The organism is Pseudomonas sp. ICMP 460 (assembly GCF_002723595.1).
Lineage (GTDB): Bacteria > Pseudomonadota > Gammaproteobacteria > Pseudomonadales > Pseudomonadaceae > Aquipseudomonas > Aquipseudomonas kitaguniensis.
Window position 1 is genome coordinate 170,539 of sequence record NZ_LKBR01000024.1, and the last position, 56,529, is coordinate 227,067.

The following is a 56,529-nucleotide window of genomic DNA, read 5'->3' on the forward strand; positions in this document are numbered from 1 at the left end:
TTGGCACACCTCAAGAGGTGACACACTCATCTCGTTTTAAACAAACTTGAACGGTTTTGAACTATGCCCGGTATTCGCACTGCTGCACAAGCTAAGGCTTGGCTGGAACATCAAGGCAAGTCAGTTCAAGCGTTCGCCCGTGAGCACGGAGTAGACCCTGCTACAACGTATCAAGTGCTCGCTGGGCGCAAAAAGGGACGGCGCGGGGAAGCCCACAAGGTGGCGGTCCTGTTGGGCATGAAAGAAGGGATTATCGTGGACGAGCCTATCGCTCAATACCGCGACCCGGATGTAATTGCCTGACAGCAGTATGCGCTTATTCGTACAGCGTGCCCGTTTTAGTCTGATGGCGTCGCGCGACACTCACGCTCCATGCGCCAGAAGCAATAATCCTCCCCCACAACGCTCAACCCCTGGCGTAGATACAGCGCTTTAGCCGGGTTGGTCTTGAATACGGTCAAGCGTAAAAGGCCCAGGCCTTGCGCCCGCGCCTTGAGCACCATCTGCTCCAGCACCCAGCTGCCTGCGCCTTGCTTGCGGCAACGCTCGAGCAGGTGCAGTTCGCGAATAAACAGCGCCCTGCTGTCGCGACTCAGGCTGATAAAACCCATCACGCTGTCATCCCTGCAAATCAGCCAGTTCTCACGCCCCGCCCAATCGAGGTCAAAGCCATTTTCGGACCACAACAAATCGTACTCCAAGTAGTAGCGGCTCATGGACTCATGCGCGAGCGTGCGTGCGAATGGCAAGTCCTGGTGGGTCGCCGCGCGCAGGTGAAAGGTCATTTGAACGCTACCACTTGACCGGCCCATTGACCCGCTTCGCGGCGGGCGATCACAAGCGCGTCGCCGACACCCGCGGCGGCGGCGAGCAAACGGCCATCGGCGGCCCAGATGGCACTGCGACCTGCGCAGGCCCAGCCACCCGATGGGCCGCCATGATTGGCCATCAGCACCAGCAAGCCGTGTTCAGCGGCATAGCCTTGAAGCAGCGCGCTGTCCGCTGCGTAGCCATCTGTGCTGATCAACACACCGGCGGCGTAAACAGTGGCGCCAGCCTCGGCCGCCTGACGGGGATGGCTGGCAGCCGAAAAATCTGCACACACCGCCAATGCAATACGCTCACCCGCACATTCGAAGACCGCACCACCCTGCCCTGCCACAAACGCCGCTTCCTCACCGGGGTGCAAATGCTGCTTGGTGTAGACCGCCAGCGAACCGTCCGCGCCCAAAACCAGTGCGCCGATCAACACACCCGGCTCGGGTGCCAAACGGATCGGCATGCCCACCACCGCGGTCAACCGCAACTGTTGCGCCATCGCGCGCAGCGGCGCCAGCAGCGCGTCGCCGGGCGCAATCGCCAATCCGGCGGCCAACGCCGGTTCATACCCGGTCAATGACAGCTCCGGAAAAACCAGCCATTGCACGCCATGTTCGGCAGCAGCCTGCATAACCGCCAGGTGGCGCTGGATATTGGCCGGCACGTCGCCTGCGATGGAACAGGTTTGAGCGGCAGCAAGGGTCAAGGCACTCATGGTTGCGTTCCAGTCATCTTTATCAAGTGCGACCAGCATATCGGCACTCACCCATAGCCGTCAGTACAACTGCACAATAGAAATTGCTGATTGAAACCACCCGCACACGCGTTGTAAACTCGGGGAAATTCGGAGACATAACATGTTGAAGTTCACCCACATTCAGGCTTGCCCTACTGCCAGCGTTTCGCGCTCGGTGTCGGCTGCCCGCGTGAGCGGTGTGAGCGCACGTACCAGCTTTTATTTTGGGTATTGGTTTAGCCACTGGCGCGCCTGATACCTGAAATCGGCGCCCACTACTCAAGGGGTCGCCTACCAGAGAAATCTAACCCCCGGTCGGCTCCCCGACCGGGGGTTTTGTTTTTTCAGGCCCCGTACATTTTGAACAACACTTAAAGGAGTTACGACATGAACTACGCCACCTATTACCGCTACGACACTTGCACTGCATGGCGATTTAGCAAGCTCCGTTCGGGACAGCCTGCCGCCTCCGATCGGTCACCTCTTGGTGGCAAGCCAACCTGCGTAGCCAATCCGGCCAATTGTCGAACACCCCAGTAGGGCAGAGCGTGCGGGAACAGCCCGCCGCTTGCCCAGGAAGCCTTGAATATGAATTCCTCCGCCGCCGCTTTGCCACGCTCTACCATCAACAGCGCCCTGACTTGCGCCAATGAAGCCCTGACCCAGCGCCTGCCCAGTGCGCTTGAGCTTAAGCACCAGTTGCCGCTCAGCCCGTTCCTCGTTGAGCAGATAAACGCCCATCGCCAAGCCGTGCGAGCCATCCTTGAAGGTGAAGACTCCCGCTTGCTGCTGATTGTCGGCCCGTGCTCGATACACGACCCGGAATCGGCCATGGAATACGCGCGCAAGCTGAAGAAGTTAGCGCTGGAAGTCAGCGACCAGATGCTGCTGGTGATCCGCGCCTACGTCGAAAAACCACGCACCACTGTCGGCTGGAAAGGCCTGGCCTACGACCCGCACCTGGATGGCAGCGATGACATGGCCGCAGGCCTCAACCTGTCGCGCCAGTTGATGCGCGAAATGCTGCGCCTGGGCCTGCCGGTCGCCACCGAGTTGCTGCAACCGATGGCCGCCGGCTACTTCGATGACCTGCTGAGTTGGGTGGCCATCGGCGCACGCACCACCGAGTCGCAAATTCACCGCGAAATGGCCAGCGGCTTGGGCATACCGGTCGGTTTCAAGAACGGCACCGACGGCGGCGTCGCCATTGCCTGCGACGCGATGCGCTCAGCGGCGCACCCGCACCGCCATTTCGGCGTCGACAGCCAGGGCCATCCTGCAATCATCCAGACCCCGGGCAACCCCGACACGCACCTCGTGCTGCGCGGCGGCCACCGTGGGCCAAATTACGATGCGCAGAGCGTGGCGCAGGTGAAACTCGACCTGGCCAAGGCCAAGGTCACGGCGCGGATGATGGTCGATTGCAGCCATGCCAACAGCGGCAAAGACCCGCTGCGTCAACCGGCGGTGTTCAACGAGGTGCTGGAACAACGCCTGCAAGGTGACACGGCGTTGATCGGCATGATGCTCGAAAGTCATTTGTTCGAAGGTTGCCAGCCCTTGAGCCCGTCAATGAAGTACGGCGTGTCAGTGACCGATGGTTGCCTGGGCTGGGACGCCACCGAGCAACTGTTGCGCAGCGCCGCCGAACGCCTGCGGGCACAGCGTCAAACCGACTGAACGCATGCAGGCACGGCTTGCCCGTGCCTGCATGTGTGCCGGCTGATCAAAAGTCATTGTCGGGTTTGGGGGTTTTTCAGAAGGAACCATGGGCATCGCCTGACCAACCCCAAGGGCATCGCACCGAAGTGGGATTAAACCCCGGTTGCCGGCCGGCTGGATAACTCGCGCAGCCAGGGCAATACTCGCAAACCAAGGGCGGCCTTGGGCGGGTCGACGATGTCCATGAAGTGTTCCAGGTTGATGTTGTCGGGTGCGCCAGGCAGGCGTACCAGCACGGCCGAGGTTGCCTCGGCCAATCTTCCGAGGTTCTGGTGGTGGTAAACCAGCATATGCCGAGCCTTGGGCCGTGGCCCGTTGAAGTCGGCCAGCAACCCCGCGTTGATGATCAGCACGTCAAAGGGCTCGGCCGGGATGGCCGTGAGTATTTGCACTTCTTCAAAGGTTTGCACCGGGACAATCCGGTGATAGCCCAATTGGTTGAGCATTTTCTCGATGTGCAGCCGTTGCAGGTGCTGTTCATCGGCAATCAGGAGGGTCAGTGCTTTATTCGGCATGGCAAAAAACCTGGGCGGGCTGGGCTCGTCAGTGAGCACCGCCCATTCTCCAGACATAGCGCGAAGACAAAATCAGCCTTGTTCCCCCTTCGCGTAGGAGTTATCCCAAAACCACCGAATGACCCGTCACAGCGCTCAACGCTGATTGCAAAACATGCTCAGGCGCTGATGCAGCTCATCCATCGCCGCCTCAATCGCTTCAATCGCCGCGCCCAGCGCATTGCGGTCCTGGCGTTGACAGACACCCTCAAGCGTTTCGGAACAGGCGATCAGCCGCTGCGCCTTGACCATGCGCGCCCCGCCCTTGGCGCGGTGAGCGAGGTCATGCAGCGGGTGAAAATGGTGCTGGCGCTGCAGTTCCGGCAGAAGCGCACAGTCCGCCTGAAGGCTCTCGATCAGCGGCATCAACAGCTCTTTCAGCGCGGCATGATCGTCCCCCGTTAACGAGATTAACGTGCTCAGATCAAACCCCACCTCGGTTTCAGACGCACAAAGACGGTTCGTCAGCGAGGCCAGGGCCGAGCGCAAGTCCTCAAGCCCCGCAGGTTTGAACAGGCAACCATCCATGCCGGCTTGCCGACAACGCTCGGCTTCTTCCGGCTGCGCATTCGCGGTAAAGCCCAGCAGCAGGCAGGGCACCAGCCCTTGCTCGCGCTCCTGTGCACGAATGTCACGCGCCAGGGTGTAGCCGTCTTTGAGGGGCATGTTGCAATCGGTGATCACCACGTCCGGGTTCCTGGTTTTCCAGCACTCAAGCCCCTGGACACCCTCCTCGGCGGTGATGATCCGATGCCCCAGAAAGCTCAACTGCCGGGCCAGCAGCAAGCGATTGGCCGGGTAGTCATCCACCACCAGAATGTCCAATACACGGGCCGCCTGAACGACCGGCACGGGCAACAAAACCTCAGCCGGCAAGGCAGCGGTCCTGGCCAATGCCAGTGTCACGTCCACCCGTGTGCCCTGCCCAAGTGCACTGCTCAATTGCAACGTGCCCTCCATCATTTCACACAGGTTACGGCTGATAACCAGGCCTAATCCCGAGCCGCTACGGGCCGATTGCTCGGTATTGCTGCCCTGGATAAACGGGTTGAACAGGCGCTGCTGGTCTTCGGCACTGATGCCGATGCCGGTGTCTTCCACCCATAACCTGAGGTTCAGCCATTCGGTGTCTGATGCCGGTGAACTGCGCGCGCCCAACCGCACCTGGCCGTGGTGCGCGAACTTGATGGCATTGCTCAGCAGGTTGGACACCACTTGCTTGAACCGCATGGGGTCGGCCAGTACCGGGCAATCAATCAGCGGGTCAAGTTCTACCAGCAACGCCAAGCCCTTGGCACGCGCCAGCCCTTCGAACACCCGCGCCACCGACATCAGCAGTTCATGCAGGTTGGCCGGTTCCAGCGCAAGGGACAGATGGCCGGACTCGATGCGGGCAATATCAAGAATATCGCCAATCAATTCCAGCATGCCGTGCGACGCAACCGAAGCGACCTCCAGGGCATCGCGGTCTGCGCGGCCCTGCTCGGCGTTCGCAAGGGCCAGTTCGATCATGCCGATCACCGCATTCATCGGCGTGCGGATCTCGTGACTCATGGTCGCCAGGAACGTGGTCTTGGCACGATTGGCGGCGTCGGCTTCCTCCTTGGCTTCCTGCAACTGGCCCAACAGGCGCTGGCGCTCGCTCACGTCCACCCAACCGGCAATCATGCCCACGACATTTTCATCGCCATCACGGTACGGCAGCATCCATTGATAAATGGTCAACACCTTGCCCGCGGGCAGCCTGAGTACCCGATCATGAATCTGCGGCTCGCCACGCTCCATCAACCGCAGATAATCTTCATGAAAAGACTGCGCCTGCGGCGGGTTACCGGTGTCGGTCTGGATCACCGTCTTACCGATGACCTCTTCCAGCCTGAAGCCAAACACATCCAGATAAGCGCTGTTGCAGGCCATTAACCGCCCTTGGCGATCACGCACGTAAATCGGATGAGGCGTGCCGTCGATCAATACGCCCATAAAGCGCATCTGGTCGCTCAAGGCACGTTCGGCCTGGGAACGCTTGCGTATCAGGCTGCGCAAATAAATGGCCCACCCCAGCAGCAGCAACAGCAACAGCGCCGCCAGGCCAAAGCCTTGAATGATCGCGGTACGATGACGCAGCCAATGGTCTTCGATGACCACATCAGTGCGCCATTGGCTGATCAGCTCGTCCATTTCATGCGGGGGGATGCTCAGCAGCGCCTTGTCCAGTATCGAGTACAACTCCAACTGACCACGGTTCACGCCAAACGTCATGCGCGCAGGCTCGGAGCCAACCGTGCTGGTCACTCGCAGGTTGCCACGGTACTGAAGGGCGATAAGGTAGCGCGCATTGATCAATGAATTGACGGCGCCATCGGCGGTGCCGGCGGCCACCATGGCCATGGCTTCTGTCGGGTTTCTGGCCTGTACAAAAGTGATACCGGGGTAATCGCGGTTGATCACCTCACGCAGCGCATTGCCACTGGCCAGCGCGAGGCGTTTTCCAACCATGTCTTCCAGGGTCATCGTAGCGGGATCGTCGTTGCGCGTCACCAGCACAACCGGGTTGGTCAGGTAGGGCCGGCTGAAGCGCACCTGATCGGAGCCCTCGATACTTGGGGTCACCACCGCCAGCATGTCGGCCCTGCCGGAGCTGACCACGCCAATTTGATCGAACATCGAGCCGCCCGCGACCACATCGAACTTCAAACCGGTACGCAAGCTGATCCGCGACAAAACGTCGGCGCTCAGCCCCTCTAACTGCCCATTTGCAGTAAAGGATGCCAACGGCAGCATCTGGTCGGACGCTACCACCCTGACGCGCGGATGCTTCTCCAGCCAACGCTGCTCGCTCGTGCTCAAGTGCAGCCGCGTCGTTCCCAAAAGGCCCAGGTTGTCACCGCTCCAACGGCGCAGTATTTCCATCTGCTCGTTCGCTGCGATGGCTCTCAGCGCTGTGTTGACGATGCGCAGCAGCCGGGGGTTTTCCCTGGAAAGAGCGAAGGCGAAAGAGTTGGATTCCAGCGTGGAAAAATCCGCCATCTGCACGTTGTTCAGATGGTTACGGTTGATCTGGTAATTGGCGGTAATAGCGTCGCCGAGGTAGACATCGGCGTGACCGAAGGCCACAGCGCCAATGGCTTCAAAAATAGACGGGAACAGTTCCAGCTGCGCCTTGGGGTAAAAGGCCTTCACGACCTCGGGCTGCATGTAGTGATAGAGCATCGCCACCCGCTTGCCTGCCAAATCCACGCCAAGGGACTGGCCGTCGCCGGTACGGGTTACCAGCACCGGTTGATCGTTGGCATAGGAGCGCGAGAGCACTAACTGCGGGTCGCCCGCCTCAAAGCCGTTGGCCGACCCCAGCAGGTCAATTGCGCCCTGCTTGAGCGCCTCAATAACCTCATCACGGGTAGCGTAGCGCCGAACTTCAACGGTGATGTTCAGCGCCTGGGAGAGCAGCCCCGCATAATCGGCCGTGATGCCTTCAAGCTCATCGTTATTATTGGTCAGTTCGAACGGCCCGTAATCGGGAGCCGAAACCCCCAGCAACAGCGTGCGACGCTCGCGCAGCCAATGCCAGTCCGGCTCCCCCAGCACCACCGATGGGCCAATACCATCGAAACTTGAGTGCCCCAACAAACGCAGCGCTTGAGGCTCGTCAAGCGCGCTCGCCCGCATCGGCATCAGGCCCATCAACAGGGCAATGATCAACCGTAGAATGTGGGCCGGGGTCATGTGGCGTCAGATCAAACAATTACGATTGGCGAATTTGGCCATATGTACAACGGACGACATGCGCAGTTTCTCTTTGAGCCGCGTCTTGTAAGTGCTGATGGTTTTGTGGCTCAAGAGCATTTGCTCGGCGATCTGGTTATTGCCCAAACCCAGGGCGAGCATGCGTAATACCTCCACTTCACGATCCGAAAGCGATTCCACCAGTTGCAGCTCAGTGGACTGCAAGTCGTCACGGCGCACCGAACTGCTCGGCAAGCTGGGGAAGCAACTGTAGTTGGACATCACCGCCTTGATAGCTTTTTGCAGCTCGTCCAACTCGCCAGTCTTGGCCACAAAACCCATGGCACCTGCGCGCATGCAGCGCGCAGAAAAAAACTCCGCAAGGGACGCCGTCAGTACCAGCATCTTGCACGGCAGGCCCAAAGCCTTGACCCGACTGATGACTTCTAGCCCGCCAAGTTTGGGGATCGACAAGTCTAGAATGATCAAATCCGGGCGCCCTTCTCTGGCCTTTTGCACGGCATCCGCGCCGTTACCGGCCTCATCGATGTCAGTAAAACCTTCCTGTTTGAGCAGGAAGCGAACGGTTTGCCGAATAAACGGATGATCATCGACTATTAGCGCTTTATTCATAAAACACCCCTGAGGCCTGGTAACCTGACACATCACTCGGGACACAGGTACCTGTGAGAAATGACAGTGCCGACCAGCGGCACTGCCCCTACTCAGGCCGATAGCCAGGCTGGGCCTGGTCCCTTCGATTAAAAACGTGCGAACACGCACGGTTGTTTTTTGCCGCTGTCCAGCTGCAAGCGCGCAACTTTATCAACCGAACGACGTTTGCTCCGAAGGGATACTCCTAACTACTTGTGGGACTTTTCCTAGCGAGCATGGCCAACCCGGCGCTTGGCCCTGCGCCGCACGAGGGCGGGTTAGTCAGTGGTACTCGGGCTCCAGAACGCCTGCACCACCAGGGACGACATGGCAATACGCGCCACCAGCGCATCCAATTCGTCGCCGTCGACTGAGGTGGCGGCCAGGATGGCCTCGATTTCCACCTCTTCGCTGCCGAACGGACGCACGTCGACGTCGCTGGCCGGGTAGTTGCAGCGCGCAAGCTCGGCTTCCAGCAACACCATCACCGCCTGTTGCTCGCTACGCCGCGCGATGACATAGAGGATGTTGGTGACCTCTGCCGACACCACGTCCAGGGGCTGACGGTTGATGTTATTAACGATCGGCCGCAACAAAGTGTTGGCCGCCAACACAAACAGCGTGCCCAGCAGCGCTTCAAGAATAAGATCGGCGCCGGCACACGCGCCCACCGCCGCAGAGGCCCACAGCGTGGCGGCGGTATTCAGCCCACGCACATTGCCTTCTTCGCGCATGATCACCCCCGCCCCCAAAAAGCCGATGCCCGAGACCACGTACGCGACCACCCGCACTGCGCCTTCCGCCCCGCCCAAGCGGTTGGCCATGTCGACAAAAATCGCCGCGCCTACGGCCACCAGCACATTGGTGCGCAAGCCCGCCGTGCGCTGACGGTACTGGCGCTCAAAACCGATCAAGCCACCGAGGATAAACGCCGCGCTGAGGCTGACCACGGTATCGACCAGCGAGTTGAGGTTGATGTTGTTGATTGCTTGCATAAAAACTCCTGTTGCCACTAAGGCTATGCCGATCTCTGTGCAGCCCGCGTTCCTGCGGCCAGCCGGTTCCGGTGGCGAGCGGGCTTGCCACAGGAGCCGGCTAGCCACAATGCACTGCGGTATGAGAGGGATTCGGGCAGGTGCCAGGACTGGCCGCTGCCGGGATGCCGCTGCTCGCTTATTCAGGCGAGATAACGGCATCGCAACGATGCGCGCTACCTTGCCAAGTATGTGCCGGTTACTGAAACCGGCCGACAACTGCCACTCGAACAAGTACCCATTGAGGATCTGCGCTATTGAAAAAAACGCGCGAAGCTTACCCAGCGTTTACAGGCGAGTAAACCGTACGAAGGTGTCAATTCTGAGCGTGGGAATATTCTTCAGGGCAGGTTCAGGAACCCGCTATGGGTGGGAGGCCCTGCTGCATCAGCGCTTGCGAGATCAAAAGCGCTTTTGTGGGAGTGGGCTGGCTAGCGATGCGGGCACCTCGGACCATCAGGTTGACCGAGTTGAGGCTATCGCAAGCCAGCCCGAACGAGGCGCGTCCAGATCAACATCACAAGCCGAACTCGGTCAACTGTGGGAGCGGGCTTGCTCGCGATTGCGCTGTGTCAGATAAGTATTTTTCAACTGACACACCGCAATCGCGAGCAAGCCCGCTCCCACAAAGGCGCTTTTGATCTGCTTTAACCACTCAGGTCGGCTTTCAGGCCGCCGTGATCTTGATCCGGGAAGCACTCCGTTAAACGATGTTCAGCTGATTGAAAACAAGCACTTCAATCATCGCGCGTCAGTACTTCCAACAACTCAATTTCAAAACGCAAATGGCTGTTGGGCTTGATATGCGCGCCCATCGAGCGCTCGCCGTACGCCAAGTGCGCCGGCACAAACAAGGTGCGCACGCCGCCCACTTGCATGCCCATCAACCCCTGGTCCCAGCCTTTAATCACGCGCCCGGTGCCGATGACACACTGGAACGGCTTGCCGCGTTCCCATGACGAATCGAACACCGTGCCGTCTTCCAGCGTGCCGGTGTATTGGGTGGTGATCAACGCACCTTTGACCACGGTTTTACCATCGCCCAGGCGGATGTCGATGATCTGCAGTTCGTCGTTGCTCATGGTGGTCTCATTGAATGCGCAAAGGCGGGGTTTTCCCTGAATTGGCGGGGTTTGGCAAGTGTAGGAACAGTCTGATCAGCGACATTTCCCTTTAACTTGAAGGACGTTTCCGAGAGAATCCCAACCGCTTGCGCCGCTCAAGTCAGCTGGTTAGTCTGCGTCGGTCACTGCCAATCCAGTGATTCGGGTTTAGTAGCCCACGACGTGATTAGGCGCAAAGCGCCACCTTCCGCAAGGCGCTTTTTTTCGGCCCTGCGTTATGGTGGCCGTGCGTAGGGCACCTTCGGGTGCACCGGTTTCCTAATCGCCGGTCTACTAACCTGCGTGCGGCCGCCACCCCGTTTAGTAGCGAAGGTGTTGGCTCTCTAATATTTGATTAGGAGTTGAACCGATGGACAAACTTGTCCCCGCACCACCCGCATCAGAACCGCACTTCTTCACCACCACTGAAGCGCTCAGCTTCGAAGATGCTCTTGCACACGCCAGCAGCGTGCTACGCTGTGCCGCCGTCGCGGCGCAGACGGCAAGTAATCAACTAGACGGTGACTCACGCACATTGGTGATCTCGGTATTACACCTAGTGGACATGGCCAGCGTGATGGTCGATCGCTCATTGGAGTGCATGCAGCCGCACTAAGTAAAGTGGCAAGCCCGCTTGCCACAAAGGACAGGGACGTCCTTTATAGCCAATGCCAAAACCGACTCCAGAAACCGCGCCCCAAATCATCCTTGCAGCGCGCATATTGCGCCGCATACAGCTGCGAACGCGCCTGTACTTTGCTCGCCACCGGCGGCAGCCAGGCTTTGGCGGCGTAGGTGCGCTGGCGATAGCCGCCCCAGCCTTCGTGGTAGTTCAAGTACTGGCCATAGGCATCGTATTTGTACACGCCGTTGATGCTGTAGGTTTTGTCCATGTACCAGCCGATGAAGTCGATAGCGTCGTCGAAGTCCTGGCGACTGGCGCCGCTGCGGCCGGTGCTTTTGCGGTAATCACTCCACACTTCATCCTTGGCTTGGGCGTAGCCGGCAGCGCTCGAGACACGGCCCCAAGGGATGATCCACAGCAGGTATTTGCGCGGAGCCTTGGCATCCTGATGGAAGCCGGACTCTTGGTACATGATGGCTAACGGCAGTTGGATCGGCACGCCCCAGCGCTTTTGCGTGACTTTGGCGGCGTCGTACCAGTCGTCTTTTTCGCGGAAGATGCCGCAGAGATCATTCGGCGTGCTGGGTGGCGAGGTGCCGCACGCTGCGAGCAGAGAGGTGAGTACTAACAGTCCAACGGCTTTGCCTGCGTTCAAGGGGCACCTTTGCGTGATACGCGTAAAATGCAGGCATTTTACGCGTTCAGTGCGGCAGGTGCTGAAAGGAAAAGCGGCATTCCTGCCGCTTTTCACTTTTATCAAGCCAATGGCACGCGACGGTTAGTCAGTGCGATACGACCGACAAAGAAGCTCAATGCAGCGCCCAGCAACAGCATTGCCAGGGTGCTCCATGCGGCGCGGGACAGTTGCTTGGCAGCGACTTCACCGGCTTCACGGGCTTTTTGCTCGGCCTGTTTTTTCAGCTCATCAACTTTCTGCATGGCTTGCTGGTAAGCCTGGGCATAGTTGTCAACGATCTGAGTCGCCTCGGCTTTGCTCTTGCCGGTGCGGGCAGCCACGATGTTCACCAGTGCTTCTTTGTCTGCTGCGTTCAGCGCCGGCTCACCGGACGCTTTAACGCGTTCGAACCACTGCTTCAACTGGTCACCGGCCTGCGCAGGGTTGGTGGCGGCGTCGTTGGCTGATTGCTTGCCATCGGCGGCGGCCTGGTCAGCTTTTTGCTCGACGTTGGCCGGGTCCAGCTCAGGCTTGCCGCTTTGCTTGAGCAGCGTGTCCAGCTCGCCTTGCAGGCTGTTCCAATCCAACTGGATGCCTTGCGCGTTCAACTGTTGTTTGACGCTGTCACCAATCCCCGGCGCTGCAGCAGCGATGCCGCTGCCTGCGGCCGAGAGGCCTTTGCCAACCACATTACCAGCCGTGCCGACCACGCTGGCAGCCAGCCCGGCCAGCAACCACGTGGTGAGCAAGGTGGTGACGGTCCAGGTCAGTACGCCGTGCAGGCCGCCGCGATCCGGTGCTGTACGGCCGGCGACGAATGCACCCGCCGCAATGGCCACCAGCGTGGACACGAACAACCAAATACCGGCACCGGTGCCGAAGCCGCTGAGCGGGTTACCCGCTTCCATCGGGTCAACGGCGCTGGCGCCGATAGCCGTACCCAGAACACTGAGCACCAGGTAGGTCACCAGCGCAATTGCACTACCGGCTAATACCGAGCTCCACGACACACGAAACAGCGAGCGATTGGTTTCATAGACAGTGGTCATACAAGAGGTCCTTCACAAGTTATAGGAGCAAGGCAATGTGCCTTGATTGTGTGAGTATGGCGAAAGGACATACGTTCAATCCTGGCCCAAATGCACCACCTGGCCTGATACATTTGCACCTCTTGCTGCGCCTTTTGCTGCAGCTCTTGCTGCGCCTATCCCCGAACTTCCCTCTGCGCATTTTCTTCGCACTATCTTCAACCCCGAATGTCGTAGCGTTATGCGCTGTTTACCGGGAGAAAGCATGAACCAGGATGTCCTCGCGAAAGAAACCAACCGACGCCAATTGCAACAGATCATCTCCGGTCTTTCCGACGGTGTGATGCTGGCCGAGCTGGACCAGACCCTGCTATGGGCCAACGAAGCCGCACTGAGGATGCACGGTGTCAGCGAAATCAATGCGCTTGGCGCCAATACCGAGGACTATGCCCAGCGCTTCGCCTTGCGCTACCGCAACAACCACCCGCTGGCGCTGGAAAATTACCCGCTGAGCCGTGTCGCAGCCGGTGAAGAATTCAGCGACGTGGTGGTAGAAGTCACGCCCACTGCCGGTGCGCAGCGCAGTTGGGTGCACCGCCTGCGCAGCCTGGTGCTGACCGACGCGCACGGCGAACCGGAGCTGTTGGTGCTGATCCTCAGCGACGCCACAGAGTGGGCCAGCGCCGAGCAACGCTTCGAAAAAACCTTCAACGCCAACCCCGCACCGGCGGTGATTTGCCGCCTCAGCGACCTGCGTTACATCAAGGTCAACCAGGGTTTTCTGGAGATGACCGGTTACAACCGCGATCAGGTCATCGGCCGCTCGGTGTATGAACTGGATGTGCTGGAACAGGCCGAGCGCAAGGACCTGGCCATCGAGCGCTTGGGCGAAGGGGCAACCATCCCGCAGATGCAAGCCGAGCTGCGCCTGCCCAAAGGCGGCAGCAAACTGGTGATCGTCGCCGGCCAGCCGTTGGACATGAACGAGGAAGACTGCATGCTGTTTTCCTTCACCGACCTGGAGCCACGGCGCAAGGCGGAAATTGCCCTGCGCCAAAGTGAAGAACGCTTCGCCAAGTCCTTTCGCCTGACGCCGGTGCCGACCCTGGTGTGCAGCGCCGCCAACCGGCAGGTGGTGGACATCAACGAAGCGTTCATGAACATCACCGGCTATACCAGCGAGGAACTCATCGGCAAGGCTATCGAAGAGATCAATTTTATCGACAGCCCGCAGGCCGGCGCGCAACTGTTCGCCACCCTGGAAAAAGCCGGCAACCTCGAGGGTCACGACCTCAAGGTGCGCAAAAAAGGCAGCGAGGTGATCGACTGCGTGCTCTCCGCCGACACCGTGGTTATTCAAGATGTGCCCTGCTACCTGCTGGTGCTGATGAACATTACCGAGCGCAAACGCTCGGAGCTGGAACTGGTGGCTGCCATCGAAGAAGTGATGCAGGACGCTTCGTGGTTCAGCCAAACCCTGATCGAGAAGCTGGCCAACGCCAAGAGCGTCAACAGCCCCAACTTGCCGAACGTGGCGTTCACCGACTTGACTGCGCGTGAGCGTGATGTGCTGGGCTTGATCTGCGAAGGCCTGGCCGACAAAGAGATTGCTTCGCGCCTGAAACTTGCGCCCAACACAGTGCGTAATCACGTGGCCACGGTGTACTCCAAGTTGGGGGTGCACAGCCGCAGTGCAGCAATGGTATGGGCGCGCGAACGCGGTTTGTTTGCGGGCGAATTGCGCGTCAAAAACAAGAAATAGAGTGCAAATGCACTAGTGCGACCAGTGCAAATTCGCCTTATTGCCTCGCGATTCGTTGCTTAACCTTGAAGGGTGGGCACAGAGCCTTGGGCTCCGTGCCGAAGCGATTTGATCTCTTGAAGGAACGCACCATGAACAGCGAACACGTCAAAGGCGCGGTAGAAAAAGTCGCAGGTAAGGCCCAGGGTTTTTTCGGCGACCTGACCGGTGACGAGCAGTTGCACGCCGAAGGTATTGCCCGCCAGGCCGCAGGCCAACTGCAGCAAACCTATGGCGACGCACTGGACACCGTGAGTGATTTCGCCAGGAGCAAGCCGCTGACCACCGTGGCGGTAGTCGCCGGTGTCAGCCTGCTCGTGGGCCTGTTATTGCGCCGTCGTTGAGGAGGCTGAGTAAGATGTTCACGCTTTCCCAACTGCGCAACTGCATCGAAGAAGCTTTGTCGCCGCTGACCTGCGAATTCACCTTGTGCCGGGACGCCTCGTTGACCTTGAAAGTGTTCGACGCCCAGAGTGGCCGGGTTGACCTGGTGGTGACGGGAATCAGCGCCAACAAGTTGCAGTCGCCTCAAGCCGTGGAAAAAATGGTCGAAGAACTGCGCTACGAGTTGCAGTGCAACACCATGGGGCATCTGACGCTGGATGACCTGCCCCTTTCGTCCTCGGCGCAATAATAGTGCGTGTTACACCATTGGCCGTGGTTTTAGCGACGCGCCAATAAAGTAAAACACCCCACCGCCCACGATAAACGCCCCCAGCATGTAGAACATGTAGTGGGCCGGCAGGCTGGCCAGCACCAGCCCGCACAATACTGGCCCCAGCGCGCCACCGAGGCTGGACAGGTTTTGCGCCGCGTAATACATGCCCCGCAGGTGGTCCGGGGCAATCCGGTCGATGAACATGTACTCGGCCGGGAACACGATAATCTCCCCCACGGTAAACACCGCCATCGCCATGACCCACCACAGCAGGCTGGTCGACAGCGCGAAACCCATCAACCCGAGCATGAACATGCCCAAGCCCGTGATCAGCCAGCGGCTCAGGTGACGGTGGGAAATGCGTCGACCAATCACGTATTGCAACGCAATCACCAGCACGGCGTTGGTCGTGAGCACCCAACTGATCACGGTATACGTGTATTCAGCCGTAGTAGTCACCACCAGGTATTGCGACAGGTACGCCACGAACTGGCCGAACACCACCGCGCTGAGCAAGCCGCCGAGGGTGAAGCACACCAGCCGATGGTCGCGTAGCAGTACACGGCCGACGGCGAGGAACGAGACCGGCTTTAGCTGGCTATCGACGGTCTTCAGCGTGCGGTCACCCCAGCGCCAGTACAGCAGCAAAAACCCTAGCCCCAACAGCGCCGACAGCATGAAAGGCAAGCTGATGCTCAGCGAGGCGATCATCGCCCCCAAAAACGGCCCCACGGCATAGCCGATGTTGGTCAGGGTGTACTTGATGGAAAACACTTCGCTGCGCGCCTCGAACGGCAGCAGGCTGGCAAAACCGGCTTTGACCGCAATGTCGATGACGGCATAGGCCAGGTTGATCAGGATCAGGCAGCTATAGAACAGCCAAATATCGTGAGCGAGTACTGTGCCGACAAACCCCAGCACATACACCGCACTCATGCTCAGCATCAGCCGGTAACTGCTGATGCGATCGACCAGGAAGCCGCCGTACACGCTGAGCAATGAGCCGATGATCAGCGAACTGCCGATCACCAGGCCAACCTCGGTAATGTCGAGGCCAAAGTGGCGCGTGAAGTAAATCACCAGGTACGGAAAGGTAATCGCCCTGGCCAAGGTCAGCACCAGCGTGGCGCACAGCAGCAGGTTCACAGTACGGGGGTAGTTTCTGACGGTGGCAAGCATCCTGCTCTCATTCCTTGAAGGTAACGCGGCCGTTGCGGCCGGTTACCTTAACCCACGAAATTCGAAAATAGCAGGCCTTGCGCGGCGCTTATTTCTTGACCGGGGTGATCTCGAGAATGGTCCCGTTGGTGGTTTTGAGCAGCACAAACTTGTCACCCACACGGGCCCATTGGCTGTCTTCTTCAGGCTGCTTCAAACCACGTTTTTTCCAGTCAGTCACGGCTGACTCCTTGCGCATCAGCATGTCCGGCGCGCGATCGCCCTCTTTAAGGTCACGTGTGTTGATGCTTGAAGGCTTCACGGTTTCTTGCGGCGTATCACCCGCCTGCACGACAAAGCTTGCGGTGGACAAGCCGGCAGCGAGCAACAGGCAGGCAACTAGGGATTTGGATTTCATGGGTGCTCCTTCAATTAATGATGCGTACCCAAGTTCCGACCGCGGGCGCACAAAATCATTCAGCCAGAGCGCTACTGCGCAGCTGGCCATTTGCGCACTCGCACGCAACCGCGGTCATAAACGCAGTTGCAGCCTCGCATTGATTGCTCACATGAAATTATTCGTGTAATTTTTCATGAAATTTAACGGACTAAATTTCATGGACCAGCAACAAGAGCTGAATGCCCTGGCCGCGCTGATCCACGACCTGCGCAAGCACAAAAAACTCACCCTTGCCCAGCTCGCGCAAAAAATCGGGCGCTCGGTGGGGTTTCTGTCCCAAGTCGAACGCGGCCTGTCGCGCCCCACCGTGGCGGACCTGACCGCCATCAGCCACGCCCTCGATGTGCCCACCACTTACTTCTACAGCCTGCCCAAACCCAAAGCGCTGCAATGGGTCACCCGCCCCAACGAACGGCGCACGGTGTATTACGCCAATGGCGTTACCGACATTCTGGTGTCGCCGAGCATGAGCGGCGCTTTTTCGATGCTCGACAGCCTGCTGGCACCCGGCGCCAACAGCGGCGAACAGAGCATCAGCGACCGCGCCGAGCAGGCCGGTTTTGTGCTCGAAGGCGAGTTGACGCTGTGGGTGGAGGGTGAGCCGGAGGCGGTCACCCTCAGCGCTGGCGACAGCTTCCACTTGGCCAGTTTCGCGCATTGCCGCTACGCCAACCTGACCGACCTGCCCGCCCGCGTGCTGTGGGTTTATAACTAGGAGCATCGCCTGTGAAAAACCCGTCCGCCGCCACGTTGCTGGCCGAAGTACGCAGCTTTCGCCAGCACTACCCCGACGTGCGCTACGTCGACCTGATCGCTTTGGATATTCCCGGGCACTTCTACGGCAAGCGCTACCCGGTCGACCTGTTGGAAAAAGTCGCCGCCGGCAGCCCGTTGAAGCTGCCGCAAAACGCCGTGCTGCTGGGCGTGCAAGGCGGGTTGTTCAAGATTGGTGATTACTGCTTCCATGACGGCGACCCGGACGCGCACCGCCGTTTGGTGCCCGGCACACTCAAGCCGGTGAGCTGGGAGCCACAGCCGTTGGGGCAGATGCTGATCACCTCGGACGGCACCGACGCGCCGATTGAATTCGAACCCCGCGAAGTGTTGGCCAAGGTGCTGCAGCGCCTGCACACCAAAGGCATTCACCCGGTGGTGGCCTTCGAACTGGAGTTCTACCTGTTCGACAAGCAACTCGATAACGGCTTGCCACAATATGCGCGTGACCGCTTGAGCGGCGACGCCGATGACCAACCCAACCTGCACATCGAACGCCTGTCGCGCTTCAGCGAAGTGCTGGACGACATGGCGCAAACCGCCCGGGACCAAGGCATCGACATCACGCTGATCACCGCTGAACTCGGCCCCGGCCAATTCGAGATCAATTTTGGCCACCAGAACGACGCCCTGCGCGCCGCCGACTGGGCCGCGCTGTTCTGTCGCAGCAGCCGAGGCGTGGCGCTCAAGCACGGTTACCGCGCAAGCTTCATGGCCAAGCCTTACCTGCAATTTCCCGGCAGCGGCATGCACGTGCATGTCAGCCTGTATGACGCGGCGGGCAATAACGTGCTGGCGGCGCATCAGCAACAACCGCTGCGCCACGCCGTGGCCGGGTGCCTGCAATTGCTGCCGCACTGCATGCCGATCTTCTCGCCCAACCACAATGCCTTCCGCCGCTTGGGCGCGGCAGCAAACGCAGCCACGCGCGCCAGTTGGGGCTTTGAGGACCGCGACGCGTGCGTGCGCATTCCCGACTCCGACCCGCGTAACCTGCGTATCGAACACCGCCTGGCGAGTGCCGACGCCAACCCGTATCTGGTGCTGGCGGCGATTCTTGCGGGGCTTGAGCATGGGCTTGAAGCCAGGCAAGAACCCATCGCACCGTTGAATCAAGACCGCAGCAGCGGCACTGACTTCGCCGTTGAAATGCTTGAGGCCGTACGCGCCATGCAGCATCAACCGGTGGTACGCGATAAGCTCGGCGCGGAATTTGTCGATGTGTATTGCGAAAACAAACGCCAGGATCATTTGGCTTTTCAACAAGAGATCAACGCGCGGGAATACCGCTGGTTTCTCTAATGCCGTGGGATTACCGATGACCGAGCAAAACGCGCCAGCGCTCAAAGAAATCTTCAACGCCGAACGCCTGCAACACATCGCCACCGAGATGTCGGCGGTGTACCCGGCGTTCGACGCCAAGGGCTTTCTTGCGCACGCCAATGCTGGGCTGGCCGAGTTGTCGGTGATGCAGCGCATGGCGCGAGTCAGCGAAAGCCTGCACGCCGTAATCGCGCTGGATTATGCGCAAACGCTCGGGCTGCTTTACGCCCTGGCGCCGCGCCTGAACAGCGCGTTTGTCAGCCTGTGCCTGCCGCACTATGTGGCGAGTTACGGCCAAGGCGACTTCACGCGCTCGATGGCCGCGCTCAAATACTTCACGACCTTTGGCTCGGCCGAGTTCGCCATCCGCCCGTTCTTGCTGCACGACCTCAAGCGCACGTTGGCGGTGCTGCAAACCTGGTCGCTGGACGCCAACGAACACGTGCGCCGCCTCGCCAGTGAAGGGTCGCGGCCACGCCTGCCGTGGTCGTTTCGCCTCGCCGAAGTGCAGGCGAACCCCGCGCTGTGCGCGCCGATCCTCGATAATCTCAAGGCTGACAGCAGCCTCTACGTGCGCAAATCGGTGGCCAACCACCTCAACGACATCACCAAAGACCACCCGGAATGGGTGCTCAGCCTGATCGAAGGCTGGAACCTGGCTAACCCGCACACCGCCTGGATCGCCCGCCATGCGCTGCGCAGCCTGATCAAGCAAGGCAACACCCGCGCGCTGACGGTCATCGGCGCCGGGGCCAAAGCCGAGGTCAGGATTCACCATTTGGCGGTCACGCCTGCGGTAATCAACCTGGGCGAGCGCATCAGCCTTTCTTTCAGCCTGGAATCCACCGCCACCACCGCGCAAAAACTGGTGGTGGACTACGCCATCGACTACGTGAAAAGCGCCGGCCACCATGCGGCCAAAGTGTTCAAGCTCAAGGCGTTTACGCTGGGTGCAGGCGAGCATCAGAGCATTCGGCGCGAGCAGCATATTCGGCAATTGACCACGCGCAAGCACTATCCCGGCAAGCATTGGGTGCATGTGCTGGTCAACGGCGAGAAGCTCGCCAGCGCGGAGTTTGAGCTGCGAAGCGCTTAACCACCCTGCCTGACACACCGCGTTCAAATGTGGGAACTGGCTTGCCTGCGATGCAGGCGACTCGGGTTAACCGGCCGACCGGGGTGATGCTATCGCGAGCAAGCCCGCTCCCACAGGGGGAACGAGCGAGCGTCTTCAGTTGGGTTCGCCGAGCAGCAACCCTTGCTCACGTGCGCACAATTGCACCACGTAATCCCACAGCACGCGCAATCGCACGGATTTGTGCAGTTCCCGGCGCGAGCTGATCCAGTAGCTGCGCTGGATGCTCTCGGCCGGCAACAACGGCACCAGTTCTGCGTCGCCGGCAGCCATGAAGCAGGGCAACACCGCGATGCCCAAGCCGGAGCGCGCGGCTTGGTGCTGGGCGATCACACTGGTGCTGTGAAACACCACTCTGGGGTTGCGGCAGAAGCTGCTCAGAAACTTCAGCTCCTGGCTGAACAGCAGGTCATCCACGTAATCGATCCATGCGTGGGCGGCGAGGTCTTCGCGCTTTTCGATGGGCGGGTTGCGCGCAAGGTACGCGCGGCTGGCGTAGAGCGCCAAGCGGTAGTCGGTGAGCTTGCGCGTGACCAGTTGGTCAACGCTGGGGCGTTCGAGGTGGATGCTGATTTCCGCTTCGCGGTTGAGGATGCTGACAAAACGCGGCACGGCCAACAGTTCCACTTCAAGCCCCGGATAGCGGTCGAACAGCTCGCCCATGCGGCTGGCGAGGAACATCACGCCGAGTCCTTCGGCCACGCCAAGGCGAATTTTGCCCAACGGCGCGGTGGAATGGGTGAGTTCCTCCTCGGCCTGCAGTGCGACGTTTTCCATGGCTTCGGCGTGTTTCAGCAGGGCTTCGCCGGAGGGTGTCAGCTCATAGCCCTGCGCGTGCTGCACGAACAAGGCGGTGCCGAGGCTTTTTTCGATGGCCTCGATATGCCGCGCCACGGTCGCGTGCGTGGTTTTCAGGCGTTGCGCGGCCGTCAGCAAGCGGCCGCTGCGTTGCAGTTCGAGAAAAAACCGCAGGTCATTCCAGTCGAACATGTCGCCTCCGCTCCTCAGAGAATCAGTGCGCATCCGGGAATTACCGGGCACTGTTTAAAAACGCACAGCCGCTGGGTAAAAACTAACATTTTTAAGACGAAAACTAACAACTAGGATGAGGGCAACAAGAAAAACAAGCGAGGCCTCAGATGCCCATTGCAACTGCTGAATACGATTACGTGGTGGTAGGCGCCGGCCCCGCAGGTTGCTTGCTGGCCAACCGACTGTCCGCCAACCCCGCCCACCGCGTGCTGCTGCTCGAAGCCGGTGGCCGCGACAACTACCCGTGGATCCACATCCCCGTCGGCTACCTGTTCTGTATCGGTAACCCGCGCACCGACTGGTGCTTCAAGACCGAAGCCCAGGAAGGCCTGCAAGGCCGTGCGCTGAGTTACCCGCGCGGCAAGGTGCTGGGCGGCTGCTCGTCCATCAACGGTATGATTTACATGCGTGGCCAGGCGCGTGACTACGACGGCTGGGCGGCGGCCGGCAACGCCGGTTGGGCCTGGAAAGACGTGCTGCCGCTGTTCAAACACAGCGAAAACCACTTTGCTGGCGGCTCGGATTTTCACAGCGACGGCGGTGAGTGGCGGGTTGAACAACAGCGGTTGCACTGGCCGATTCTGGACGCCTTTAGAGACGCCGCGGCGCAAAGCGGCATCGCGCCGGTCAGCGATTTCAACCAGGGCGACAACGAAGGCTGCGGCTACTTCCAGGTCAACCAAAAGGCCGGCGTGCGCTGGAATGCGGCCAAGGCGTTTCTCAAGCCGATCCGCCAGCGGCCCAATCTCACCGTGCTGACCGACGTGGAAGTCGACCGCGTGGTGCTCGAAAACGGCCGCGCCTCACAGGTGCTTGGGCGCTCACAAGCGCAGCAAATGAGCTGGAAGGCGCGCAAGGAAATCGTGCTGTGCGCGGGCTCCGTAGGGTCACCGGGAATCTTGCAGCGTTCGGGCATTGGCCCGGCCAACGTGCTCAAGCCGCTCGGTATTGACGTGGTGCATGAATTGCCAGGTGTGGGCGGCAACCTGCAGGACCACCTGCAATTGCGGCTGATCTACACGCTCGAAAATGCGCGCACACTCAACCAGATCGCGGGCACCGTGTGGGGCAAAATGGGCATGGGCCTGCGCTATTTGTACGACCGCAGTGGCCCGCTGTCGATGGCGCCCAGCCAGCTCGGCGCGTTTGCGCGCTCCGGCCCGGAACAGACCTCGGCCAACCTCGAATACCATGTGCAACCGCTCTCGCTGGAGCGCTTTGGTGAGCCGTTGCACGCGTTCCCGGCGTTTACAGCGTCAGTCTGCGACCTGCGCCCGCACAGCCGTGGCCGCATTGATATTCGCTCGGCCAACCCGGCGGACGCGCCGTTGATTCAGCCTAATTACCTCAGCCATCCCGAAGACCTGCGAGTGGCTGCCGATGCCATACGCCTGACGCGGCGCATCGTGGCCGCACCTGCCTTGAGCCAGTTCAAGCCGGTGGAATACCTGCCCGGCGCTGCACTGCAAACACAAGAACAACTGCAAGAAGCCGCGGCGCGCATCGGCACGACTATCTTCCATCCGGTAGGCACCTGCCGCATGGGCAGCGACAAGCACGCGGTGGTCGACGCTCAATTGCGCGTGCACGGCGTGCCCGGCCTGCGCATCGCCGACGCCTCGGTGATGCCGCGTATCACCTCCGGCAACACCTGTTCACCGACACTGATGATCGCGGAAAAAGCCGCGCAAATGATCCTTTCGCCGAACACAAGGAGCCCCACCGCACACAGAGAAACGGCTCATGCAATCTGAATAGCGGCGCCGCACATGGCGCCGACAGTGGAACAACAATAAATAATCACTGTGAGGGCTACCCAATGTCAGAACATGCTCAACCCCTGCGCTCGGCGGCCACCGCCAGCGCCGGTAACGACTCAAAAAAGGTCATCTTCGCCTCGTCCCTCGGGACGGTGTTCGAGTGGTATGACTTCTTTCTCTATGGCGCGCTGGCGGCGGTGATCAGCAAGCAGTTTTTCGCCGGGGTCAACGACACCACGGCGTTTATTTTTGCCTTGATGGCGTTTGCGGCCGGCTTCGTGGTGCGGCCGTTCGGCGCGCTGGTGTTCGGCCGCCTCGGCGACATGATCGGGCGCAAGTACACCTTCCTCGTGACCATCATCCTGATGGGCGTCGCGACCTTCTGCGTCGGTTTGTTGCCGACCTACGCCAGCATCGGCATTGCAGCACCGATCATCCTGATTGTGCTGCGCATGCTCCAAGGTCTGGCGTTGGGCGGTGAGTATGGCGGCGCAGCGACCTACGTGGCGGAGCATGCGCCGGCCGGCAAACGCGGCCTGCACACCAGTTGGATTCAGTCCACCGCCACCCTCGGCCTGCTGCTGTCGCTGCTGGTGGTGCTGGCCTGCCGTTATTTCACCGGCGACCAGTTTGAAGTCTGGGGCTGGCGTATTCCGTTCCTTTTTTCCATCGTGCTGCTGGGTATTTCCACCTGGATCCGCATGAGCCTGCACGAGTCGCCAGCCTTCTTGAAAATGAAAGAGGAAGGCAAAGGCAGCACGTCGCCGATCCGCGATTCCTTCGGCAAATGGGAAAACCTCAAAGTAGTGTTGATCGCGCTGTTCAGCATCAACGGCGGGCAAGCGGTGACCTTCTATGCAGCGCAATTTTATGTGCTGTTCTTCCTCACGCAGTTCCTCAAAATGGACCCGGCCCTGGCCAACATGCTGTTGATCATCAGCGTGGTGATTGGCGCGCCGTTTTTTATCCTGTTCGGCTGGCTGTCGGACAAGGTCGGTCGCAAGCCGGTGCTGATGCTCGGTTTACTGTTGGCGACGGTGCTGTACTTCCCGATTTTCAAAGGCCTGGCGCACTACACCAACCCGGCGATGGACCAGGCCAGCCGCCAGTCCCCAATCACCGTACTGGCCGACCCGGCCACCTGCACCTTTCAGTTCGACCCGGTGGGCAAGGCGCGCTTTGACAGCCCGTGCGACAAGGTCAAGACCTTCCTGGTCAAACAAGGCCTGCCGTACAGCAGCGCCACCGCCCCAGCCGGCAGCCCGGTGCAGGTAAGCGTGGGTGACGTGCGCATCGACGGTTATGACGAGGCGGCCCTGCGCGGCGCGGTAACGCTGGCGGGCTACCCGTCGGCGGCGGATGCGGCGCAGGTCAACAAGGTGATGGTGGTGGCGCTGATCGTGACGCTGATCCTGATCGCTGCGATGTGCTACGGCCCGCTGGCGGCGTTGATGGTGGAGTTGTTCCCGACGCGCATTCGCTATACCTCGATGTCGCTGCCCTACCACATCGGTAACGGCTGGTTTGGCGGGTTCCTGCCGACTGTGTCGTTTGCCCTGGTGGTGTACACCGGCGATATTTTCTATGGCCTGTGGTACCCGGTGGTGGTGACCGGGGTGAGTTTGCTTGTCGGGCTGTTTTGCCTCAAAGAAACCCGGCATGTCGACATCGATAACAACTGACCGCGGGCGCCCCCACCCTTCCACGGGCGGGGGCGCACACAAATAGCTGTATATCCATCCAGATAAAGGTTGCTCAAATCGATTCTTTTGCCCATCCTGCTGCTCATTCAACGGCTTAACGAATGGGCTGACCATGCGGCTGTACCTCTGCGAAAAACCCTCCCAGGCCAAGGATATTGCGGCCGTGCTCGGCGCCAGTCGCCGTGGCGACGGTTGCTGGGTGGGCAACGGAGTCACAGTCACCTGGTGCATCGGGCACTTGCTCGAAACCGCCCCGCCCGACGCCTACGACGCCAAATATAAACGCTGGGTGCTGGCCGACCTGCCGATCGTCCCGGAAAAATGGAAGATGCTGGTCAAGCCCAAGACCGCCAGCCAGTACAAAGCGGTCAAGCGTTTGCTGGGGGAAGCGCAGGAGTTGGTGATCGCCACCGACGCCGACCGTGAAGGCGAGATGATCGCCCGCGAGCTGGTAGAACATTGCCGCTATCGCGGGCCGATCCAGCGATTGTGGCTGTCGGCGCTCGACGACGCCTCGATTCGCAAGGCGCTGGCCGCCCTCAAGCCGGGTGCCGAGACGTTCAGCCTGTACCACTCAGCCCTCGGTCGCTCGCGCGCCGACTGGTTGATCGGCATGAACATGAGTCGCTTGTTTACCTTGCTCGGGCGCCAATCCGGGTATCAAGGTGTGTTGCCGGTGGGTCGGGTACAAACGCCGACCTTGCGCCTGGTGGTAGACCGCGACCGCAGCATTGCCGATTTTGTGCCGGTGGCCTACTGGGCGATTGATGTGGACCTGCGCCACGAACGCATGACCTTCACCGCCCAATGGCGCGCCGCCGACGACGCCTGTGACGATCAGGGCCGCTGCCTCAACCCGCAACTCGCGCAGCAAGCCGCCGACGCCATGCGTAATGCCGCCACCGCACGGCTGGTGAAGTTACGTACCGAGCGCATGCGCGAAGTGGCGCCCCTGCCCTTCGACCTCGGCACGCTGCAGGAAATCTGCTCGAAAAAGCTCGGCCTCGGCGCTCAGGAAACCCTGGATGTGGCGCAATCCCTTTACGAAACCCACAAGGTCATCACCTACCCGCGCAGCGATTGCGGCTACCTGCCCGTCAGCCAGCACAGCGACGCGCCGAAGATACTCGCAGCGCTGGGCCGCGCGGACGCGGCAGTGAATGAACTGATGCCGCATATCGACCCCCAACGCCGTTCGCGGGCGTGGAACGATGCCAAGGTCAGCGCGCACCACGGCATCATCCCCACCGGCGCCGGCAAGGACGTGAGCCAACTCACCGGCAAACATCGCGCGGTCTACAGCCTGATTCGCGCGCGCTACCTGGCGCAGTTCCTGCCCAACCATGAATACGACCGCACCCAGGCAGACTTCGATTGCGCAGGCCAGGCGTTGCGCGCGGTCGGCAAGGTCATCATCGAGCCGGGTTGGAAACGCGCCCTGCCCGAAGCATTGGCGCCGGCAAAGGGGCGTGAGGCACCGGCGCCGCAAGCGTTGCCGATGCTGGTGCAGGGCGAGGATTACGCAGTGGCCAGGGTCAACCTCAAAGACCTGTGGACCCAGCCGCCCAAGCCTTTTACCGAAGGCGACCTGATCAAGGCGATGAAAAACGTTGCCAAACTGGTACAGGACCCGCTGCTCAAGCAAAAGCTCAAGGACACCACCGGCATCGGCACCGAGGCCACGCGCGCCGGCATTATCCAGGGGCTGCTCGACCGTGGTTATCTGGTAAAAAACGGCAAAGCCCTGTCGGCGACACCCGCAGCATTCAGCTTGATCGACGCGGTGCCCCGCGCGATTGCCGACCCCGGCACCACGGCTATCTGGGAACAAGCGCTGGACATGGTGCAAAACGGTGAAATGAGCCTGGAAGAGTTCGTCGCCAAACAGGCGGCCTGGATGAGCAAACAGGTGGCGCGCTGCAATGGCATGCGCATGACCATCACCGGTCCGGCGAGCCCTGCCGTGCGAGGCGCCACGCCCTGGAAAAACAAACGCAAGGCTGCGCCACGCAAAACCACGGCTACGCCTAAACGTACGAAAAAGCCGTCAAATGCTGGGTAAACGTTGAAAACATCCGGCGAATGACGTTTTTCGACGGGTTTAACGCCGCTTGGGGCCTTGCACCGCCGTAGGCCGTCTAGGATTCTGTAACAGACGCTGACTACCTAAAAACAACACCGGAGTGGCCGCCATGAAAACCGTCGCACAATTGCTCAACGCCAAGGACCAGAAAAACCAGGCCGTGCATACCATCAAGTCACACCAGACGGTGATGGAGGCATTGATCCAGATGGCAGCCAAAAACGTCGGGGCCTTGCCGGTCGTGGACGAGGGTAAAGTGGTCGGCGTGATCAGCGAACGTGACTACGCGCGCAAGCTGATCCTGAAGGGCCGTTCTTCCGCCACCACCGCCGTGAGCGAGATCATGAGTTCGCCGGTGATTACCGTAGACACCCACCAGAGTGTCGATAAATGCATGAACATCATGACGGATGGCCACCTGCGCCACTTGCCCGTGGTTGAAGATGGCAAGCTGATCGGCCTGCTGTCTATCGGCGACCTGGTGAAAGAAGCAATCGCCGAACAGGCTGACCTGATCAAGCAGTTGGAGCAGTACATTCGCGGCGAATAGGGGAATTCATGCTGGACACGCTGGAACATCAAGAGCAGCACCTCGACACCCTGCACCGGGCCATGGCGCAACGCCGCTTTCTGGTGTTGACCGGTGCTGGCATCAGCACCTCGTCGGGCATCCCGGATTATCGCGACAGCGAGGGCGTGCGCCGGGGCAAGGCGCCGATGATGTACCAGGAGTTCCTGGCCACCGCGCAAGCGCGGCGCCGTTATTGGGCGCGGGCGATGCTCGGTTGGCCACGCGTGCGCATTGCGCAGCCGAACAAAGCGCATGTGGCGCTGGCGACGCTGCAACAACACGAGCACATCAGCGGGTTGATCACGCAAAACGTCGATACGCTGCATGACCAGGCCGGTAGCCGTGATGTGATCGAGCTGCACGGCAGCCTGCATTGGGTGTTGTGCCTGGACTGCCTGCAACGCAGCGAACGCGACGTGATTCAGCGCATGATGGAAGATCAGAACCCTTACCTGGCGGGCGTCGATGCCGTGCAAGCGCCCGATGGCGACACGCTGCTGGACCCGGACTTTGAAGAACGCTTCCACGTGCCCCATTGCCCCCACTGCAAAGGCCAGCGGTTGAAACCCGACGTGGTGTTCTTCGGCGAGAACGTCGCCCAGTCGACGGCGGCCAGCGCAATGGCTGCGGTAGGCCACGCCGAGGGGCTGCTGGTAGTCGGGTCGTCGCTGATGGCCTACTCGGCGTTTCGCCTGTGCAAAGCGATGGTCGAGCAAGGCAAGCCGGTGATTGCGATCAACCTCGGCAAGACACGCGGGGATGAACTGCTGCAGGCTAAAATCGCGGCGTCGTGCGAGCAGTTGCTGCCATTACTGGTCGAGCGACTGGGGTAGCCCTTGCTCTTCGGCTCGACCCGCGACTCCAGAAAATGACGCCCAAGTCACGTTTTCCCGCACTCTCCCGTCCCCGCAGCGACTTATGTAGTGATCAAAAAAAATCACTACATAATCGTTGACGTAACCTTTTTGTCCTTGCATTATCGAGACGTCTCCCGGATCGGGAGCGTCGGTAACAAGCGTTTTGAACAAGCTCGTCTGACCGCCGAGCTGTTTCTTCCGGATGTGCACTGCCCACAAGGCAGATTGATGAAGCTGACCGACCCGCAAGGTTTGGTACACGCAGCCCAAACGCTGCCCGTCTTCGCCATGAAACCATTGCGTAGCAGTTCATCAGCAACACTACATGCATCAGGTTCAAGACCCTGCCCCTATTCGGCAGACAGTCGCTGACGCCCGGTTTTCGGAACCGGAGACAACTAAGCAGTTTTAACGAATCAACTGATAGATCGCCAACTGGTCAAGGGGCTTACACATGAATTTGAATAACCAACCCACTATCGATGAACTGGCTGAGATGTTCGCAGCGCAGAAAGACACACTCGACGACCATATCCTCTGGGTTGGAAAATCGGGCGAAGTGCAAATAGATTGCCTGGCGCCCAACACCGAAGAAGCAGAGTTCGACAGGAATAACCGTGAGCTGGCAGCGCGCCTCAAGGTGTACCGTCGCGGCCAGGGTTATGTCGGCAAGAAGGCTGCGGCTGACCGCAACTTCATTGAGCAGGTGTTTCATACACTCAATACCGAATGGCAAAACCTGCGTGGCCAATCGCAAGTTAAAGTGATCGACCGCTACTACTGATAACGATCTAACGGCTGTGGGAGTTGGCTGGCTTACTCCCACAGCCGCACTTCAATTCAAAACGTTGGAAAGCTGCCCTTCCCGGCTTCATCCCGAAAAATATCAAACAACACCTGCGCCGCCGCCGATAACTCATGCCCCGGTTTGGTCAGTACACCAATCGGTCGCTCAATCACCGGCGCACTCAAGGTGATGCAGTGTGCTCCCGCTTCTTCCATCTGCCGTGCACACAATGCCGGTACAGCACTGACGCCCAGCCCGCTCGCGACCATCTTGCCCACTGTTGCCAGTTGATGGCTCTCCAGCGCCACCGGCAATTTCATCTGCAAAGCGCCCAAGTGGTCCTCCAGCATCACGCGTACCGTAGAGGGTCGCTGCAGCGTAATGAACGGTTGCTGCAACAAGGTTTGCCAGTCAATTTCGGTGTGCTGTGCCAAAGGCGAATCACCGGGCACCACCGCAACAAAGCGGTCCAGGTACAACGGGGTGAACACCAGTGACGATGCTTCGGACGGCTCGAACGCCACGCCCAGTTCCACTTGGCGGTCGCGGACCATCTCCAGCACTTGCTCGTTGATCAAGTCATGCACCGTCACATTCACGTGAGGGTAACGCGCGCGGAATATCTTCAGGATCGGCGGCAGCAGATTACCCGCGAACGATGGCATCGCCGCCACCGTCACGCGGCCCCGCTGCAGGGTAAAACGCTGGCGCAGCTCATCTTCGGCATTGTCCCAATCGGCAATCAATCGGCGCGCCAGGGGCAGCAACGACTCGCCTTCCGGCGTCAGCGCAACGTTGCGGGTATTACGGCTGAACAAGCGCCCGCCGAGACCCTCTTCCAATCCTTTGATCGTCAGGCTCAGCGCGGATTGGGAAAGGTGCAGGCGCTCGCAGGCGGCCGCAAAACTCAGGCTCTGCGCCACGGCGATAAAGGCACGCATCTGTTTAACGGTCATGGCGCTACTCCCACCGGCAGGTCGACTATGCTGTTTTCTAAATCAATCAACCTCAAAAAACAACTTAACAAATCAATCCGGCGGCGCAACACTCGGTTCATTGGCTGGCCCACACATAATAAAAGAGGTGCGTATGGCAGGTTTCGATAAACGCGTGGCGTCGTATGAAGAAGCACTGGCAGGCCTGGAAGACGGCATGACCGTGCTTGCCGGTGGTTTTGGCCTGTGCGGCATCCCCGAAAACCTCATCGCCGAGATCAAGCGCAAAGGCACCCGCGACTTGACGGTTGTTTCCAACAATTGCGGGGTCGATGGTTTCGGCCTGGGCATCCTCCTGGAAGAAAAGCAGATCAGCAAAGTGATCGCCTCCTACGTCGGTGAAAACGCCTTGTTCGAGAAGCAATTGCTCAGCGGCGAAATCGAAGTGGTACTGACCCCTCAAGGCACCCTGGCGGAAAAAATGCGCGCGGGCGGCGCCGGTATCCCCGCCTTTTTCACCGCCACCGGTGTCGGTACGCCGGTCGCTGAAGGCAAGGAAACCCGTGAATTCAACGGGCGCCCGTACCTGATGGAAGCGTCGATCACCGGCGACTTCGCGATTGTCAAAGGCTGGAAAGCCGACCACTTCGGCAATGTCATCTATCGCCACACCGCCCAGAACTTCAACCCGCTGGCGGCCACTGCGGGCAAGATCACGGTGGTCGAAGTCGAGGAAATCGTCGAACCAGGGGAACTCGACCCGGCGCAGATCCACACGCCAGGCATCTACGTCGACCGGGTTATTTGCGGCACCTTCGAGAAGCGCATCGAACAGCGCACCGTCCGCAAATAACCCCCGTAGCCCACCTGATAAGGACAAAAAAAATGGCGCTTACTCGCGAACAAATGGCTCAACGTGTCGCCCGCGAAATGCAGGACGGTTTCTACGTCAACCTCGGCATCGGCATTCCGACCCTGGTGGCCAACTACATCCCCGAAGGCATGGAAGTGATGCTGCAATCGGAAAACGGCCTGCTCGGCATGGGCCCGTTTCCCACAGAAGAAACCATTGATGCCGACATGATCAACGCCGGCAAGCAAACCGTGACTGCACGTATCGGTGCGTCGATTTTTTCCTCGGCAGAGTCCTTCGCGATGATTCGCGGCGGCCACGTTGACCTCACCGTACTCGGCGCCTTTGAAGTCGACGTACACGGCAACATTGCTTCGTGGATGATCCCTGGCAAGCTCGTCAAGGGCATGGGCGGCGCCATGGACCTGGTGGCCGGTGCGGAAAACATCATCGTCATCATGACGCACGCCTCCAAGGACGGTGAGTCCAAGTTACTCAGCCAATGCAGCCTGCCGCTGACCGGCGCGAACTGCATCAAGCGTGTGTTGACCGACCTTGCGTACCTGGAAATCGAAAATGGCGCTTTTGTCCTCAAGGAACGCGCACCTGGCGTCAGCGTTGAAGAGATTGTGAGCAAGACCGCCGGTAAACTGATCGTCCCGGACCACGTTCCAGAAATGCACTTCCAGTGAGGACAGATTCCATGCAAGACGTCGTGATTGTCGCTGCCACCCGCACCGCCGTGGGCAGCTTTCAAGGTTCGCTGGCCAGCATCCCGGCACCGGAACTGGGCGCGGCCGTGATCCGGCGCCTGCTGGAACAGACCGGCCTCGACCCAGCCCTTGTGGATGAAGTGATCCTCGGCCAGGTACTCACCGCGGGCAGCGGCCAAAACCCTGCGCGACAGGCATCGATACTCGCCGGCCTGCCCCACGCCGTGCCGGCCTTGACCTTGAACAAGGTCTGCGGCTCGGGCCTCAAGGCTCTGCATTTGGGCGCCCAAGCCATCCGTTGCGGTGACGCAGACGTGATCATCGCCGGCGGCATGGAAAATATGAGCCTGGCACCCTACGTATTGCCCGCCGCGCGCACCGGCTTGCGCATGGGCCACGCCAGGATGATCGACAGCATGATCACCGACGGCCTGTGGGATGCATTCAACGACTACCACATGGGCATCACGGCGGAAAACCTGGTGGACAAGTACGGCATCAGCCGCGAAGCCCAGGACGCCTTCGCCGCCGCCTCACAACAAAAAGCCACTGCGGCCATCGAAGCGGGGCGCTTTGTCGATGAGATCACGCCCATCCTGATTCCTCAGCGCAAGGGTGACCCGCTGGCCTTCGCGGTGGATGAACAGCCGCGCGCCGGCACCACCGCCGAGTCGCTGGCCAAACTCAAACCCGCGTTCAAAAAGGACGGCAGCGTCACCGCCGGCAATGCCTCCAGCCTTAATGACGGCGCCGCCGCCGTATTGCTGATGAGTGCCGACAAAGCCAAGGCGCTCGGCCTGCCTGTTCTGGCGCGCATCGCCAGCTACGCCAACGCGGGCGTAGACCCGGCGATCATGGGTATTGGCCCGGTGTCGGCCACCCGCCGTTGCCTGGAAAAAGCCGGCTGGAGCTTGGGCGACCTCGACTTGATCGAGGCCAACGAGGCCTTCGCCGCGCAATCCCTGGCGGTGGGCAAAGAGCTGGAATGGGACGCTGACAAGGTCAACGTCAACGGCGGCGCCATCGCTATCGGCCACCCGATCGGTGCCTCGGGTTGCCGCGTGTTGGTGACCCTGCTGCACGAAATGATCAAGCGCGATGCCAAAAAAGGCTTGGCGACACTGTGCATCGGCGGCGGCCAGGGTGTGGCGCTCGCCCTCGAACGCAGCTGATTTAAAGAGCAACATGGAAGAGGCCCGGTTCCACGAAAATCGGGCCTTTTCTTTGCGCGGTATTCCTGAAAAAACCAGTGCCCGCGTGCCACAGTAATCAAGGTCAGCGTTTCATGCAGCGCTGATAACGATCATCCACCCGTTTGGCAAACCATGCCGTGGTCAGGTTGCGCGTGATCTTCGGGCTCTTGAGCACAATACCCGGCAAGATCGCGCGCGGCAGCGGCTTGCCGGCGGCCTTGTCAGCCAAGGCAAACACGCGCTCGTAGACGGTGGTCTGCTCAAAATCGAGTTGGTCGCCCTGCTCAAGCTGGCGGCGGATGCTGGGGTTGCGCATGTCCAACTTCGCGCCCAAGGAGCGCACCGCCAACTCGGTGCCGCCCGGCAGCAACGAACCATAACGGATCAAGTCCCCATCCAACGCCAGCTCAGTGCCGGTGACACGGCTGACGGCGGCCTGGAATGCGGCGTTTCGGCTGGCGTACCAACCCGCATTAAAGTCGGCAAAACGGTACAGCGGCTGGTCGTAACTCACCGGGTAGCCGAGCAAGTGGGCGATACCGAAATACATGCCTCCCCGCCGGGTGAACACCTCACGACGAACAGTGCCGTCCACCGTGTAGGGATAACCTCGCGCCTGTTTCTGTGCAAAGTCGATGCTGACCTGCATCGGCCCGGCGGTGTGCACCGGGTTGAAACCGCCAAATAAGGTATTGCCCAAGGGCACCATGCTGATGAAGTCATCAAAGATGCCACTCAGGTCCTTCTCCGTGCGCGCGGCATTCAGGCGATCGGTGTAGGACTTGCCGTTGGGCGAACGCAATTGCAAGGCGCTGCGTACCACGAATGCAGGCACATGAATTTTACCGGCACGCCGCAGGATTTCATCCTGGGCGATCTTGCCCATGTTCGGCACGGCTGGGTCGACCTGATAGGTGGACTCTTGCTCGGTCACCGCTAATACGGCGCAAATATTTTCGGTACTGGGGTAGATCTTCTGGGTATCGAAGGCGGTGTAGATGTCCTGCGCCCAACCGTTACGGTCCGGCACCGTCGCCGGCAGCAAACGCACGATCTGCGCTTTCACCTCGGCCTCGCTGCGCTCCGGCTGTTGAGGGCCGCGTGGCGTGGAGCAACCGGCAAGCACCAGCAATGTGGTGAGGCACAGAATCAGACGGCTTGAATACATGGGGCTTCCTGAAATAACAACGGACCGGCAGTGCAGATGTCGACAGGCAAGTCTAACCGGGGTTCGCCGGTCAGCTCCACTCACCCGTCAACACTGAACGTGACAGAAACCTCCACCGACCCTTCGTACACGCTGAGCGACACGGTCCGACTCCTACACTCGCACCTCCACTTACCTGATGTTTTGACGAAACGTCCTGCACATCCTGGCGAATAGCGCCGACTTCTTTATCTGACGAACCTCTGCAAAGTCTCTCGCCTGATCATCCAGTGCGAGGGACCGCCAATGTACTTCTCCATTAATGCCACGCCCGCAGGGGCTGGCGCTTGAACCCGGCTATTGCCTCGCTGGCCCTGACCCCACTGGATGCAAAGACGGTCGATGTGGAAGCCGTCTTGCGTGAGTTCCGGGAGTGCCTGAATACTTTTGACGAATGGGCCGAAAGCTTTTTCAGCTTTTCGGCGCTGGATGTCGAGCAGGTATTCAAGGTCGGCGATGAAGTGGCGCTGGTTGCGCCCATCAACCGCTCTCTGTTTCCGAGCAGCACCGTCGCCACCTGCCAGGCCAGCGGCACGTTGACGCTGGTGCATATGTTTCAGAGCGCACGCTTTGTGCCCATCGGCAACACGCCGGTGGTACTGCAACGTATCGACCCGAACGGTGGCCCGCTGGGCGAGCCTATCCATAAAACCATCGGGCCCAGCGGCATTCTCGAAATCACTGAATGTGATCGCAATCAACAGTACCGAATCAACTTCTATCCCGACGTTTCCAAGGCTCACGTCAAGGCACTGTATGCGTCTTATCAGTCAGTTATCTCGGGGCTGGAAGTGCGTCTGCGCGAGGAATGGAACCGCACGTTCAAAGCACAATGGAACGACTATACAAACGCCAGCCCACTTGACCGGCGCAGGCTGCTGGAATCGGCATTTCTCAATGGCATGGTGCAGGCGCTTTACAGTCTGTGGGACAACTTAACGCAACTGTTTGAGCTGTTGGCGGACATCAAGCCCAACAGCCAAAAGTTGCTGCACTACGTCTCCCAAGCCGAACTTGATGAACTCTTGACGCTGGGCAACGAAGCGATCGCCAACGGCCTGCTGGTACTCAGCGATGAACCGCTGTTGTTTATCTATGTGTCGGCGATGGTCAGTTGGATGCGCATGCTGCCACCGCAAGAAATGAATGAGCTGATGGGGGAAATCACCGGCGATGTGTTGATTAACCTGCTGCTGATAAGGGTCGCAGGTGTAATGGGTGTGGGTCTGCGCCTGGGCGCTCAGGTGTTGAGCCCTATCAAATCTGCACGCGCGCGGGGTTGGTTGGCGTTGCTCGCCGAGCAGCTTCTAGTGGGTAAGTTGGATGCACATACCGCGGCGGTTAAGCCGTTGTTGCTGGGCAGCGCGGCGGTGCCGATCAAAGCGGTGCCGGTTGCACCGTTGAAGGCTGGGGAGCATCTGGTTGCGAACCCGGTGCCTGCGGTTCGCGGCAAAACGCAGAAGACCACACTGGTGCGCCAAGAGCACGTCGATGATGTGCCCGCTGCGAGCAAGAACCCGAACGGTGATGCTGCGGCCAGCGCCGACAAAACCATCACCCACGGTTGCCCGGTGTCGATGGTCACCGGGGAAGAATTACTGACGCTCACCGATGGCGCACTGGACGGGATGTTGCCGTTTGAGTGGACGCGGGTGTATCGCACCAGCGCGGTGGAAGTGGATGGCGGGTTGGGCTTTGGCTGGAGTCATTCGCTGGCGCAGCGGCTGGTGGTGGACGCTGATTCGGTGGTGTGGACGGACCATGAGAATCGCACGACTGAGTTTCCGTTACCCAGCGTTTCTCGGCCGGCGATCACCAACAGCCTGGCCGAAGCGGCGATTTATTGGGGTGATTTGCCCGGTGAATTAGTGCTGGCTCAGGCGTCGCGTTTTTATCACTTCTCTCAGGGTGAGCTGACCGCGATCAGCGATGCTTACGACAACCGGCTCAGGATTGTTCGGGATTTTCTCGGGCGTATTGAGCGGCTGGACAATGGTGTAGGCCGGTCGCTGTTTTTACGCTACGAGTCTGGCCACATCGTGGCGGTGGACTATCAGGTTCAGCGTGCCAAAGGCCATGAACCTTTCGAATGGGTGACAGAGCAGAATCTTGTTTCCTACGCCTACGACGACGCTGGACGACTGCTTTCAGCGACCAATGCCGTCGGCGAAAGCGAGTTTTATCGGTACGACGAGCAGCACGTAATTCTCGAGCGGCAGTTGGCCGGTGGCGCGCGTTTCTTTTGGGCGTGGGAACGGGCAGGCAAGGCGGCGCGGTGTGTTCGGCACTGGGCCAGCTTTTCGCAGATGGACACGCGTTATGCCTGGGATGACAACGGCAGGGTCACGGTTCACAACGCCGATGGCAGCCAGGAAGTTTACGTGCATGACCAGCGCGCACGGCTGGTGCAGCGGATTGATCCCGATGGCGCTGAGCATTTTAAATCCTATGACGACAAGGGCCGGCTGACGGTCGAGCAGGACCCGCTGGGCGCGGTGACGGCGTATCAGTACGATGCCGCCGGACGTTTGGTTGCGCTGTTTCCGGGGGACGATGAGCCGACTTCCTACGAGCATGACAACGGCTTCGTACGGGTTGTAAGACGTGGCGAGGCGGTTTGGAAGTACGAGCGTAACGATCAAGGCGACGTCACGCGCAAGACCGATCCCGACGGCAACGTTACCGACTACAGCTACAACAAACACGGGCAACTGACTGGCGTTTGGTATCCCGATAGTAGTTGTCATCGGCTGGTGTGGAATGACCATGGGCAGTTGCTTGAGGCGTTATTTCCGAACGGCAGTAGCCAGCGCTACCGCTACGACGACCTTGGACGCCAGGTTGCGCGCGAGGATGAACATGGCGCACTGACCCAGTTTCAGTGGGACGGCGTGGGTCGGTTGATTCGCGTGGTATTACCCGGCGGCGCAACGCGGGAATACAGCTACAACCCCTACGGAAAAATCACTTCCGAACGTAATGAGCTGGGCCACGTCACCCGCTACGAATACGGCGACGGCCTGCACCTGATCAGCCGCCGCATCAACCCCGACGGCACCCAAATCAAATACCGCTACGACAACGTGCGGTTGTTGCTGACAGAAATTGAAAACGAAGTCGGCGAAGTTTATGGGTTGCAATACCACCCCAATGGCCTGATCCAACAGGAAACCGGCTTTGACGGCCAGCGCACGGCTTACGTCTACGACCTCAACAACAACCTGCTGGAAAAGACCGAGCATGGCGACGATAGCAGTCAGCTAATCACCTGTTACGAACGCGACCACGCCGGGCGCCTTGTACGAAAAACCCTGCCCGACAGTACTACTGTTGATTACGCCTACGACCGCCAAGGCAATCTCCTCAGTGTCGACGACAACCACTGGGCGCTGGCCTACGAATACGACGCGCAAAACCGCCTCACCGCCGAGCATCAAGGCTGGGGCACTCTGCGCTACGGCTACGATGCGTGCGGTCAGTTGCAACACTTGCGTCTGCCGGACAACAACCGCCTGGTGTTCAATCACGACAAGGGCGGTCACCTTGCCACCGTCGAACTGAACGGCGGGTTGCTGACCTCGCACCTGTTCAGTGCTGGCCGCGAGCGCCAACGCCAGCAAGGCCAACTGCTCAGCCACTACCACTACGACGAGCAAAACCGCCTGCACGCCCACGTGGTCAGCCAACAGGAACACACCCTCTACCAGCGCCAATACGACTACGACAACAGCGGCAACCTCAGCCGCATCCTCGACACCCGCAAGGGCCAACACGACTACCACTACGACCCCCTCGCCCGCCTGACCCACGCCGATCACTCGCAAGACGTAAAAGAACGTTTCGGCCACGACCCAGCCGGCAACCTGCTGATGCAAGACCGCCCCGGCCCCGACATCGTTGCCGGCAACCGCCTGATGATCCAGGGCGACCATCATTACGACTACGACGCCTTCGGCAACCTGATCCGCGAACGGCGCGGTAAAGGCCATCAACTCGTCACCGAGTATCGCTACGACTGCCAGCACCGGCTGATTGGCACCACTCAACCCAGCGGGCAAACCGCCCGCTACCGCTACGACCCGTTTGGGCGGCGCATCAGCAAAACCGTGGACGAAAAGACCACAGAGTTTTTTTGGCAAGGCGACAAGTTGATTGCCGAGCATCAGGCAGACCGTCATCGCAGTTATATCTACGAGCCGGACAGCTTTCGGCCGTTAGCGCTGCTGGAAGGCTTTGGTCCGAGTGAAAGCAAAGCCTTCCACTATCAACTCGACCACCTCGGCACGCCGCAAGAACTCACCGCACCTGACGGCGAAATTGTCTGGTCTGCGCATTATCGCGCCTACGGCCAGATCAGCCGACTCGACATCAATAAAGTCGACAACCCGCTGCGATTCCAGGGCCAATACTTCGATCAAGAAAGCGGGCTGCACTACAACCGCCATCGCTACTACAATCCAGACAGTGGCCGTTACCTGACGCCGGACCCGGTGAAGCTGACGGGCGGGATTAACGCGTATCAGTACGTGCCCAACCCTACGGGGTGGGTTGATCCGCTTGGTTTGAACACATGTCCAGGGGCGGATGGGTGTAAGCCCGTAGCTAAGGTTGATGAACCTTCTACTAAAGCAAACGTTCACAAAAATGAACCTGAGCCACCAACGACAAGTGAGGAAGAGGACTATCTATTCAGGGGAGATAGAAAACACCCAGATGAAATTTTCAAGCATGGCTTCAAGAGCAAAGGAGAAAGCAATGACCTCTACTTGCATGCTCTAAACAGCAACGATCCGCCGAGCAACTTCATAAGCACCTCACCGTCGAGGCTCACTGCGGCAGATTTTGCAACTGGTTACGGTACAAGAGGAGGTTATCTATACGTTCTAAAAAGTATTCCTGGACATGACGTCAATTTAGAACTCGGCAAGATGACCCCCTTTTCAAACGAAAAAGAATTTGCAGTGCACCACAAAATACACCCGGAGGACATTTTAGGCATGACACCTTTAAAACCTGATGGAAGCTATGTAGGGCATTCGATTCCAAACCCGAACAGGAAATAGAATGGACACGCAGAAAATAAAGGTAATTATTGAAAATCAAGTGACGGAAGTGACAGTGAAATATGATGTCGAAAGCCTTGTGATGACATTTTCCGAGGCTGATAACTTCAAGAAATTTTATCAAGGAAAGGATATTTACGCTTGCCTGGCTAAAGTCAGGGCAGATTTCCCTCATATAAAATTCCTCTGCAAGGGGGCAAAAATAAATGTAATGCCTTCAAGAATGGCCTCTCAGATGAGTGCAGGGCTGGTCGCATATGAAATGGCATTAGGTAAACCAGCTTCGCGAGACGACATAGTTAATATATTTGACCACGAGGAAAACAACCTAACAAACAACCCGCAAGAACAGGTTAATTTCTTCAAGGAGTGGCTAGCATCATTGAATGCAGAGAACTATGAAAAATTTAATTAGCTTGCTTTTAAAACAGATTCCACTTCATCAAAAAAGTATACATGAAGTCCCATGCTGCCTACATGACTGCTATAGGAGTACCGTACGCCGAACTTCTGCATGATTTTGCTTATACAGAAAGCAACCTCACCGACAATACGCAAGAGCCACAAGACTCCTGCCGACACTGGGCTGAATCAGTGTAGGTGCAGCTCGATACACCCCGTGACGAGCACACTCGCTCGCCACAGTATTACCCGCCGGTATCAGATCCCTGCCAGCGCCAAATCCATCGCAAAATACGTAAAGATCAAATCCGCCCCGGCACGCTTGATCGAACCCAGCGTCTCGCGCACTACTCGATCCTCATCAATTGCCCCGGCTTGAGCGCCAAACTTGATCATCGCGTATTCGCCGCTGACCTGATAAGCCGCCACTGGCAGGCGCGAGGCTTCGCGGATGTCGCGGATGATGTCGAGGTAGGCGCCAGCGGGTTTGACCATCAGCGCGTCGGCGCCTTCCTGTTCGTCCAGCAGCGATTCGCGCACGGCTTCGCGGCGGTTCATTGGATTCATCTGGTAGCTTTTGCGGTCGCCTTTGAGCGCGCTGCCGCCGGCTTCGCGGAATGGGCCGTAGAGCGCCGAGGCAAATTTGGTCGAGTAGGCCATGATCGGAATATGCGTGAAGCCTGCGTCATCCAGGGCGCGGCGAATGGCCTGGACCTGGCCGTCCATTGCTGCCGACGGCGCGATCACGTCAGCCCCGGCGCGAGCGGCGGCCACTGCTTGCTTGCCGAGGTTAACCAGGGTCGCGTCGTTGTCGACATGGGCACCGTGCATCACGCCGCAATGGCCGTGGTCGGTGTATTCACAGAAGCAGGTGTCGGACATGACGATCATTTCCGGCACGGCGTCCTTGATGATCGAAGACATGCGCGAGACCAGACCGCGTTCCTTCCATGTGTCGCTGCCGTTGGCGTCGAGGTGATGGGACACGCCGAAGGTCATGACGGATTTGATCCCGGCACGGGCATACCGCTCGATCTCGGCCGCGAGTTTTTTCTCGGGGATGCGCTGCACACCGGGCATGCTGGTGATCGGCACGAAGTCGTCGATTTCTTCTTCGACGAAAATCGGCAGCACCAGGTCGTTGAGGGTGAATTCGCTTTCCTGGAACAAGCCACGCAGCTCCGGGGAGCGGCGCAGGCGACGTGGGCGAGCTTGGGGGAACTGGCTGGTCATGGCTTTCCTGATCTTGAGGCTAATATAGCTAAGGCAAAAATCTTTGGGGCAAAAGCTTATGCCCCTTGGCCCCGGCAGCACAAATGCCAAGGGGCCAATAGTGTATTGCGCGGCCCGTAACAATTAATTGATCTAGAGCTGTAAACGCCCTTCGATGCACACTGCGACCGCGCCGCCGATCCAAATTTCTTCGCCTTCGCGCTGCACACGAATGCGCCCTGCGCGCCCGATAGCCGTGCCCTGGCTGACTACGTAAGCCTCGGGCGCGAGGCCTTCAGCCAGCAACCATTGGGCGACGCCAGCATTCAGGCTGCCAGTTGCCGGGTCTTCCTGGGCGCCGTCACCGGCGATAAAGGCGCGTACTTCGAAGTGCGCGTCCACAGCGTCGCGCTCCGGGTCACAGGGGGCGATAACGCCTACCGCCAAACCGTGTAACTGCGAATAGTCCGGCCGCAAGCCGAGAACCTGGTCGCGATCAGCCAGCATCACCGCCAGCCAACCCGCACCATTATCGACCCATTGGCTGCGCACAATGGCCTCGGGCGCCAAGCCCAGCGCCAGGCAAACGCGCGCAAGCAACGGCGCCTCTAGTGAACCTGTTCGCAATAACGGCGGCGCAATAAACGCCAGCTCATCGCCTTCGCGACGGATGCGCACCAGGCCAATGTCGCACTCCTGAATGATCTCTTCTCCTTGCGCAAGGCCACCCGCTTGCAGCCAGGCGTGGCAACTGCCCAGCGTCGGGTGCCCGGCGAACGGCAGTTCTTTGAGCGTGGTGAAAATTCTCACCCGATAGTCAGCGCGTGGGTCGCGCGGCGTCAGTAAAAACGTGGTTTCGCTGAGATTGGTCCAGTTGGCGAAGTCGGCCATTTGCTGATCGGTCAGGCTGTCGGCACCGAGCACCACCGCCAGTGGGTTGCCTTTAAGCGCGACACGGCTGAACACATCCAGTTGCTTAAAATCGAAAATTGGCATGCGTCAGCTCGGAATGTTAAGGCCGCGGATTACCGCAGGGCGTGCGACAAAGCCGTCCAGCGCGCGCAGCACGTTAGGAAAGTCAGCGATGCCAACCAAGTCGCCGGACTCGTAGAAACCGATCAGGTTGCGGATCCACGGGAAGGTGGCGATATCGGCGATGCTGTAGTCGTCGCCCATGATCCAGGTGCGGCCCAGCAGGCGTTTTTCCAGTACACCGAGTAAACGTCGGGACTCGGTCGCATAGCGATCACGCGGGCGTTTATCGGGGTAATCCTTGCCGGCAAATTTATTGAAGAATCCGAGTTGACCGAACATGGGGCCGATACCGGCCATCTGAAACATCAGCCATTGCAGGGTTTCATAACGCGTGGACGGGTCTTCGGACAACAACTGGCTGGTTTTTTCCGCCAAATAAATCAGGATAGCGCCGGACTCGAACAACGCGAGCGGCTGCCCGCTCGGGCCATTGGGGTCGATGATCGCGGGGATTTTGTTGTTGGGGTTCAGCGACAAAAACTCCGGCGACAGCTGGTCCTGTGTCTCGAAACTGATCTTGTGCGCTTCATACGGCAGGCCAAGCTCTTCGAGCATGATCGAGACTTTTACACCGTTGGGCGTAGGTAGCGAGTACAGTTGCAAGCGCTCCGGGTGCTGCGCAGGCCATTTGCTATGGATTGGGAAGGCGGCGATTGCGTTCATCGGGAAATACCTGGGCATAAAGCCCCCATGATAGTCATGTGCCCGCCGTCCTGCATGGGTCATCAATACGCAACATAGCTGCGCTAGTCTCCCGCGCAGGCGAACCAAAGAGCCTGAACACACTCTTAAGTGCGCCATTATGGTGAAAGGAGACACCCTGTTACACCGACACGGAAAACCACATGACGCCGGATGCGTCACTGGGGCCGGGCTTGTCAGCCCTAATCCGATGCACTGAAGACTCGAACCCACAATGACAATCAAGCCTCTGTGCCTTGCGCAACGCCTTAAACGATATTCATACGTCATGCTGCCGCTGCTCTTGGCAGGTGGCGCCGTCGGTCTGACCCTTGAGTCGCGCATCAGCAGCGCCGAGCCGGTGGACGGCGTACAAACGCTGGTATTCCTGCGCCACGGCGAAAAACCCGTCGGCGGTCTCGGCCAGCTCAACTGCCAGGGCCTGAACCGCGCGATGAACCTGGCCACCGTGCTGCCGGAAAAATTCGGCAACGCCAACTATGTATTTGCCGCCAACCCGACGCGCAATGTCGAGGAAGGTGAGCACGACAACTCGTACAGCTACATTCGGCCACTCATGACCATCAGCCCCAGCGCCATCAAGCTCGGTCTGCCGGTAAACATCAAGTTCTCCGCCAACGACACCAGCGCCCTCGCCGACGAGTTGGTGGAAGACAAGTACCACAACTCGATCATCTACACCGCTTGGTCCCACGGCTACTTGCCGGAGCTGATCAACAAAGTGGCCAGTGAGGCCTCGGGTGAAAAACAACGTATTACTGAAGATTGGTCGGGCAATGATTACGACACCCTCTACGTACTGAAATTGACCTGGCACAACGGCAAGGCGTCGCTGCTGAGCCGCAACTACACACAAGGCCTGAATAACGGCCAGCAAACCTGCCCGGATGCGACCCAGATCAGCGCGGACATCTGAAGCCTGAGCGACACACGCGTATGATGCTGCGCTATTGACTCATTCTGCGGATCAGCATCATGCCCAACCTTATCTCCACCCAGCCCAACCGAGGCTGGTCTTTCTGGTACAAACCTGCGCTATTCCTGCTGGTGGCCTGCATCGGCCTCTACTATGTGAAGTGGTCGCCCTACTACCTCAAGGCGTTCGTGGCGGCGGATAACCACAGCATCGGCGCCTCGATTCTGAATGACCAGCAAACTGCCCCGCTGGCAGCAGCGCTGGCCTATGCCCAGGTGTATTTCCTGGCGATCTGGAAGGCCGCCGTGTTGGCGGTAATTCTGGGTTCATTGCTGCAAGTATTGATCCCCCGCGACTGGCTGTTGCGCCTGTTTGGCCGCGCCGGGTTGGGTTCGACACTGCGCGGCGGGCTGTTCGCCTTGCCCGGCATGATGTGCAGCTGCTGCGCAGCACCGGTGGCGGCGGGCATGCGCCGCCAGCATGTATCGGTGGGCGCGGCACTGGCGTTCTGGATCGCCAACCCGGTATTGAACCCGGCGACCTTGGTGTTCATGGGCTTTGTGCTGGGCTGGGGCTTTACCGCGTTGCGGCTGGTCGCGGGGGTTGTGCTGGTGGTCGGCGTGTCCTTGGTGGCGCAGCGGATTGCCCGACCAGACCAGGTGCCCGACGCCGCATTGGACGCGGTGGCCGATGTCAGCCAAGTCGAGTCACAACCGTTCCTGAGCCGCTGGTTGCGCACTTTGTGGCAGTTGTTCTGGAGCACGATCCCAATCTATATCGTCGCCGTGTTGGTATTGGGCGCTGCGCGGGTGTGGCTGTTCCCGCATATCGACGGCGCCATGGCCGACAGCCTGGTGTGGCTGGTTCCGCTGGCAATCGTCGGTACGCTGTTCGTAATTCCTACAGCCGCCGAGATACCTATCGTACAAACCATGATGGCCTTGGGCATGGGCACCGGCCCGGCCGTGGCCTTGCTGATGACCCTGCCCAGCGTGAGCCTGCCGTCACTGCTGATGCTGCGCAAGGATTTCGATGCGCGGGTGCTGGTGACGGTGGCCGGGCTGACCATGTTGGTTGGCGTGGTGTGCGGGTTGATCGGCGCGGTTCTTCTTTAGTTATTTGATGCGGCTGATGGCCCTTTCGCGAGCAAGCCCGCTCCCACATTTGACCTTATTCACCGATCAAACTGTGGGAGCGGGCTTGCTCGCGAAGAGGCCATCAGCCACACCCTATCAACCTCGCCTGGCCACGCGCTCGCGCAGGTACTCAACCACCGCGCCCTGCTCTCCCGCAAACTCGACCCGCGCGCCTTTGCTTTCACGCTGGAAGGCGTACATCGGGTCGTAATACTCGCGCAGCAGCCCTTCGATCCACACCCGGTGCGAGTCCACAGCGCCACTGCGGGCCTGTTCCGCCAAGGCATCCTGCAGGAGCGTCTGCAACCGCTGGAAGCGCTCGCCGCCGAGGCGCTTGTGGATATTCGCCAGGCTCTGGGTCAGGCGCTCGGCAAACAGCACCCAACCGTTTTCGCCAAATACCTGAATGAACTCGGCGCAGAGGTCGACCACGTAATCGCGCAGAATTCGTTCGACGCGGCCTTCGACACTGTCTTCCAGCCACACCATCGGGAACATCTGCATGCCCTGATGCAGCGGCAATGGCAAGGCGCAACTGCCGATCATGCGGCTCTCGTCCTCGACCACAAACTGCTCGATACCGGCCGTGCGCTTTTTCAGCAGGTCTACCGCCAGGCGGTTCTCGAAGTCGATGTTGGACGGTTGCGCCGTGGCGCGTTTGCCAAAGCTGGAACCGCGGTGGTTGGCGTGCCCTTCCAGGTCGAGGGCGTTGCGTAACTGGTTGAGTACCTCGGTCTTGCCGGTGCCGGTCATGCCGCCCAGTAAGACAAAATCACACTCCGCAGTCGCCTGCTCCACCGTGTTCAGCAAGAAGTTGCGCATGGCCTTGTAGCCACCGCCGACGCGCGGATAGTCGATACCCGCCTCGGTTTTCAGCCATTGCTGAACGATCTGCGAGCGCATTCCGCCGCGAAAGCAGTACAGGTGCCCGTCGGGATTGGCTTTGGCGAACTGCGCCCACTGTTCGATGCGTTCAGCCTTGATCGCGCCCGACACCAGTTCATGCCCGAGCACGATGGCGGCTTGCTGGCCCTGCTGCTTGTAGCAAGTGCCGACGCGCTGGCGCTCGTTGTCAGTCATCAACGGCAGGTTGATCACCCCGGGAAACGCGCCCTTGATGAATTCGATGGGCGCGCGGGTATCCATCATCGGCCGATCGTTGAGGAAAATATCGCGGTAGTCGGTGATGTCGGTTGCCATCAAAACACCTCTACCGCGTGGGTCTGTCGCTCAACCAGTGCGCCGATCGGCGCAAGGTGCAGGCCCAATTCTTCGGCCACCGAATGGAATTCGGCGTCGCCCTCCGGGGTCACGGCAATCAACAAGCCACCGCTGGTTTGCGGGTCGCACAGCACGCGCTTGTGCAATTCCTGCAGGCGCCCGACCTTGCTCGAATAGCTGTCAAAGTTGCGCAAGGTGCCACCGGGCATGCAGCCCTGATCCAGGTAGTCCTCCACCCCAGGCAGACGTGGGACTTTGGCGTATTCGATGCGCGCGGTGAGACCACTGCCGTCGGCCATTTCCACCAAATGGCCCAACAAACCGAAACCGGTGACATCGGTCATGGCGGTCACACCGGCCAATTTGCCGAAACGGCTGCCGGGTTTGTTCAGCGTACACATCCAGTCACGGGCCAGGCCGATGTCTGCCTCGCGCAACTTGCCCTTCTTTTCGGCCGTGGTGAGGATGCCGATGCCCAGCGGTTTGGTCAGGTACAAGTGGCAGCCGGCAGTGGCGGTGTCGTTACGTTTCATGTGGCGCTTGTGCACGATGCCGGTCACGGCCAGGCCAAAAATCGGCTCCGGTGCATCAATCGAATGGCCACCGGCCAACGGGATACCCGCGGCGTCGCAGACCGCGCGGCCGCCACGGATTACTTCACGGGCAATCTCCGGCGCCAATACATTCACCGGCCAGCCGAGAATCGCAATGGCCATCAACGGGTCGCCGCCCATGGCGTAGATGTCGCTGATGGCATTGGTGGCGGCAATGCGGCCGAAGTCGAAAGGATCATCGACAATCGGCATGAAAAAATCAGTGGTGGACACTACGCCGCGCTCGTCGTCGATAGCGTAAACCGCCGCATCGTCCCGCGAGGCGTTACCCACCCACAAGTTGGGGTCGAGGTTTTGCGCGCCGCTGCCGGCCAGGATCACTTCCAGTACCTGCGGTGAAATCTTGCAGCCGCAACCCGCGCCGTGGCTGTACTGGGTAAGGCGAATCGGCTCGTTCATGGTGGACCTCAAGGTAACTAGTGGGCGGATTCTATCAGACAGCAAAAAGCCGGCTGGACTCTTCAGAGCTCAGCCGGCTTTTAGGAGCAGACGCTTACTGCCGGGCGGCGAGCAAACGCTTGTGGCGGTTGCGCCGTGCGATGTTCAGGCACTCGATCGCCGCAGAGAACGCCATGGCCGCGTACACATAGCCTTTAGGCACATGGGCGCCGAAGCCTTCGGCGATCAACGTCATGCCGATCATGATGAGGAAGCCCAGGGCCAGCATCACCACCGTCGGGTTGTCGTTGATGAACTTGGCCAGCGGCTCAGCCGCCACCAACATCACGATCACCGAGGTCACTACCGCAATAATCATGATCGGCAAGTGCTCAGTCATGCCCACTGCAGTGATGATGCTGTCGATGGAGAACACCAGGTCGAGCAACAAAATCTGACCAATCGCCGCCGCGAAGCCGATGGACACCGCAGCACCGGCACTGTTCTTCTCCTCAGGTTCCGGGTCCATGCTGTGGTGGATCTCGGTCGTCGCCTTCCACACCAGGAACAAACCACCGGCGATCAGGATCATGTCCTTCCACGAAAACGCTTGGCCAAGCACTTCAAACACCGGCGTGGTCAACTGCACGATAAACGCGATGGTGCTCAGCAGGCCGAGGCGCAAGATCAACGCCATGCTGATACCGATGCGCCGCGCTTTGGCGCGATGCTTCTCCGGCAATTTGTTGGTGAGAATCGAGATAAAGATCAGGTTATCGATGCCCAGCACGACTTCCATCACGATCAAGGTGGCCAAAGCGATCCAGGCGGTGGGGCTGGCGGCCAGTTGTACAAGGTAATCCATAGGTCAGTCCTGAGGTTGTGCCGGGAAGTTAGGCGTCTTTGCTGTTTGGTTCAGACTCTTTTTCTTCCTGATCGTCCTGCTCTTGCGGGCTGATCAGGCCTTGCGTGGCTTCGCTCAATGCCTGTTCGGCGGCCTTGTGGGTCTCATCGATGGCTTGTTTGGCGGATTCGGTGGCCTTGCCCATCACCTGTTGCGCGCTTTTTTCAACCTGATCACAGCCGCTGATCATTACCAATGAAAGCGCAAGCAACGACGCGGCGCCCAGAGAATTGAGTTTCATGCTGTGTTCCTCGTTAGAACCATTGGGCCCAAAAAGTGGGCCCTCGATAGCGAGGCATTCTATGCAAGCGTACAGTTCAGGAAAATTCGTATTTATACGGCGTATACTTCGGTTTTTACGAAGTGTAGACCGTCATGCTCAATTATCGACAGTTGCATTACTTTTGGGTAGTGGCCAAGACCGGCAGCATCGTTCGTGCCTGTGAGCAGTTAAACCTCACGGCGCAGACCATCAGCGGGCAGATCAGCTTGCTTGAAGAGACCTTTGGTATCGCTTTGTTTCAGCGCGTCGGCCGCCAGTTGGAACTCACCGAGGCTGGGCGCCGGGCCTTGCCCTACGCCGAACAGATGTTTCAGACTGGCAATGAGCTGGAGGCATTGTTGCGCGCGCAGCCCGATGAACAGCAGATTCTGTTTCGGGTCGGGGTGGCGGATGTGGTGCCCAAATCCATCGTCTATCGGCTGATCGCGCCGACCATGGCGTTGAGCGAGCCGATCCGCATTACCTGCCGCGAGGACAAACTCGAGCGTTTACTGGCAGATTTGGCGATTCAGCGCCTGGATTTGGTGATCTCCGACAGCCCCATGCCTACGCACTTGGACATCAAGGGTTACAGCCAGAAGCTGGGCGAATGCGGCATCAGTTTTTTCGCCACCCAAGCGCTGGCTGACAGGCATAACGGCGCTTTCCCACAGTGCTTGCAGGGTGCGCCGCTGTTGATTCCGGGGGCAGAAACGGTAGTGCACAGCCGCTTGCAGCGCTGGTTTGCCGAGCAGCAGATTCAACCGAAGATCATCGGTGAGTTCGACGACAGCGCCTTGATGCAGGCATTCGGGCAATCCGGCAGCGGCATATTTATCGCGCCCAGCGTGATCGCCGATGAGGTGGTGCGCCAGTACGCGGTGGTGCTGATAGGCCAGACCGAGGCGGTGACCGAGTCGTTCTACGCGATCTTGGTGGAGCGCAAGGTCAAGCACCCCGGCATCGTCGCGATTACTGAAGGCGCCAGGCGCGAGCTGTTCACCGCCCTGCCCTGACGGCTCAGGCGCTGGCGGCGACCGGCTTGGCGGTCATCAGCCAGAGTGCCAGCAGGATCGGAAACAGCATGAAAACTCCAGAAACGACGACAGGAACGGCAGCCCAAAAGGCCCGCTGACGGACGGGAAACACTAGAGCGCGAAACCTTAACAGAGTGTGTCTGAATTTGGCGAAGGCCTACGGATGCGAGTGATTAAGTGTCTCGCCATATAGGACGCTTCCCACAGCCGATTAGACCTTTCGCCTGCTGCTTACCGTGCTTTCTGCCTGCAATGCTGTGCCTTACTAAAAATAACCAGGACGACTGCTTATGACTGCCACCCCTTCACGCTTCCAGCGACTGACACGCGTCAGCCTGGTCACGCAAATCGTCATCGGCCTGATCGCCGGCATTCTGCTGGCCTTGCTGTTGCCCGAGGTAGCACGCGCCACTGAAATTATGGGCGCGGTGTTTATTGGCGCGCTCAAGGCTGTGGCGCCGATTTTGGTGTTTGTGTTGGTAATGGCCTCGATCGCCAACCACAAGCATGGCCAGCACACCCATATCAAACCGATTTTGTTGTTGTACCTGCTCGGCACTTTCTCCGCCGCCACGGTCGCGGTGGTTGCCAGCACGTTGTTCCCTTCGACGCTGGTGCTGGTCACGCAGGGCTCCACCGTCAGCGCGCCCGGCGGTATCGCCGAGGTGCTGCAAGGCCTGTTGCTAAGCGCGGTAGACAACCCGGTCAGCGCGTTGATGAACGCCAACTTTATCGGCATCCTCGCCTGGGCCATCGGTATGGGCATTGCGATTCGCCATGCCGGTGAAACCACCCGCGGCGTGTTGGGCGACCTGTCCAACGGCGTGACAGTGATCGTGCGCACAGTGATTCGCTTCGCGCCGCTGGGCATTTTTGGTCTGGTGGCCTCCACGCTGGCCACCTCAGGCTTCGGCGCGTTGCTCGGTTACGCCCACCTGCTGGTCGTGCTGATCGGCTGCATGCTGGTTGTGGCGTTGGTGATCAACCCGGCCATCGTGTACTGCAAACTGCGCCGCAACCCTTACCCGCTGGTACTGATGTGCCTGCGCGAAAGCGGCATTACCGCCTTCTTCACGCGCAGTTCGGCAGCGAATATTCCGGTAAACCTGGCGTTGAGCAAGCGCTTGGGCCTGCATGAGGACACCTATGCAGTGTCGATCCCACTGGGCGCGACCATCAATATGGCCGGTGCCGCGACCACCATCACGGTGCTGACCCTGGCAGCCTTGAACACCCTCGGCATCGCCGTAGACCTGCCCACCGCGGTGCTGCTCAGCGTGGTCGCAGCGGTGTGTGCGTGTGGCGTATCCGGTGTCGCAGGCGGCTCGCTGCTGCTGATTCCGCTGGCGTGCGGCCTGTTTGGCATTCCCGGCGAGATCGCCATGCAGGTGGTGGCCATCGGGTTCATCATCAGCGTGCTGCAAGACTCGGTAGAAACGGCGCTCAATTCGTCCACCGATGTGCTGTTTACCGCAGCCGCGTGCCTGGGCAAGAAAGCGCAACCTGCGTAATCATCAGGTACAAAAAAGCCCGAGGCTATCCGTCATCGAACGACCTCGGGCTTTTATGCACTGATAAAGCGGCTATTTAATTAGAACGCGCCCATGTAATCGCGCTTGCCCACTTCCACACCGTTGTGACGCAGCAAAGCGTAAGCGGTGGTGACGTGGAAGAAGAACTGCGGCAAGCCGTAGGTCAGGAGGTAGGATTGGCCGCTGAAGCGCTTCTCTTTCGGGGTGCCGGGCCGGGTGACGATCTCGATGCCTTCTTTGCCATCGACTTGCGCCGGGGTGATGGTGTCGACAAATGCCAGCACTTTGGCGATCAGCGCTTGCAGGTCGGCAAAGGTCACTTCGCTGTCTTCGTATTTGGGCACTTCGATCTCGGCCAGGCGCGCGGAAACGCCCTTGGCGAAGTCCACAGCGATCTGTACCTGGCGCACCAGTTGGAACATGTCCGGGAACAGGCGCGCTTGCAGCAAGGCGTTCGGCTCGATGTTTTTGGCGGTGGCGTGGGCTTCGGCTTTGTTCAGCACATCGCTCAGGGCGCTGAGCATTTGCTTGAAGACCGGGATGGAGGCGGCGTACAGGGAAATAGTCATGAAAGTCTCACGGTAATGGCAGGGTTGGAACCAGCCGCGATTATAGACCCGCCCGCAGCTTGTCTTTTATTTTTTCAGGATTAGGCTAGGGGGCTCACTGCATAGGGAAAGCGCGATGACCGCCGAGCACGACACCGACACCCCTGAGCCGCGCCTCAATAGCACGGAAATCCGCGTGTTGGGTTGCCTGATCGAAAAACAGGCGACCCACCCGGAAACCTATCCCCTGACCCTGAATGCCGTGGTACTGGCCTGTAACCAGAAAACCAGCCGCGAACCGGTGACGAACCTCAGCCAAGGCCAGGTCGGCCAGAGCTTGCGTGCGCTTGAAGCACAAGGTTTTACGCGCCTGGTGATGGGCAGCCGCGCCGACCGCTGGGAACATCGCGTAGAAAAGGCGCTTGAGCTGGTACCCGCCCAAGTGATTCTGATCGGGCTGCTGTTTTTGCGCGGGCCGCAAACAGTCAACGAACTGCTGACGCGCAGCGGGCGTATGCATGACTTCGAAGATGCCGAACAGGTTGTGCATCAGCTCGAACGCCTGATTGCACGCGGGCTGGCGCTGCTGGTGCCGCGTCAAGCGGGGCAACGCGAGGACCGTTATACGCATGCGCTGGGAGACCCCGCGGACATTGAAGTGATACTCGCAGCGCGAGGCAGCCCGGTGGAGCGTGGGGCCGGCAATTCGGTCTCTGTGGAACGTATCGAAGAGCTGGAAGCGCGGATTGCGGCGCTGGAGGAACGCTTGGCGCAGCTGGAACAGGGCTGAGGCAGGCGTTTGATAGCGCCGGAATGCCATCAACTGTGGGAGCGGGCTTGCTCGCGATTGCGCTGCGTCAGATAAGTATTTTTCAACTGACAAAGAGCAATCGCGAGCAAGCCCGCTCCCACAAAAGCGCTCTTGAGCTTATAAGCCAGCCACCGTTTTAAACCCGCGCAAACGCCACCGCTGCCTCAAATTGCGCCTGCGTCGGTCGCACGCCGGTATACAGCACAAACTGCTCCAACGCCTGGATCGCAATCACCTCCAACCCGGTAATCACCCGCTTACCCTTGGCGCGCCCAAGCACAATCAACGGCGTTTCAGCCGGAATCGCCACCACATCAAATACCGTGTCAGCCGCATCAACAGCCTCAGCCGAAAAGGCCAACTGCTGCGCCTGCGGCCCGCCGGTCATGCCAATCGGCGTCACATTGACCAACATCTGCGGGCGCAACGGCCCCAACTCCGCCTGCCACTCGTAGCCCAGACTGCGCGCCAGCGCGCGACCCGCCACCTCATTGCGCGCCACAATCACGCCATTCGCGTAACCACCGTCACGCAAGGCGCTGCCCACCGCCTTGGCCATACCGCCGCTGCCATGCAGGGCAAAGGTCGAAGCCTTGGGTACAGCATGCTTTTTCAGCAGTTGTTCAACGGCGATGTAGTCCGTGTTATAGGCCTTGAGGTGGCCGTCAGTGTTGACGATAGTGTTGAGGGACGCGATCGCCTTGACCGAGCTGTCCAACTCATCGACCAGCGCCAGGCTGGCTTCCTTGAACGGCATCGACACGCCACAACCACGAACGCCCAGCGCCCGGATACCGCCAATCGCGCCGGGCAAATCCTGGCTGCTGAAGGCTTTATAGTAGAAGTTCAAACCCAGCTGTTCATACAGATGGTTATGAAACCGCAAGCCAAAGTTACCGGGGCGCGCCGACAATGACATACACAGCTGGGTGTCCTTGTTGGGGTGCATCTGCATGGCAAACTCCATTAAGTAAGCAAATCGGTACAGACCTTACACAACCTTTACCTATCGGCTGTGCTGTTTTTCAGAAATACGTTGTCTTAAAAGTATCCCCGCGACAATCCTTGAGTCTATCGATTGCAGACCACAAGCGCAGGGGCTAACCGAGGAATGACCATGATTCGTAAAATCCCCAAAATCGCCTTGCTTATCGGCGCACTCGCTATGGCAGGCCAAGCCTCAGCTCACGGTGGTGGTTGGGGTGGGCCGGCCGTATTGGGTGCTTTGGTTGGCGCAGCCGTAGTCGGTTCCGTGGTTGCCAGCCAGTCCCAGCCGGTGTACGTGCAGCAGCAACCCGTGTACGTGCAGCCGCAGCCGGTGTATGCCGCGCCTCCACCGGTGTATTACGCCCCGCCACCGCCGGTGTATGTGCAACAACAGGTTTATTACCGCCCGGCGCCGGTCTATTACGGCCCACCACATGGCTATTACGGCCCACCTCGTGGCTACTATGGCCCTCCCCACGGCTACTACGGCCGCGGCTGGTAACACTGAGTTGACATGACAGGAACAGGCCTCGCCCACACGCGGGGTCTTTTTTTTAACGATGATCGGATTCAGGAAACACAGGGTATAGGAGCATTGCCAAAATCGCGCGATCGCGCACCTCCCAAGAGGCCAAACGCAGTCAGTTACAATTTAGTCTGGTCATAACCGAGGGCAAGCTGATCCCAGCGGGCGAGTTCGAATTAGACCGATCAAGTTAACCATAACGCCCCATTACACAACGCCCCCGACTATTATTACGCTCCTGAACACCTGTCATGGATCGCGCTTGAATACACGCGGGCCAGCAGCGCGCAAAATGATCAAAGCAATGACGGGAAGATACAGCCGAGCTGCAGACCTTCCAGTGCGCCCGATTGAACCTAAACCAGAAACATAGCAAACTGGTACAGTTGAAATTATTTAACAGCCATGGTCGTATTGACCATTATTCATCCGCAACAATTAATCAGCGCTCTGGGAAAATCATGAAAATGGAAGATCTGCGCTATTACACAATGGTAACGCTGCTGGTTTTAGCTTCGGCAGGGTTTAACACAATGCTGATTCTTTGGATCATAGAGCAATTCACTTCATTATCCAGAGGCGCCACTGGCATCGCAGCCATTGCGATTTTCATAGTCATCAGTATAGCCGGACTGATTCATGCCATTCCCAGGTTACGAGGGGTGATCTGAACATTGATTGCTTACTAACTACCCACCCATTAATCTCTACCCTCCTGATCTGTATTCAGTGTAAAAATGGACTGAATTGAAATACCATCAATAAAAACCTCTAGCGCCAGAGAGATTTTTCCGGCTTGCTTGTAGGCCTTTTCATAATCGTCAGCGATATTACGAAACAACTTAAACGCACCTTCTTTGGGGACGTTCCTACCGAGCCCAACGCCTGCCAGAACCAGGTCAATAGAATAATATGCCATGTCACCGCTCGACTCATCTTTAAGTCTATTTCTGTAGAACTCTCTTACAGGGCCGACCGAGTTATTGTTGCCATTGTATATATTCAGGACGCCTTCATGAATGTTGTTGTACCCGTGAGCTATCATAGGCCCGCCGTAGGGAGCTCCGAGCCCTCGAGTGGTCACCAGTACCTCAGCGCCTGTTTTGACTTGCATGAAACCACCGGCGATTCCCCCTCCATTTTTAGCGTAAAACCACAGTGTATTGGCTAATTCGTCATACTCATTTTTTAGTTCCTGCATGCCCTCCCAGGCGCTGATCACACCCTGATTAACGTCGCGAATGACTTCGTTTACATAGTTAGAAATAACCGAGCTGAATTTAACTTGCATCACGCTATCCGGTAGATACGTGCCGCCTGCTGTGCAGCCTAGAGACTGTAAGTTTGACCCTGCTTTCGCAACATCATTCAGGTCATACTGCTCGGCGTTCACGCCTCGTTATTCCAGGTGCTGTGCGCACTTGTACCTGCTTGAACATGTGTCCATGTAATATCTCTATAACGGATGGCGACAATTTCTTGCGGCTGACCGTCAGACATATTGATTACGTGCGGTACTTGAATATTCATGTAGGCAATACGTGCGCCCGACAAATGGACGGAGAAATATTTTTCCAGGCCTCCCAGCAAGGAGGCACGATACAAGTCAATCACGCACTCAACTTCCTCGCCATCATGCAGTGCATTGGCAATAAGCGGTGAGGACTTATCAATATTCTTTGTGATGACGACAGGCCGGTGCTGTGAGCGCCCGCTTGTCACGGCCCCATCGCTGACGCCCACCATGTCATGCGAATAAGCTAACACCATGATTTCATCGAAGTGACCAATCTGGCATTTATTGCCGATAGAGTCCTGACTGGAACAGGACGACGAAATCAATCCTTGTTTTTTCCCTGTTATGGACATGTATCCGTGATTAGCCATAGTAATACTCCTTTTATTCGCCGCTACCGTACTACAATCGGACGAATACAGGGTGTGGGATATTTCTGAAAATATAAAGATTAAGTCTGTTCCGGTGGTGTAGGCCAAAACTACAGATCTTTACGGCAATGCGCTAAGCCGTGTCATCCCCACGATCCATATCGAGTGAGAAAATTCGCCCACGAAACTATCGCCGTCGTAACCAGCTAGTCCAACAACTACCGAGTGAGCCTTAGCTACACCATTGGGCTGAAATGACTCAGGCAGACCTGATCTGGTTACAGTTGAGCACGCGCCCTGCCAGACGAGTTGAAAACTGCACAATACTTCGAAGCAGCCGACAAGCGAATGAATCGGCGCGTTACGAATAACGCCACTTATGCTTAACAGCCCCCTAAGGTACGGGGCCTTTTTTTGCCGGTACGTCCAGGTTGCTACTGCCAAGGTCGCTGTGAGGACAATGGTCGAGGCGTATTCGTACATCATTAAGGCCAATGTCTACTTGCCCAAACGCGCTTCGGACTGTCATGTTGACGTAACGAAACAGTCTCACTATTGACCCTGTCCACCCAATAACAACAAGGACAATCGACCGATGCCCACGCAAAACCCGCACCGCACCGCTGGCCTGTGCACTTCCAGCAAGGTTTACAGTGCGCTGACCGAACTCAAGCACCTTGAAGGGCACCGCAGCGCGAAGTTCCTGGCCCTGCTGGCAGAAAACCTGGTGCTCAAAGGCCTGCTCAGCGAACAGGAAGTGGTGAGCATGCTCGACCAGGTCGTCGACTGACGTCTGGCGTTGATGTCGACTATCGAGCCAGTTGATTTTTCCTGCGGGCATCTGGCCCGTATGGTGACCCCCATAGCAATTGGAGGTCCTTATGCCCACTGTTCAGATCATGTCCGTTATCGGCAGCGCCGTCCCCGCTTCTCTTCGGGAGCATGGGTTGCTGGCCTGTTGGTACGTGGTACGCGATGGCGAGCCCATCAGCGGCCCGCTCACCTCTTTAAATGCGGCAGAGAAGCAGCTGCAAGCTACAAGTTATAAGCTACAAGCCTGATCGCTCGCAGCTCGCAGCTTGAAGCTTGAAGCTTGAAGCTTGAAGCTTGCCTCTCCGCCCCTGCTAAGGCAACGGCAGCTTGACCCGTGGCTTGCTTTCGACGAACAGCGCCCAGCTGGATATAAACAGTGCCGCCACCAGCGGCCCGATCACAAACCCGTTCAGGCCAAACACCGACAGGCCGCCGAGGGTCGAGATCAGGATCAGGTAGTCGGGCATTTTGGTGTCCTTGCCCACCAGAATCGGGCGCAGCACGTTGTCGACCAGCCCGATCACAAAGACGCCGAACAAGCCCAGCACCACGCCTTGCCAGATCGAGCCGCTTAACAGGAAGTAAGCGGCCACCGGCCCCCATACAATGCCCGCGCCCACCGCCGGCAATAGCGACAGAAACGCCATCAACACCGCCCAGAGCAACGCGCTGGGAATATCCAGAAACCAGAAGATCAAACCGCCCAGTGCTCCTTGGGTCACGGCCACCAGCACGTTGCCCTTGACCGTTGCGCGTACTACACGGTTGAACTTGAGCTGCAAACGACGCTTCTGCGGCTCGGCCAGCGGCACCGCCGTGCGCACTTTGCGCACCAGCTCCGGGCCATCGCGCAGCAGGAAAAACAG

Annotated in this window: 55 protein-coding genes (1 of these 55 only partly in view); 29 read left to right on the forward strand and 26 right to left on the reverse strand. The window is 59.1% G+C overall.

Features of this window, described 5'->3' with window-relative positions:
• Positions 1–63 precede the first annotated feature (63 nt).
• On the forward strand, positions 64–303 hold the full coding sequence (locus tag AO240_RS17495) for a DNA-binding protein (protein ID WP_099237786.1): 240 nt from the start codon (positions 64–66) through the stop codon (positions 301–303).
• Between the two features lie 35 nt (positions 304–338).
• Here AO240_RS17495 and AO240_RS17500 read toward each other — a convergent pair whose 3' ends face one another.
• Together AO240_RS17500 and AO240_RS17505 are read right to left on the reverse strand one after the other, a co-directional pair.
• A complete protein-coding gene (locus AO240_RS17500; protein ID WP_099237788.1) occupies positions 339–785 on the reverse strand; it encodes a GNAT family N-acetyltransferase in 447 nt (148 codons plus the stop codon).
• Entirely contained in the window at positions 782–1,534 is a 753-nt protein-coding gene (locus tag AO240_RS17505) for a carbon-nitrogen hydrolase family protein (RefSeq protein WP_099237790.1), read from the reverse strand. The genes AO240_RS17500 and AO240_RS17505 overlap by 4 nt, the downstream gene beginning before the upstream one ends.
• 609 nt (positions 1,535–2,143) lie before the next feature.
• On the opposite strand from AO240_RS17505, the gene AO240_RS17510 reads away from it, so the two are divergent.
• Positions 2,144–3,235, forward strand: coding sequence for a 3-deoxy-7-phosphoheptulonate synthase (locus tag AO240_RS17510; protein ID WP_099237792.1), 1,092 nt, complete (start codon positions 2,144–2,146; stop codon positions 3,233–3,235).
• A 134-nt stretch (positions 3,236–3,369) separates the two neighbouring features.
• Here AO240_RS17510 and AO240_RS17515 read toward each other — a convergent pair whose 3' ends face one another.
• From AO240_RS17515 to AO240_RS17535, 5 genes are all read right to left on the reverse strand, one after another.
• Positions 3,370–3,792 (reverse strand): chemotaxis protein CheY, encoded by a 423-nt coding sequence (locus tag AO240_RS17515; protein ID WP_099237977.1) that lies wholly within the window; start codon positions 3,790–3,792, stop codon positions 3,370–3,372.
• Positions 3,793–3,927: 135 nt separating this feature from the next.
• Complete coding sequence (locus AO240_RS17520) at positions 3,928–7,554, reverse strand: transporter substrate-binding domain-containing protein (RefSeq protein ID WP_099237794.1); 3,627 nt, start codon at positions 7,552–7,554, stop codon at positions 3,928–3,930.
• 6 nt (positions 7,555–7,560) lie between these two features.
• Positions 7,561–8,187 (reverse strand): response regulator transcription factor, encoded by a 627-nt coding sequence (locus tag AO240_RS17525; protein ID WP_099237795.1) that lies wholly within the window; start codon positions 8,185–8,187, stop codon positions 7,561–7,563.
• A 299-nt stretch (positions 8,188–8,486) separates the two neighbouring features.
• Entirely contained in the window at positions 8,487–9,203 is a 717-nt protein-coding gene (locus AO240_RS17530) for an MgtC/SapB family protein (RefSeq protein ID WP_099237797.1), read from the reverse strand.
• Positions 9,204–9,979: 776 nt separating this feature from the next.
• On the reverse strand, positions 9,980–10,324 hold the full coding sequence (locus AO240_RS17535; RefSeq protein ID WP_099237799.1) for an FKBP-type peptidyl-prolyl cis-trans isomerase: 345 nt from the start codon (positions 10,322–10,324) through the stop codon (positions 9,980–9,982).
• Between the two features lie 391 nt (positions 10,325–10,715).
• Between AO240_RS17535 and AO240_RS17540 the strand changes: the two genes are divergently transcribed.
• Positions 10,716–10,961: a DUF6124 family protein gene (locus tag AO240_RS17540; protein ID WP_099237801.1), complete on the forward strand. Its 246-nt coding sequence runs from the start codon at positions 10,716–10,718 to the stop codon at positions 10,959–10,961.
• A 43-nt stretch (positions 10,962–11,004) separates the two neighbouring features.
• Here the strand turns inward: AO240_RS17540 and AO240_RS17545 are convergent, their stop codons facing one another.
• Together AO240_RS17545 and AO240_RS17550 are read right to left on the reverse strand one after the other, a co-directional pair.
• Positions 11,005–11,625, reverse strand: a complete 621-nt coding sequence (locus AO240_RS17545; RefSeq protein ID WP_099237803.1) for a hypothetical protein — start codon at positions 11,623–11,625, stop codon at positions 11,005–11,007.
• Between the two features lie 101 nt (positions 11,626–11,726).
• Positions 11,727–12,695 carry a hypothetical protein gene (locus tag AO240_RS17550; RefSeq protein WP_099237805.1) on the reverse strand — a complete coding sequence of 323 codons (969 nt, stop codon included), beginning with the start codon at positions 12,693–12,695 and terminating at the stop codon, positions 11,727–11,729.
• A 244-nt stretch (positions 12,696–12,939) separates the two neighbouring features.
• Between AO240_RS17550 and AO240_RS17555 the strand changes: the two genes are divergently transcribed.
• From AO240_RS17555 to AO240_RS17565, 3 genes are all read left to right on the forward strand, one after another.
• Entirely contained in the window at positions 12,940–14,436 is a 1,497-nt protein-coding gene (locus AO240_RS17555) for a PAS domain S-box protein (protein WP_099237807.1), read from the forward strand.
• Positions 14,437–14,567: 131 nt separating this feature from the next.
• The gene (locus AO240_RS17560) at positions 14,568–14,819 is read left to right on the forward strand and encodes a CsbD family protein (RefSeq protein ID WP_099237809.1); all 252 of its coding nucleotides are present in this window, start codon (positions 14,568–14,570) and stop codon (positions 14,817–14,819) included.
• 14 nt (positions 14,820–14,833) lie between these two features.
• The gene (locus AO240_RS17565; protein WP_099237811.1) at positions 14,834–15,109 is read left to right on the forward strand and encodes a DUF1652 domain-containing protein; all 276 of its coding nucleotides are present in this window, start codon (positions 14,834–14,836) and stop codon (positions 15,107–15,109) included.
• 9 nt (positions 15,110–15,118) lie between these two features.
• Here AO240_RS17565 and AO240_RS17570 read toward each other — a convergent pair whose 3' ends face one another.
• Both AO240_RS17570 and AO240_RS17575 read right to left on the reverse strand, forming a co-directional pair.
• Positions 15,119–16,312, reverse strand: coding sequence for an MFS transporter (locus AO240_RS17570; RefSeq protein ID WP_099237813.1), 1,194 nt, complete (start codon positions 16,310–16,312; stop codon positions 15,119–15,121).
• Positions 16,313–16,400: 88 nt separating this feature from the next.
• Positions 16,401–16,709: an RcnB family protein gene (locus tag AO240_RS17575; protein WP_099237815.1), complete on the reverse strand. Its 309-nt coding sequence runs from the start codon at positions 16,707–16,709 to the stop codon at positions 16,401–16,403.
• A 199-nt stretch (positions 16,710–16,908) separates the two neighbouring features.
• Here AO240_RS17575 and AO240_RS17580 point away from each other — a divergent pair, with 199 nt between their 5' ends.
• The 3 genes from AO240_RS17580 to AO240_RS17590 are packed head-to-tail and all read left to right on the forward strand — an operon-like array spanning position 16,909 to position 19,944.
• On the forward strand, positions 16,909–17,466 hold the full coding sequence (locus AO240_RS17580) for a helix-turn-helix domain-containing protein (RefSeq protein WP_099237817.1): 558 nt from the start codon (positions 16,909–16,911) through the stop codon (positions 17,464–17,466).
• A gap of 11 nt (positions 17,467–17,477) precedes the next feature.
• Positions 17,478–18,827: a glutamine synthetase family protein gene (locus AO240_RS17585; protein ID WP_099237819.1), complete on the forward strand. Its 1,350-nt coding sequence runs from the start codon at positions 17,478–17,480 to the stop codon at positions 18,825–18,827.
• 16 nt (positions 18,828–18,843) lie between these two features.
• The gene (locus AO240_RS17590) at positions 18,844–19,944 is read left to right on the forward strand and encodes a DNA alkylation repair protein (protein WP_099237821.1); all 1,101 of its coding nucleotides are present in this window, start codon (positions 18,844–18,846) and stop codon (positions 19,942–19,944) included.
• A 135-nt stretch (positions 19,945–20,079) separates the two neighbouring features.
• Here the strand turns inward: AO240_RS17590 and AO240_RS17595 are convergent, their stop codons facing one another.
• The gene (locus AO240_RS17595; protein ID WP_099237822.1) at positions 20,080–20,973 is read right to left on the reverse strand and encodes a LysR family transcriptional regulator; all 894 of its coding nucleotides are present in this window, start codon (positions 20,971–20,973) and stop codon (positions 20,080–20,082) included.
• Positions 20,974–21,122: 149 nt separating this feature from the next.
• Here AO240_RS17595 and AO240_RS17600 point away from each other — a divergent pair, with 149 nt between their 5' ends.
• From AO240_RS17600 to AO240_RS17625, 6 genes are all read left to right on the forward strand, one after another.
• Positions 21,123–22,769 carry a GMC family oxidoreductase gene (locus AO240_RS17600; protein WP_099237823.1) on the forward strand — a complete coding sequence of 549 codons (1,647 nt, stop codon included), beginning with the start codon at positions 21,123–21,125 and terminating at the stop codon, positions 22,767–22,769.
• A gap of 65 nt (positions 22,770–22,834) precedes the next feature.
• A complete protein-coding gene (locus tag AO240_RS17605) occupies positions 22,835–24,457 on the forward strand; it encodes an MFS transporter (RefSeq protein WP_099237825.1) in 1,623 nt (540 codons plus the stop codon).
• 133 nt (positions 24,458–24,590) lie between these two features.
• Entirely contained in the window at positions 24,591–26,540 is a 1,950-nt protein-coding gene (locus tag AO240_RS17610) for a DNA topoisomerase III (protein WP_099237827.1), read from the forward strand.
• Positions 26,541–26,670: 130 nt separating this feature from the next.
• Positions 26,671–27,111, forward strand: coding sequence for a CBS domain-containing protein (locus AO240_RS17615; protein ID WP_058415041.1), 441 nt, complete (start codon positions 26,671–26,673; stop codon positions 27,109–27,111).
• An 8-nt stretch (positions 27,112–27,119) separates the two neighbouring features.
• The gene (locus tag AO240_RS17620; RefSeq protein WP_099237829.1) at positions 27,120–27,965 is read left to right on the forward strand and encodes an NAD-dependent protein deacetylase; all 846 of its coding nucleotides are present in this window, start codon (positions 27,120–27,122) and stop codon (positions 27,963–27,965) included.
• Positions 27,966–28,443: 478 nt separating this feature from the next.
• On the forward strand, positions 28,444–28,773 hold the full coding sequence (locus AO240_RS17625) for a hypothetical protein (RefSeq protein WP_058415043.1): 330 nt from the start codon (positions 28,444–28,446) through the stop codon (positions 28,771–28,773).
• A 56-nt stretch (positions 28,774–28,829) separates the two neighbouring features.
• On the opposite strand, the gene AO240_RS17630 is transcribed toward AO240_RS17625, so the two are convergent.
• Positions 28,830–29,732 carry a LysR family transcriptional regulator gene (locus AO240_RS17630; RefSeq protein WP_099237831.1) on the reverse strand — a complete coding sequence of 301 codons (903 nt, stop codon included), beginning with the start codon at positions 29,730–29,732 and terminating at the stop codon, positions 28,830–28,832.
• 133 nt (positions 29,733–29,865) lie between these two features.
• Between AO240_RS17630 and AO240_RS17635 the strand changes: the two genes are divergently transcribed.
• The 3 genes from AO240_RS17635 to AO240_RS17645 are packed head-to-tail and all read left to right on the forward strand — an operon-like array spanning position 29,866 to position 32,449.
• Entirely contained in the window at positions 29,866–30,564 is a 699-nt protein-coding gene (locus AO240_RS17635) for a CoA transferase subunit A (RefSeq protein WP_099237833.1), read from the forward strand.
• Between the two features lie 32 nt (positions 30,565–30,596).
• A complete protein-coding gene (locus AO240_RS17640; protein WP_032886654.1) occupies positions 30,597–31,256 on the forward strand; it encodes a CoA transferase subunit B in 660 nt (219 codons plus the stop codon).
• 11 nt (positions 31,257–31,267) lie between these two features.
• A complete protein-coding gene (locus AO240_RS17645; RefSeq protein WP_099237835.1) occupies positions 31,268–32,449 on the forward strand; it encodes an acetyl-CoA C-acetyltransferase in 1,182 nt (393 codons plus the stop codon).
• 103 nt (positions 32,450–32,552) lie between these two features.
• On the opposite strand, the gene AO240_RS17650 is transcribed toward AO240_RS17645, so the two are convergent.
• Positions 32,553–33,638 carry a DUF1615 domain-containing protein gene (locus AO240_RS17650; RefSeq protein WP_099237837.1) on the reverse strand — a complete coding sequence of 362 codons (1,086 nt, stop codon included), beginning with the start codon at positions 33,636–33,638 and terminating at the stop codon, positions 32,553–32,555.
• Positions 33,639–33,964: 326 nt separating this feature from the next.
• On the opposite strand from AO240_RS17650, the gene AO240_RS17655 reads away from it, so the two are divergent.
• Together AO240_RS17655 and AO240_RS17660 are read left to right on the forward strand one after the other, a co-directional pair.
• Positions 33,965–38,740, forward strand: coding sequence for an RHS repeat-associated core domain-containing protein (locus tag AO240_RS17655; protein ID WP_099237839.1), 4,776 nt, complete (start codon positions 33,965–33,967; stop codon positions 38,738–38,740).
• A gap of 1 nt (position 38,741) precedes the next feature.
• A complete protein-coding gene (locus AO240_RS17660) occupies positions 38,742–39,155 on the forward strand; it encodes a hypothetical protein (protein WP_099237841.1) in 414 nt (137 codons plus the stop codon).
• 245 nt (positions 39,156–39,400) lie between these two features.
• On the opposite strand, the gene hemB is transcribed toward AO240_RS17660, so the two are convergent.
• The 3 genes from hemB to AO240_RS17675 form a co-directional block, all read right to left on the reverse strand.
• Positions 39,401–40,375 (reverse strand): porphobilinogen synthase, encoded by a 975-nt coding sequence (hemB, locus tag AO240_RS17665; protein WP_058414960.1) that lies wholly within the window; start codon positions 40,373–40,375, stop codon positions 39,401–39,403.
• 132 nt (positions 40,376–40,507) lie between these two features.
• Complete coding sequence (locus AO240_RS17670; RefSeq protein ID WP_099237843.1) at positions 40,508–41,350, reverse strand: PhzF family phenazine biosynthesis protein; 843 nt, start codon at positions 41,348–41,350, stop codon at positions 40,508–40,510.
• Between the two features lie 3 nt (positions 41,351–41,353).
• Positions 41,354–42,052, reverse strand: a complete 699-nt coding sequence (locus AO240_RS17675; RefSeq protein ID WP_099237845.1) for a glutathione S-transferase N-terminal domain-containing protein — start codon at positions 42,050–42,052, stop codon at positions 41,354–41,356.
• A 253-nt stretch (positions 42,053–42,305) separates the two neighbouring features.
• Here AO240_RS17675 and AO240_RS17680 point away from each other — a divergent pair, with 253 nt between their 5' ends.
• Both AO240_RS17680 and AO240_RS17685 read left to right on the forward strand, forming a co-directional pair.
• Positions 42,306–43,007, forward strand: a complete 702-nt coding sequence (locus AO240_RS17680; protein ID WP_099237847.1) for a histidine phosphatase family protein — start codon at positions 42,306–42,308, stop codon at positions 43,005–43,007.
• Positions 43,008–43,066: 59 nt separating this feature from the next.
• The gene (locus AO240_RS17685; RefSeq protein WP_099237849.1) at positions 43,067–44,122 is read left to right on the forward strand and encodes a permease; all 1,056 of its coding nucleotides are present in this window, start codon (positions 43,067–43,069) and stop codon (positions 44,120–44,122) included.
• Between the two features lie 117 nt (positions 44,123–44,239).
• On the opposite strand, the gene mnmH is transcribed toward AO240_RS17685, so the two are convergent.
• From mnmH to AO240_RS17705, 4 genes are all read right to left on the reverse strand, one after another.
• Positions 44,240–45,343 carry a tRNA 2-selenouridine(34) synthase MnmH gene (gene mnmH, locus AO240_RS17690; RefSeq protein WP_099237851.1) on the reverse strand — a complete coding sequence of 368 codons (1,104 nt, stop codon included), beginning with the start codon at positions 45,341–45,343 and terminating at the stop codon, positions 44,240–44,242.
• Complete coding sequence (gene selD / locus AO240_RS17695; protein ID WP_099237853.1) at positions 45,343–46,377, reverse strand: selenide, water dikinase SelD; 1,035 nt, start codon at positions 46,375–46,377, stop codon at positions 45,343–45,345. The genes mnmH and selD overlap by 1 nt, the downstream gene beginning before the upstream one ends.
• Positions 46,378–46,471: 94 nt before the next feature.
• On the reverse strand, positions 46,472–47,221 hold the full coding sequence (locus AO240_RS17700) for a TerC family protein (RefSeq protein WP_099237855.1): 750 nt from the start codon (positions 47,219–47,221) through the stop codon (positions 46,472–46,474).
• A gap of 28 nt (positions 47,222–47,249) precedes the next feature.
• Positions 47,250–47,501, reverse strand: a complete 252-nt coding sequence (locus AO240_RS17705) for a hypothetical protein (RefSeq protein ID WP_099237857.1) — start codon at positions 47,499–47,501, stop codon at positions 47,250–47,252.
• Positions 47,502–47,635: 134 nt separating this feature from the next.
• Between AO240_RS17705 and nhaR the strand changes: the two genes are divergently transcribed.
• Complete coding sequence (nhaR, locus tag AO240_RS17710; protein WP_099237859.1) at positions 47,636–48,538, forward strand: transcriptional activator NhaR; 903 nt, start codon at positions 47,636–47,638, stop codon at positions 48,536–48,538.
• A 311-nt stretch (positions 48,539–48,849) separates the two neighbouring features.
• A complete protein-coding gene (sstT, locus tag AO240_RS17715) occupies positions 48,850–50,070 on the forward strand; it encodes a serine/threonine transporter SstT (RefSeq protein ID WP_099237861.1) in 1,221 nt (406 codons plus the stop codon).
• 80 nt (positions 50,071–50,150) lie between these two features.
• Here sstT and AO240_RS17720 read toward each other — a convergent pair whose 3' ends face one another.
• Entirely contained in the window at positions 50,151–50,660 is a 510-nt protein-coding gene (locus tag AO240_RS17720) for a DUF1993 family protein (protein WP_099237863.1), read from the reverse strand.
• Positions 50,661–50,775: 115 nt separating this feature from the next.
• Here AO240_RS17720 and AO240_RS17725 point away from each other — a divergent pair, with 115 nt between their 5' ends.
• On the forward strand, positions 50,776–51,429 hold the full coding sequence (locus AO240_RS17725) for a YceH family protein (protein WP_099237865.1): 654 nt from the start codon (positions 50,776–50,778) through the stop codon (positions 51,427–51,429).
• A gap of 157 nt (positions 51,430–51,586) precedes the next feature.
• Here the strand turns inward: AO240_RS17725 and AO240_RS17730 are convergent, their stop codons facing one another.
• Positions 51,587–52,405: a shikimate 5-dehydrogenase gene (locus tag AO240_RS17730; protein WP_099237867.1), complete on the reverse strand. Its 819-nt coding sequence runs from the start codon at positions 52,403–52,405 to the stop codon at positions 51,587–51,589.
• A gap of 156 nt (positions 52,406–52,561) precedes the next feature.
• On the opposite strand from AO240_RS17730, the gene AO240_RS17735 reads away from it, so the two are divergent.
• The gene (locus AO240_RS17735; RefSeq protein ID WP_099237869.1) at positions 52,562–52,939 is read left to right on the forward strand and encodes a hypothetical protein; all 378 of its coding nucleotides are present in this window, start codon (positions 52,562–52,564) and stop codon (positions 52,937–52,939) included.
• Between the two features lie 485 nt (positions 52,940–53,424).
• Positions 53,425–53,634, forward strand: a complete 210-nt coding sequence (locus AO240_RS17740) for a hypothetical protein (protein ID WP_099237871.1) — start codon at positions 53,425–53,427, stop codon at positions 53,632–53,634.
• A 29-nt stretch (positions 53,635–53,663) separates the two neighbouring features.
• Here AO240_RS17740 and AO240_RS17745 read toward each other — a convergent pair whose 3' ends face one another.
• Positions 53,664–54,356: a DUF4225 domain-containing protein gene (locus tag AO240_RS17745; protein ID WP_099237873.1), complete on the reverse strand. Its 693-nt coding sequence runs from the start codon at positions 54,354–54,356 to the stop codon at positions 53,664–53,666.
• Positions 54,353–54,850: an Hcp family type VI secretion system effector gene (locus tag AO240_RS17750; RefSeq protein ID WP_099237875.1), complete on the reverse strand. Its 498-nt coding sequence runs from the start codon at positions 54,848–54,850 to the stop codon at positions 54,353–54,355. The genes AO240_RS17745 and AO240_RS17750 overlap by 4 nt, the downstream gene beginning before the upstream one ends.
• Positions 54,851–55,445: 595 nt before the next feature.
• On the opposite strand from AO240_RS17750, the gene AO240_RS17760 reads away from it, so the two are divergent.
• Positions 55,446–55,640, forward strand: a complete 195-nt coding sequence (locus AO240_RS17760; RefSeq protein ID WP_099237879.1) for a hypothetical protein — start codon at positions 55,446–55,448, stop codon at positions 55,638–55,640.
• A 91-nt stretch (positions 55,641–55,731) separates the two neighbouring features.
• A complete protein-coding gene (locus AO240_RS29005) occupies positions 55,732–55,911 on the forward strand; it encodes a hypothetical protein (protein WP_099237881.1) in 180 nt (59 codons plus the stop codon).
• 63 nt (positions 55,912–55,974) lie between these two features.
• Here the strand turns inward: AO240_RS29005 and AO240_RS17770 are convergent, their stop codons facing one another.
• Positions 55,975–56,529: the 3' portion of an AI-2E family transporter gene (locus AO240_RS17770; protein WP_099237883.1), read on the reverse strand. 513 nt of this gene lie beyond the right edge of the window; 555 of the gene's 1,068 nt are visible here — the last part of the coding sequence; the start codon falls outside the window, past its right edge; it ends in the stop codon at positions 55,975–55,977.

Bases quoted from the DNA above. Each gene is read 5' to 3' on its own strand.
- AO240_RS17495 (WP_099237786.1), top strand. From the start codon at position 64: ATGCCCGGTATTCGCACTGCTGCACAAGCTAAGGCTTGGCTGGAACAT.
- AO240_RS17500 (WP_099237788.1), bottom strand. From the start codon at position 785: ATGACCTTTCACCTGCGCGCGGCGACCCACCAGGACTTGCCATTCGCA.
- AO240_RS17505 (WP_099237790.1), bottom strand. From the start codon at position 1,534: ATGAGTGCCTTGACCCTTGCTGCCGCTCAAACCTGTTCCATCGCAGGC.
- AO240_RS17510 (WP_099237792.1), top strand. From the start codon at position 2,144: ATGAATTCCTCCGCCGCCGCTTTGCCACGCTCTACCATCAACAGCGCC.
- AO240_RS17515 (WP_099237977.1), bottom strand. From the start codon at position 3,792: ATGCCGAATAAAGCACTGACCCTCCTGATTGCCGATGAACAGCACCTG.
- AO240_RS17520 (WP_099237794.1), bottom strand. From the start codon at position 7,554: ATGACCCCGGCCCACATTCTACGGTTGATCATTGCCCTGTTGATGGGC.
- AO240_RS17525 (WP_099237795.1), bottom strand. From the start codon at position 8,187: ATGAATAAAGCGCTAATAGTCGATGATCATCCGTTTATTCGGCAAACC.
- AO240_RS17530 (WP_099237797.1), bottom strand. From the start codon at position 9,203: ATGCAAGCAATCAACAACATCAACCTCAACTCGCTGGTCGATACCGTG.
- AO240_RS17535 (WP_099237799.1), bottom strand. From the start codon at position 10,324: ATGAGCAACGACGAACTGCAGATCATCGACATCCGCCTGGGCGATGGT.
- AO240_RS17540 (WP_099237801.1), top strand. From the start codon at position 10,716: ATGGACAAACTTGTCCCCGCACCACCCGCATCAGAACCGCACTTCTTC.
- AO240_RS17550 (WP_099237805.1), bottom strand. From the start codon at position 12,695: ATGACCACTGTCTATGAAACCAATCGCTCGCTGTTTCGTGTGTCGTGG.
- AO240_RS17555 (WP_099237807.1), top strand. From the start codon at position 12,940: ATGAACCAGGATGTCCTCGCGAAAGAAACCAACCGACGCCAATTGCAA.
- AO240_RS17560 (WP_099237809.1), top strand. From the start codon at position 14,568: ATGAACAGCGAACACGTCAAAGGCGCGGTAGAAAAAGTCGCAGGTAAG.
- AO240_RS17565 (WP_099237811.1), top strand. From the start codon at position 14,834: ATGTTCACGCTTTCCCAACTGCGCAACTGCATCGAAGAAGCTTTGTCG.
- AO240_RS17570 (WP_099237813.1), bottom strand. From the start codon at position 16,312: ATGCTTGCCACCGTCAGAAACTACCCCCGTACTGTGAACCTGCTGCTG.
- AO240_RS17575 (WP_099237815.1), bottom strand. From the start codon at position 16,709: ATGAAATCCAAATCCCTAGTTGCCTGCCTGTTGCTCGCTGCCGGCTTG.
- AO240_RS17580 (WP_099237817.1), top strand. From the start codon at position 16,909: ATGGACCAGCAACAAGAGCTGAATGCCCTGGCCGCGCTGATCCACGAC.
- AO240_RS17590 (WP_099237821.1), top strand. From the start codon at position 18,844: ATGACCGAGCAAAACGCGCCAGCGCTCAAAGAAATCTTCAACGCCGAA.
- AO240_RS17595 (WP_099237822.1), bottom strand. From the start codon at position 20,973: ATGTTCGACTGGAATGACCTGCGGTTTTTTCTCGAACTGCAACGCAGC.
- AO240_RS17600 (WP_099237823.1), top strand. From the start codon at position 21,123: ATGCCCATTGCAACTGCTGAATACGATTACGTGGTGGTAGGCGCCGGC.
- AO240_RS17605 (WP_099237825.1), top strand. From the start codon at position 22,835: ATGTCAGAACATGCTCAACCCCTGCGCTCGGCGGCCACCGCCAGCGCC.
- AO240_RS17610 (WP_099237827.1), top strand. From the start codon at position 24,591: ATGCGGCTGTACCTCTGCGAAAAACCCTCCCAGGCCAAGGATATTGCG.
- AO240_RS17615 (WP_058415041.1), top strand. From the start codon at position 26,671: ATGAAAACCGTCGCACAATTGCTCAACGCCAAGGACCAGAAAAACCAG.
- AO240_RS17620 (WP_099237829.1), top strand. From the start codon at position 27,120: ATGCTGGACACGCTGGAACATCAAGAGCAGCACCTCGACACCCTGCAC.
- AO240_RS17625 (WP_058415043.1), top strand. From the start codon at position 28,444: ATGAATTTGAATAACCAACCCACTATCGATGAACTGGCTGAGATGTTC.
- AO240_RS17630 (WP_099237831.1), bottom strand. From the start codon at position 29,732: ATGACCGTTAAACAGATGCGTGCCTTTATCGCCGTGGCGCAGAGCCTG.
- AO240_RS17635 (WP_099237833.1), top strand. From the start codon at position 29,866: ATGGCAGGTTTCGATAAACGCGTGGCGTCGTATGAAGAAGCACTGGCA.
- AO240_RS17640 (WP_032886654.1), top strand. From the start codon at position 30,597: ATGGCGCTTACTCGCGAACAAATGGCTCAACGTGTCGCCCGCGAAATG.
- AO240_RS17645 (WP_099237835.1), top strand. From the start codon at position 31,268: ATGCAAGACGTCGTGATTGTCGCTGCCACCCGCACCGCCGTGGGCAGC.
- AO240_RS17650 (WP_099237837.1), bottom strand. From the start codon at position 33,638: ATGTATTCAAGCCGTCTGATTCTGTGCCTCACCACATTGCTGGTGCTT.
- AO240_RS17660 (WP_099237841.1), top strand. From the start codon at position 38,742: ATGGACACGCAGAAAATAAAGGTAATTATTGAAAATCAAGTGACGGAA.
- hemB (WP_058414960.1), bottom strand. From the start codon at position 40,375: ATGACCAGCCAGTTCCCCCAAGCTCGCCCACGTCGCCTGCGCCGCTCC.
- AO240_RS17670 (WP_099237843.1), bottom strand. From the start codon at position 41,350: ATGCCAATTTTCGATTTTAAGCAACTGGATGTGTTCAGCCGTGTCGCG.
- AO240_RS17675 (WP_099237845.1), bottom strand. From the start codon at position 42,052: ATGAACGCAATCGCCGCCTTCCCAATCCATAGCAAATGGCCTGCGCAG.
- AO240_RS17680 (WP_099237847.1), top strand. From the start codon at position 42,306: ATGACAATCAAGCCTCTGTGCCTTGCGCAACGCCTTAAACGATATTCA.
- AO240_RS17685 (WP_099237849.1), top strand. From the start codon at position 43,067: ATGCCCAACCTTATCTCCACCCAGCCCAACCGAGGCTGGTCTTTCTGG.
- mnmH (WP_099237851.1), bottom strand. From the start codon at position 45,343: ATGGCAACCGACATCACCGACTACCGCGATATTTTCCTCAACGATCGG.
- selD (WP_099237853.1), bottom strand. From the start codon at position 46,377: ATGAACGAGCCGATTCGCCTTACCCAGTACAGCCACGGCGCGGGTTGC.
- AO240_RS17700 (WP_099237855.1), bottom strand. From the start codon at position 47,221: ATGGATTACCTTGTACAACTGGCCGCCAGCCCCACCGCCTGGATCGCT.
- AO240_RS17705 (WP_099237857.1), bottom strand. From the start codon at position 47,501: ATGAAACTCAATTCTCTGGGCGCCGCGTCGTTGCTTGCGCTTTCATTG.
- nhaR (WP_099237859.1), top strand. From the start codon at position 47,636: ATGCTCAATTATCGACAGTTGCATTACTTTTGGGTAGTGGCCAAGACC.
- sstT (WP_099237861.1), top strand. From the start codon at position 48,850: ATGACTGCCACCCCTTCACGCTTCCAGCGACTGACACGCGTCAGCCTG.
- AO240_RS17720 (WP_099237863.1), bottom strand. From the start codon at position 50,660: ATGACTATTTCCCTGTACGCCGCCTCCATCCCGGTCTTCAAGCAAATG.
- AO240_RS17725 (WP_099237865.1), top strand. From the start codon at position 50,776: ATGACCGCCGAGCACGACACCGACACCCCTGAGCCGCGCCTCAATAGC.
- AO240_RS17730 (WP_099237867.1), bottom strand. From the start codon at position 52,405: ATGCAGATGCACCCCAACAAGGACACCCAGCTGTGTATGTCATTGTCG.
- AO240_RS17735 (WP_099237869.1), top strand. From the start codon at position 52,562: ATGACCATGATTCGTAAAATCCCCAAAATCGCCTTGCTTATCGGCGCA.
- AO240_RS17740 (WP_099237871.1), top strand. From the start codon at position 53,425: ATGAAAATGGAAGATCTGCGCTATTACACAATGGTAACGCTGCTGGTT.
- AO240_RS17750 (WP_099237875.1), bottom strand. From the start codon at position 54,850: ATGGCTAATCACGGATACATGTCCATAACAGGGAAAAAACAAGGATTG.
- AO240_RS17760 (WP_099237879.1), top strand. From the start codon at position 55,446: ATGCCCACGCAAAACCCGCACCGCACCGCTGGCCTGTGCACTTCCAGC.
- AO240_RS29005 (WP_099237881.1), top strand. From the start codon at position 55,732: ATGCCCACTGTTCAGATCATGTCCGTTATCGGCAGCGCCGTCCCCGCT.